Annotated in this window: 52 protein-coding genes, 2 tRNA genes and 1 pseudogene; 21 read left to right on the forward strand and 34 right to left on the reverse strand. The window is 65.1% G+C overall.

Annotated elements, in window-relative coordinates:
* Positions 1 to 326: 326 nt before the first annotated feature.
* The 4 genes from VSR82_RS34865 to VSR82_RS34880 all read right to left on the reverse strand — a co-directional run bounded on the left by VSR82_RS34865 (position 327) and on the right by VSR82_RS34880 (position 2,878).
* The gene (locus tag VSR82_RS34865) at positions 327 to 725 is read right to left on the reverse strand and encodes a contact-dependent growth inhibition system immunity protein (RefSeq protein ID WP_429458251.1); all 399 of its coding nucleotides are present in this window, start codon (positions 723 to 725) and stop codon (positions 327 to 329) included.
* A gap of 9 nt (positions 726 to 734) precedes the next feature.
* On the reverse strand, positions 735 to 1,139 hold the full coding sequence (locus VSR82_RS34870) for a RidA family protein (RefSeq protein WP_429458249.1): 405 nt from the start codon (positions 1,137 to 1,139) through the stop codon (positions 735 to 737).
* Positions 1,140 to 1,214: 75 nt separating this feature from the next.
* The gene (locus VSR82_RS34875) at positions 1,215 to 1,445 is read right to left on the reverse strand and encodes a hypothetical protein (protein ID WP_368584943.1); all 231 of its coding nucleotides are present in this window, start codon (positions 1,443 to 1,445) and stop codon (positions 1,215 to 1,217) included.
* A 215-nt stretch (positions 1,446 to 1,660) separates the two neighbouring features.
* Positions 1,661 to 2,878: a Bcr/CflA family multidrug efflux MFS transporter gene (locus VSR82_RS34880; protein ID WP_429458247.1), complete on the reverse strand. Its 1,218-nt coding sequence runs from the start codon at positions 2,876 to 2,878 to the stop codon at positions 1,661 to 1,663.
* Between the two features lie 203 nt (positions 2,879 to 3,081).
* Here VSR82_RS34880 and VSR82_RS34885 point away from each other — a divergent pair, with 203 nt between their 5' ends.
* From VSR82_RS34885 to VSR82_RS34905, 5 genes are all read left to right on the forward strand, one after another.
* Positions 3,082 to 3,558, forward strand: coding sequence for a hypothetical protein (locus tag VSR82_RS34885; protein ID WP_176105314.1), 477 nt, complete (start codon positions 3,082 to 3,084; stop codon positions 3,556 to 3,558).
* 171 nt (positions 3,559 to 3,729) lie between these two features.
* Positions 3,730 to 5,013, forward strand: a complete 1,284-nt coding sequence (gene hemL, locus VSR82_RS34890) for a glutamate-1-semialdehyde 2,1-aminomutase (RefSeq protein WP_429458243.1) — start codon at positions 3,730 to 3,732, stop codon at positions 5,011 to 5,013.
* Between the two features lie 63 nt (positions 5,014 to 5,076).
* Positions 5,077 to 6,228 carry a bifunctional diaminohydroxyphosphoribosylaminopyrimidine deaminase/5-amino-6-(5-phosphoribosylamino)uracil reductase RibD gene (gene ribD / locus VSR82_RS34895; RefSeq protein WP_429458241.1) on the forward strand — a complete coding sequence of 384 codons (1,152 nt, stop codon included), beginning with the start codon at positions 5,077 to 5,079 and terminating at the stop codon, positions 6,226 to 6,228.
* Between the two features lie 15 nt (positions 6,229 to 6,243).
* Positions 6,244 to 6,879 (forward strand): riboflavin synthase, encoded by a 636-nt coding sequence (locus VSR82_RS34900; RefSeq protein WP_368584947.1) that lies wholly within the window; start codon positions 6,244 to 6,246, stop codon positions 6,877 to 6,879.
* 81 nt (positions 6,880 to 6,960) lie between these two features.
* On the forward strand, positions 6,961 to 8,202 hold the full coding sequence (locus tag VSR82_RS34905; RefSeq protein ID WP_498858507.1) for an energy transducer TonB: 1,242 nt from the start codon (positions 6,961 to 6,963) through the stop codon (positions 8,200 to 8,202).
* Positions 8,203 to 8,210: 8 nt separating this feature from the next.
* Here the strand turns inward: VSR82_RS34905 and VSR82_RS34910 are convergent, their stop codons facing one another.
* The 9 genes from VSR82_RS34910 to VSR82_RS34950 all read right to left on the reverse strand — a co-directional run bounded on the left by VSR82_RS34910 (position 8,211) and on the right by VSR82_RS34950 (position 18,497).
* Positions 8,211 to 9,791: a dynamin family protein gene (locus VSR82_RS34910; RefSeq protein WP_498858508.1), complete on the reverse strand. Its 1,581-nt coding sequence runs from the start codon at positions 9,789 to 9,791 to the stop codon at positions 8,211 to 8,213.
* Entirely contained in the window at positions 9,788 to 11,044 is a 1,257-nt protein-coding gene (locus VSR82_RS34915; RefSeq protein ID WP_429458235.1) for a GTPase, read from the reverse strand. The genes VSR82_RS34910 and VSR82_RS34915 overlap by 4 nt, the downstream gene beginning before the upstream one ends.
* 103 nt (positions 11,045 to 11,147) lie before the next feature.
* Positions 11,148 to 12,083, reverse strand: a complete 936-nt coding sequence (gene catA / locus VSR82_RS34920) for a catechol 1,2-dioxygenase (protein ID WP_410851838.1) — start codon at positions 12,081 to 12,083, stop codon at positions 11,148 to 11,150.
* Positions 12,084 to 12,161: 78 nt separating this feature from the next.
* On the reverse strand, positions 12,162 to 12,452 hold the full coding sequence (gene catC, locus VSR82_RS34925; RefSeq protein WP_013090220.1) for a muconolactone Delta-isomerase: 291 nt from the start codon (positions 12,450 to 12,452) through the stop codon (positions 12,162 to 12,164).
* Positions 12,453 to 12,479: 27 nt separating this feature from the next.
* A complete protein-coding gene (locus tag VSR82_RS34930; protein ID WP_410851840.1) occupies positions 12,480 to 13,616 on the reverse strand; it encodes a muconate/chloromuconate family cycloisomerase in 1,137 nt (378 codons plus the stop codon).
* 431 nt (positions 13,617 to 14,047) lie between these two features.
* Positions 14,048 to 15,691: a GMC family oxidoreductase gene (locus VSR82_RS34935; RefSeq protein ID WP_429458232.1), complete on the reverse strand. Its 1,644-nt coding sequence runs from the start codon at positions 15,689 to 15,691 to the stop codon at positions 14,048 to 14,050.
* Complete coding sequence (locus tag VSR82_RS34940; RefSeq protein ID WP_429458230.1) at positions 15,681 to 16,346, reverse strand: gluconate 2-dehydrogenase subunit 3 family protein; 666 nt, start codon at positions 16,344 to 16,346, stop codon at positions 15,681 to 15,683. The genes VSR82_RS34935 and VSR82_RS34940 overlap by 11 nt, the downstream gene beginning before the upstream one ends.
* On the reverse strand, positions 16,343 to 17,347 hold the full coding sequence (locus tag VSR82_RS34945; protein WP_429458228.1) for a hypothetical protein: 1,005 nt from the start codon (positions 17,345 to 17,347) through the stop codon (positions 16,343 to 16,345). Before VSR82_RS34945 ends, VSR82_RS34940 begins: the two co-directional genes overlap by 4 nt.
* Positions 17,348 to 17,375: 28 nt before the next feature.
* Positions 17,376 to 18,497 (reverse strand): enolase C-terminal domain-like protein, encoded by a 1,122-nt coding sequence (locus VSR82_RS34950; RefSeq protein WP_410851844.1) that lies wholly within the window; start codon positions 18,495 to 18,497, stop codon positions 17,376 to 17,378.
* 268 nt (positions 18,498 to 18,765) lie between these two features.
* Between VSR82_RS34950 and ribBA the strand changes: the two genes are divergently transcribed.
* The 4 genes from ribBA to VSR82_RS34970 all read left to right on the forward strand — a co-directional run bounded on the left by ribBA (position 18,766) and on the right by VSR82_RS34970 (position 22,249).
* The gene (ribBA, locus tag VSR82_RS34955; protein WP_368584955.1) at positions 18,766 to 19,899 is read left to right on the forward strand and encodes a bifunctional 3,4-dihydroxy-2-butanone-4-phosphate synthase/GTP cyclohydrolase II; all 1,134 of its coding nucleotides are present in this window, start codon (positions 18,766 to 18,768) and stop codon (positions 19,897 to 19,899) included.
* Positions 19,900 to 19,947: 48 nt separating this feature from the next.
* Entirely contained in the window at positions 19,948 to 20,460 is a 513-nt protein-coding gene (gene ribH, locus VSR82_RS34960; RefSeq protein WP_368584956.1) for a 6,7-dimethyl-8-ribityllumazine synthase, read from the forward strand.
* On the forward strand, positions 20,457 to 20,891 hold the full coding sequence (gene nusB / locus VSR82_RS34965; protein ID WP_013090229.1) for a transcription antitermination factor NusB: 435 nt from the start codon (positions 20,457 to 20,459) through the stop codon (positions 20,889 to 20,891). The genes ribH and nusB overlap by 4 nt, the downstream gene beginning before the upstream one ends.
* 161 nt (positions 20,892 to 21,052) lie before the next feature.
* Complete coding sequence (locus VSR82_RS34970) at positions 21,053 to 22,249, forward strand: pyridoxal phosphate-dependent aminotransferase (RefSeq protein ID WP_429458225.1); 1,197 nt, start codon at positions 21,053 to 21,055, stop codon at positions 22,247 to 22,249.
* A 96-nt stretch (positions 22,250 to 22,345) separates the two neighbouring features.
* Here the strand turns inward: VSR82_RS34970 and VSR82_RS34975 are convergent, their stop codons facing one another.
* Positions 22,346 to 23,554, reverse strand: coding sequence for a transglycosylase SLT domain-containing protein (locus tag VSR82_RS34975; protein WP_429458223.1), 1,209 nt, complete (start codon positions 23,552 to 23,554; stop codon positions 22,346 to 22,348).
* A 616-nt stretch (positions 23,555 to 24,170) separates the two neighbouring features.
* On the opposite strand from VSR82_RS34975, the gene VSR82_RS34980 reads away from it, so the two are divergent.
* Together VSR82_RS34980 and VSR82_RS34985 are read left to right on the forward strand one after the other, a co-directional pair.
* The gene (locus VSR82_RS34980) at positions 24,171 to 25,745 is read left to right on the forward strand and encodes a UbiD family decarboxylase (RefSeq protein WP_410851848.1); all 1,575 of its coding nucleotides are present in this window, start codon (positions 24,171 to 24,173) and stop codon (positions 25,743 to 25,745) included.
* Between the two features lie 47 nt (positions 25,746 to 25,792).
* On the forward strand, positions 25,793 to 26,473 hold the full coding sequence (locus VSR82_RS34985) for a LysE family translocator (RefSeq protein ID WP_429458221.1): 681 nt from the start codon (positions 25,793 to 25,795) through the stop codon (positions 26,471 to 26,473).
* Between the two features lie 71 nt (positions 26,474 to 26,544).
* Here VSR82_RS34985 and VSR82_RS34990 read toward each other — a convergent pair whose 3' ends face one another.
* The 3 genes from VSR82_RS34990 to VSR82_RS35000 all read right to left on the reverse strand — a co-directional run bounded on the left by VSR82_RS34990 (position 26,545) and on the right by VSR82_RS35000 (position 28,581).
* Positions 26,545 to 27,510: a threo-3-hydroxy-L-aspartate ammonia-lyase gene (locus tag VSR82_RS34990; RefSeq protein WP_429458219.1), complete on the reverse strand. Its 966-nt coding sequence runs from the start codon at positions 27,508 to 27,510 to the stop codon at positions 26,545 to 26,547.
* A gap of 207 nt (positions 27,511 to 27,717) precedes the next feature.
* Entirely contained in the window at positions 27,718 to 28,032 is a 315-nt protein-coding gene (locus tag VSR82_RS34995) for a hypothetical protein (RefSeq protein ID WP_368584963.1), read from the reverse strand.
* Positions 28,033 to 28,419: 387 nt separating this feature from the next.
* The gene (locus VSR82_RS35000; RefSeq protein ID WP_013090236.1) at positions 28,420 to 28,581 is read right to left on the reverse strand and encodes a hypothetical protein; all 162 of its coding nucleotides are present in this window, start codon (positions 28,579 to 28,581) and stop codon (positions 28,420 to 28,422) included.
* Between the two features lie 271 nt (positions 28,582 to 28,852).
* On the opposite strand from VSR82_RS35000, the gene VSR82_RS35005 reads away from it, so the two are divergent.
* The 3 genes from VSR82_RS35005 to VSR82_RS35015 all read left to right on the forward strand — a co-directional run bounded on the left by VSR82_RS35005 (position 28,853) and on the right by VSR82_RS35015 (position 30,925).
* The gene (locus VSR82_RS35005) at positions 28,853 to 29,788 is read left to right on the forward strand and encodes a Rossmann-like and DUF2520 domain-containing protein (protein WP_429458216.1); all 936 of its coding nucleotides are present in this window, start codon (positions 28,853 to 28,855) and stop codon (positions 29,786 to 29,788) included.
* 96 nt (positions 29,789 to 29,884) lie between these two features.
* Complete coding sequence (locus VSR82_RS35010; protein WP_498858509.1) at positions 29,885 to 30,205, forward strand: EthD family reductase; 321 nt, start codon at positions 29,885 to 29,887, stop codon at positions 30,203 to 30,205.
* 156 nt (positions 30,206 to 30,361) lie between these two features.
* Positions 30,362 to 30,925 (forward strand): YggT family protein, encoded by a 564-nt coding sequence (locus VSR82_RS35015; RefSeq protein ID WP_368584966.1) that lies wholly within the window; start codon positions 30,362 to 30,364, stop codon positions 30,923 to 30,925.
* A gap of 145 nt (positions 30,926 to 31,070) precedes the next feature.
* On the opposite strand, the gene VSR82_RS35020 is transcribed toward VSR82_RS35015, so the two are convergent.
* Positions 31,071 to 32,783, reverse strand: a complete 1,713-nt coding sequence (locus VSR82_RS35020; RefSeq protein WP_429458214.1) for a methyl-accepting chemotaxis protein — start codon at positions 32,781 to 32,783, stop codon at positions 31,071 to 31,073.
* Between the two features lie 224 nt (positions 32,784 to 33,007).
* Between VSR82_RS35020 and VSR82_RS35025 the strand changes: the two genes are divergently transcribed.
* Both VSR82_RS35025 and trmB read left to right on the forward strand, forming a co-directional pair.
* Positions 33,008 to 33,081 (forward strand) — tRNA-Gly (locus VSR82_RS35025).
* A 126-nt stretch (positions 33,082 to 33,207) separates the two neighbouring features.
* Positions 33,208 to 34,014 (forward strand): tRNA (guanosine(46)-N7)-methyltransferase TrmB, encoded by an 807-nt coding sequence (trmB, locus tag VSR82_RS35030; protein WP_410851854.1) that lies wholly within the window; start codon positions 33,208 to 33,210, stop codon positions 34,012 to 34,014.
* A 69-nt stretch (positions 34,015 to 34,083) separates the two neighbouring features.
* Here the strand turns inward: trmB and VSR82_RS35035 are convergent, their stop codons facing one another.
* From VSR82_RS35035 to VSR82_RS35045, 3 genes are all read right to left on the reverse strand, one after another.
* Positions 34,084 to 34,920 (reverse strand): undecaprenyl-diphosphate phosphatase, encoded by an 837-nt coding sequence (locus VSR82_RS35035; RefSeq protein ID WP_410851855.1) that lies wholly within the window; start codon positions 34,918 to 34,920, stop codon positions 34,084 to 34,086.
* A 90-nt stretch (positions 34,921 to 35,010) separates the two neighbouring features.
* Positions 35,011 to 35,604: a DUF1439 domain-containing protein gene (locus VSR82_RS35040; protein ID WP_018434505.1), complete on the reverse strand. Its 594-nt coding sequence runs from the start codon at positions 35,602 to 35,604 to the stop codon at positions 35,011 to 35,013.
* An 83-nt stretch (positions 35,605 to 35,687) separates the two neighbouring features.
* Positions 35,688 to 35,990 carry a YkgJ family cysteine cluster protein gene (locus VSR82_RS35045; protein ID WP_429458211.1) on the reverse strand — a complete coding sequence of 101 codons (303 nt, stop codon included), beginning with the start codon at positions 35,988 to 35,990 and terminating at the stop codon, positions 35,688 to 35,690.
* A gap of 179 nt (positions 35,991 to 36,169) precedes the next feature.
* On the opposite strand from VSR82_RS35045, the gene hemN reads away from it, so the two are divergent.
* The 3 genes and pseudogenes from hemN to VSR82_RS35060 all read left to right on the forward strand — a co-directional run.
* On the forward strand, positions 36,170 to 37,555 hold the full coding sequence (gene hemN / locus VSR82_RS35050; protein ID WP_429458209.1) for an oxygen-independent coproporphyrinogen III oxidase: 1,386 nt from the start codon (positions 36,170 to 36,172) through the stop codon (positions 37,553 to 37,555).
* 121 nt (positions 37,556 to 37,676) lie between these two features.
* Positions 37,677 to 37,761: transfer RNA gene (locus tag VSR82_RS35055), tRNA-Leu, on the forward strand.
* A gap of 256 nt (positions 37,762 to 38,017) precedes the next feature.
* Positions 38,018 to 38,171 (forward strand): annotated as a pseudogene (locus tag VSR82_RS35060) (integrase); the annotation flags it as partial.
* Positions 38,172 to 38,191: 20 nt separating this feature from the next.
* Here VSR82_RS35060 and VSR82_RS35065 read toward each other — a convergent pair.
* The 4 genes from VSR82_RS35065 to VSR82_RS35080 all read right to left on the reverse strand — a co-directional run bounded on the left by VSR82_RS35065 (position 38,192) and on the right by VSR82_RS35080 (position 43,368).
* Complete coding sequence (locus VSR82_RS35065) at positions 38,192 to 39,010, reverse strand: ankyrin repeat domain-containing protein (protein ID WP_368584972.1); 819 nt, start codon at positions 39,008 to 39,010, stop codon at positions 38,192 to 38,194.
* A gap of 14 nt (positions 39,011 to 39,024) precedes the next feature.
* The gene (locus VSR82_RS35070) at positions 39,025 to 40,341 is read right to left on the reverse strand and encodes a Tle-like phospholipase domain-containing protein (protein ID WP_429458207.1); all 1,317 of its coding nucleotides are present in this window, start codon (positions 40,339 to 40,341) and stop codon (positions 39,025 to 39,027) included.
* A 257-nt stretch (positions 40,342 to 40,598) separates the two neighbouring features.
* Entirely contained in the window at positions 40,599 to 41,864 is a 1,266-nt protein-coding gene (locus VSR82_RS35075; protein WP_429458205.1) for a glycosyltransferase family 87 protein, read from the reverse strand.
* Between the two features lie 121 nt (positions 41,865 to 41,985).
* Positions 41,986 to 43,368: an amino acid permease gene (locus VSR82_RS35080; RefSeq protein WP_429458203.1), complete on the reverse strand. Its 1,383-nt coding sequence runs from the start codon at positions 43,366 to 43,368 to the stop codon at positions 41,986 to 41,988.
* A 261-nt stretch (positions 43,369 to 43,629) separates the two neighbouring features.
* Here VSR82_RS35080 and VSR82_RS35085 point away from each other — a divergent pair, with 261 nt between their 5' ends.
* Positions 43,630 to 44,460, forward strand: a complete 831-nt coding sequence (locus VSR82_RS35085) for an alpha/beta fold hydrolase (protein ID WP_429458201.1) — start codon at positions 43,630 to 43,632, stop codon at positions 44,458 to 44,460.
* A 40-nt stretch (positions 44,461 to 44,500) separates the two neighbouring features.
* On the opposite strand, the gene VSR82_RS35090 is transcribed toward VSR82_RS35085, so the two are convergent.
* From VSR82_RS35090 to VSR82_RS35130, 9 genes are all read right to left on the reverse strand, one after another.
* Entirely contained in the window at positions 44,501 to 45,334 is an 834-nt protein-coding gene (locus tag VSR82_RS35090; protein WP_429458199.1) for a M55 family metallopeptidase, read from the reverse strand.
* Positions 45,331 to 46,416 carry a DmpA family aminopeptidase gene (locus VSR82_RS35095; RefSeq protein WP_429458197.1) on the reverse strand — a complete coding sequence of 362 codons (1,086 nt, stop codon included), beginning with the start codon at positions 46,414 to 46,416 and terminating at the stop codon, positions 45,331 to 45,333. The genes VSR82_RS35090 and VSR82_RS35095 overlap by 4 nt, the downstream gene beginning before the upstream one ends.
* Positions 46,413 to 47,318, reverse strand: a complete 906-nt coding sequence (gene gsiD, locus VSR82_RS35100) for a glutathione ABC transporter permease GsiD (RefSeq protein ID WP_368584978.1) — start codon at positions 47,316 to 47,318, stop codon at positions 46,413 to 46,415. Before gsiD ends, VSR82_RS35095 begins: the two co-directional genes overlap by 4 nt.
* A 7-nt stretch (positions 47,319 to 47,325) precedes the next feature.
* Complete coding sequence (gsiC, locus tag VSR82_RS35105; RefSeq protein WP_429458195.1) at positions 47,326 to 48,246, reverse strand: glutathione ABC transporter permease GsiC; 921 nt, start codon at positions 48,244 to 48,246, stop codon at positions 47,326 to 47,328.
* 79 nt (positions 48,247 to 48,325) lie between these two features.
* Positions 48,326 to 49,888 (reverse strand): glutathione ABC transporter substrate-binding protein GsiB, encoded by a 1,563-nt coding sequence (gene gsiB, locus VSR82_RS35110; protein ID WP_368584980.1) that lies wholly within the window; start codon positions 49,886 to 49,888, stop codon positions 48,326 to 48,328.
* Positions 49,889 to 50,026: 138 nt separating this feature from the next.
* Positions 50,027 to 51,949, reverse strand: coding sequence for a dipeptide ABC transporter ATP-binding protein (locus tag VSR82_RS35115; RefSeq protein ID WP_498858510.1), 1,923 nt, complete (start codon positions 51,947 to 51,949; stop codon positions 50,027 to 50,029).
* Between the two features lie 70 nt (positions 51,950 to 52,019).
* Positions 52,020 to 53,009, reverse strand: coding sequence for an isoaspartyl peptidase/L-asparaginase family protein (locus tag VSR82_RS35120; RefSeq protein WP_429458190.1), 990 nt, complete (start codon positions 53,007 to 53,009; stop codon positions 52,020 to 52,022).
* Entirely contained in the window at positions 53,006 to 54,064 is a 1,059-nt protein-coding gene (locus VSR82_RS35125) for a MurR/RpiR family transcriptional regulator (protein WP_429458188.1), read from the reverse strand. Before VSR82_RS35125 ends, VSR82_RS35120 begins: the two co-directional genes overlap by 4 nt.
* A 213-nt stretch (positions 54,065 to 54,277) precedes the next feature.
* A complete protein-coding gene (locus VSR82_RS35130; protein WP_498858511.1) occupies positions 54,278 to 55,543 on the reverse strand; it encodes an MFS transporter in 1,266 nt (421 codons plus the stop codon).
* Between the two features lie 94 nt (positions 55,544 to 55,637).
* Here VSR82_RS35130 and VSR82_RS35135 point away from each other — a divergent pair, with 94 nt between their 5' ends.
* Positions 55,638 to 56,348 (forward strand): pseudouridine synthase, encoded by a 711-nt coding sequence (locus tag VSR82_RS35135; RefSeq protein ID WP_429458184.1) that lies wholly within the window; start codon positions 55,638 to 55,640, stop codon positions 56,346 to 56,348.
* Positions 56,349 to 56,367: the final 19 nt, after the last annotated feature.

The raw sequence follows: 56,367 nt of genomic DNA on the forward strand, positions 1-56,367 counted from the left end.
TGCACTGGCATTGCCTTGCGCCTTGCGCAGAAACGGAAAGGCAAAGGCCAGTTGTTTGAGGACGGGAGGTTGCGGCGTCTGCGGGCGGTGAGGTGCCGGTTTGCTCGTCATGGATTCGGTGCTCTCCCGTTTAGCTGAGGTCGCACCACCTTATGACGAGCCCAAACTCAGCCTCAATACGGCGCGCTCCGAATTTATGCAAACAATTGTCAGAAAGAAAAATTCGCGAATTGGATCGGGCCCAACTTCATCAATGTCGCTCTCTTCGGGCGGAACGTACAAGGTAACCGCAATCAGGCGGCTGTATAGGCAAGGCACTGTCCCAGCTAGTACGTGATATCGGCAAGTACGATCAACCGCAGGTCAGTGAGGATGACGGGGTTGCTTTCGCGCCTCTGAAAATGCGAGCTTGTACGGCACACGGCGAACTGAAAACCGGCTACCTGCTCAACACGCGCTTGGTTCATCAAGAAACGATTGAGTCGTATAGCCGTGCAACAAAATTGAAATCCCTCGTTCGAAGAACGATTCAACGGCGCTCGCAACTGTTGTCGATGCGCGAAGCTCCATTCCTCTATTTCCGCAACGGCACCCAGGCGCATCTCCTCATCGAGATCGGCAAGGTAGACGCGCAAGACGTCCGCGATAGTTTCCCCAAGCAGATCGTAGTCCCAGTTCAGATAGGCATCGACAAGCATTTGGAAATTGGGGAATTCCGCTTCCACCGTCAACCGCTAAACCACCCCCACCGCCTCAACCTCGATCTTGAACCCATAGTGCAACTGCGGCACCGGCACGACCGCGCGAGCCGGTTTTGCCTCACCGGCCCAGCGCGCGTAGATCTGATTGAAGCTAGCCCAATGTTCGACATCGACGACATACACGCGCATCTGCACCAGTTGCGCGACGCTGCTGCCGACGCTTTCGAGCGCCGCCTTCAAGTTGACCAGAACCTGTTCGGCCTGCGCGTCGAATGACGCATCGGCGAGCTTCTCGCCTTGCGCATTGATCGGCAATTGCCCGGACACGAAGACGAAGCCATTCGCGACCGCCACATGACTGTAGTGACCGCCGGGTTTCGCCAGCGCGGCGGGATTGTGGGTGTGAGGCAAACGTGGGGCGTGCGTGCTATCGGTCATCAACCACTCCAGAAGTGAAATTGCCGGAGCGGTTCATCGCCGTGCTTCATTCAGCGCAAACCCGCACACTGCGCGTCATGCATCCGCCATCTCGAGCTTCTCGCGCGCATCGGCACAACGACGATTCAGATCGCGATGCATCAGCTGGCTATCGAGCAAAGCCGATACATCAGTCAACCCCTGATCAAAGCGCAAGACATATTCGATGTCGGTGTAATCGTAGTAAGCGCCGCTGTCGGCCAGCCGTTGCGCCTCGGCGAATGCGGCAAATTGCCGTTCGCCGTTCATCAGGTCTTTGATCGCCATGATTGCCGCTCCGAGGAACAGTGACTTCATCATAGCAATGCAAACCGCGACGCACGGTGGTGCGCGCGCAACACCAGGTGTTTTCCGGAGACCCGCCCGGTGAACTCACGCGTCGGTCAATGCCCGCGGCCCGTGCAGCACGAGCGTCATACGGCTTTCACGCCGTTTTCACAGCGCCCGTGCAGTGCTCGACCTCAATACCCAAACAGAACACGCTACACAGCCGCAACCGGCGACGTCCCGTTCCAGCGCATCACGAGCCTGCGTCCGACAAAGCACAGGCAGCCCGCCACGCCGACGACGATACCCATGCCCTTCGGCGTGCCGTCCTGCCACAGCCCGACTGCGAGGCTCGACAACGCGCCCAGCGCGAGCTGCACCGCGCCGAACACGGCCGCCGCGGCACCTGCGTTGACCGGATAGCGATGCATCAGATCGGTCGTGCAGTTGGCGGACAACACGCCCACCACGCTGACGACGAAGAAGAGGCCAAACACGATCGACCACAAGCCGCCCCACCCCGTCAGCGATACGACGGACACGAACAGCGACGCGACGAAGCTCACGGTCGCCGCGAACGAGATGATCGGCACCGGCCCGAGCCGGCCGACGAACCGCGTGTTCAGGTAATTGCCGAACATGATGCCGACGATATTCAGCGCGAACAGGAAGCCATAGTGCTGCGCGGACACGTGGAAATGCTCGATGTACACGAACGGCGTCGCCGTGATGTACGCGAACATCGACGCGAACGCCATGCCGCCGCACAGCATATGCCCCCACGCGACCGGATCGCGGAGCAGCGTGCCATACGCGCCGAACGACTTCAGCAGCGCCGACTGCGCGCGCATCTCGCGCGGCCACGTCTCCGGCACCTTCAGGAATGCGGTCACCGCGCACACGGCCCCGAACAGCGTCAGCGCGACGAATACGGCGCGCCAGCCGCCCAGCAGCAGCAACTGTCCGCCGATCAGCGGCGCGAGCAGCGGACCGATCGCCGTGACGATCGCGATCATCGACAGTACGCGCGCCGCATCGCCGGGCTCGTGCGCGTCGCGCGCGATCGCACGAGCCAGCACCGACGCCGCCCCCGCGCCCAACGCCTGCACGAAGCGAAAGCCGACCAGCGAGCCGATCGAGATCGACAGCGCGCAGGCGATGCTCGCGAGCGCATACATGACGATGCCGCCGAGCAGGATCGGCCGGCGACCATACGTATCCGACAGTGGACCGTATAACAGCATGCCGATCGAAAAGCCGAACATGAAGCTCGTCAGCGTCGATTGCGCGGCGCCCGTGCCGACGGCGAAGGCCTGCGCGATGGTCGGCAGGCTCGGCAGATACATGTCGATGGAAATCGGCCCGCACGCGGCCAGCGCGCCGAGCAACAAAATCAGCCGGCCATCGGGCCGGCGTTTGACGACGTGAGACATGGGAGATCCGGATGGAACGCCGCGCCGGCATCGGCAGCGGAACAGGTGAAGCGGGAACGGCCATCAGTTGACCGGCTCGATTGTACGCGACGGTTAACCCGTTGACTGTGCGCGAAGCAGCGCCGCGCGGCGCAAACAGCGTCAATCGGTTAAGCTGCCGCCTGCATATCCATCCCCTTCCCCCGATCCCGTTCGAACCCGCGATGACCGCCTTCCTGCTGATCTGGAGCCCCAAAAAATGGCCGTGGCCCGAGCTGCCCGACATCGCGAAACGGGTGGCGGCCGGCGAAGCGGTGACCGACGCATGGGGCTGCGGCTTCGCGCGCGGCATCCTGCCCGGCGATCGCGTGTTCCTGCATCGCGTCGCGCAGGAGCCGAAGGGCATCTTCGGCTCGGGCTACGTGACGCGCGCGCCGTACGAAGTCCCCGACGCGTCGACCAAACGCGGCTACCGGCTGTGCATCGACTTCGTCTACGACTGGCTCGTCGATGCGCATCACGCGCCGGTCATCCCGCGCGATCAGCTGCGCGTGCATCCGTTCTCGGTGCAGACGTGGGATGCGCAAAGCTCGGGCACGATCATCAAGCCGATCGCCGAAGGCGCGCTGGAGAAGCGCTGGGCCGAATTGACCGGCAAGCGCAAGCCGCCGGCGTTGCCCGCGCCAGGCAGCCGGGCCTGAAAACACCCGCCGCCGCGGCCGCCCGCCCGCACAGCCCGCCCGCACAGCCCGCCGGCGCCGAGTCCGGTACAATTTCTCGATCCATCCCAGCATTGCGCGAAGTGTCCGCGGGAATCGTCCGAGGCCCTTTACGCCGCTGCGCAACCCTTGCTCCCTATTCCAGCCATCGCCATGTCCAGAAACGAAACCCTCTTCGAACGCGCGCAACGCACGATCCCCGGCGGCGTGAATTCGCCGGTGCGCGCTTTCCGTTCCGTCGGCGGCACGCCGCGCTTCATCGAGCGCGCGCAAGGCCCCTACTTCTGGGATGCGGACGGCCAGCGCTATACCGACTACATCGGCTCGTGGGGTCCCATGATCCTCGGCCACGTTCACCCCGAAGTGCTCGAAGCCGTGCAGCGCGTGCTCGTGAATGGCTTCTCGTTCGGCGCGCCGACCGAGTCGGAGGTCCAGATCGCCGAGGAAATCTGCAAGCTGGTGCCGTCGATCGAACAGGTGCGCATGGTGTCGAGCGGCACCGAGGCGACGATGAGCGCGCTGCGTCTCGCGCGCGGCTTCACGAACCGCAGCCGCATCGTCAAGTTCGAAGGCTGCTATCACGGCCATGCGGACAGCCTGCTCGTAAAGGCTGGCTCGGGCCTCCTGACTTTCGGCAATCCGACCTCGGCGGGCGTGCCGGTTGATATCGCGAAGCACACCACCGTGCTCGAATACAACAACGTCGCCGAACTCGAAGAAGCGTTCAAGGCGTTCGGCAATGAGATCGCCTCGGTGATCGTCGAGCCGGTTGCGGGCAACATGAACCTCGTGCGCGCGACCCCCGAATTCCTGCAGGCGCTGCGCCGCCTCTGTACCGAGTACGGCTCGGTGCTGATTTTCGACGAAGTGATGTGCGGCTTCCGCGTCGCGCTCGGCGGCGCGCAGCAGCTCTACGGCATCACGCCGGACCTCACGTGTCTGGGCAAGGTGATCGGCGGCGGCATGCCGGCGGCGGCGTTCGGCGGACGGCGCGACATCATGGCTCACCTCGCGCCGCTCGGCGGCGTCTATCAGGCGGGTACGCTGTCGGGCAATCCGATCGCGGTCGCGGCCGGCCTGAAAACGCTGCAGCTGATCCAGGCGCCCGGCTTCTACGACACGCTCGCCGCACGCACCACGCGTCTCGCGCAAGGGCTCGCGCAGGTCGCCCGCGAAGCAAACGTGCCGTTCGCCGCGGATGCGCTCGGCGGCATGTTCGGCATCTACTTCCGCGAGTCGATCCCGACGAGCTTCGCCGAGGTCACGAAGAGCGACGTGCCGCGCTTCAACGCGTTCTTCCACAAGATGCTCGACGCCGGCGTGTACTTCGCGCCGTCCGCGTATGAGGCGGGCTTCGTGTCGAGCGCGCACGACGACGCAGTGATCGACGCGACGATCGACGCCGCGCGCGGCGCGTTCGCAGCGTTGAAGGGCTGAAGCCGGACCTCACGCAAAAGCCGCAACCCGCACGACCCAGACACCGCACCACAACGGACACCGATGTTCTCGCAAACCGATTTCGTCCATATGGAACGCGCGCTCGCGCTCGCGAAGCGCGGCATGTACACGACCGACCCGAATCCGCGCGTCGGTTGCGTGCTCGTCAGAAACGGCGAGGTGATCGGCGAAGGCTACACGCAGCCTGCCGGCCAGGATCACGCGGAAATTCGCGCGCTGAAGGACGCACGCTCGCGCGGCCACGACCTGCGCGGCGCGACCGCCTACGTGACGCTCGAACCGTGCAGCCATTTCGGCCGCACGCCGCCGTGCGCGAACGCGCTGATCGAAGCGCAGATCGGCCGCGTGATCGCGGCGATGGAAGATCCCAATCCGCAGGTCTCCGGCCGCGGACTCGCGATGCTGCGCGAAGCCGGTATCGAAGTGCGCTGCGGGCTGCTCGCGAACGAAGCGCGCGAGCTGAACATCGGCTTCGTGTCGCGGATGACGCGCGGCCGTCCGTGGGTGCGCATGAAAGTGGCGGCATCGCTCGATGGCCGCACCGGCTTGCCGTCAGGTGAGAGCCAGTGGATCACGAGCGCGGCCGCGCGCGCCGACGGTCATGCGTGGCGTGCGCGCGCATCGGCGATCCTGACCGGCATCGGCACCGTGCGCGAAGACAATCCGCGCATGACCGTGCGCGCGGTCGATACGCCGCGCCAGCCGCACCGCGTGCTGATCGACAGCCAGCTCGACGTGCCGCTCGACGCGCAGATCCTGGCCGGCGCGCCGACGCTGATCTTCTGCGGCGAACTCGATGCGCGTCTTGAAGAACGCGCGGTTGCGCTGCGCGAGCGCGGCGCCGAGATCGTGCCGCTGCCGAACGCGTTCGGCAAGGTGGATCTGCCGCGCATGCTGAGCGTGCTCGGCGAGCGCAACGTGAACGAATTGCACGTCGAAGCCGGCTACAAGCTGAACGGCTCGCTGCTGCGCGAAGGCTGCGTCGACGAACTGCTCGTCTATCTCGCACCGAGCCTGCTCGGCATGGACTCGATGAGCATGTTCAATCTGGACTCGCCCGACCTGCTCGAAGACCGCGTGAAGCTCAATTTCCACACGGTCGAGCGGATCGGCGACGATCTGCGAATTCTCGCGCGCTTCGCACAGGCAGCCGTACCCGGGACCGACGCCGTGTCCCCCACCGTTTCGCAATGATCAAGGATTAGCACGATGTTTACAGGAATCGTCGCGGCAGTGGGCCGCATCGAATCAGTCAAGCCGCTCGGTACGGGCGGCGACGCGGGTGTACGCCTGAACGTCGAAGCCGGCGGGCTCGACCTCGCCGACGTGCAGCTCGGCGACAGCATCACGATCCAGGGCGCCTGCATGACGGTGGTCGCAAAGACTGCTCATTCGTTCGAAGTCGACGTATCGCGCGAAAGCCTGAACCGCACCGCCGGTCTCGGCGAAACCGGCGAGGTCAACCTCGAGAAAGCGCTGCGCGCGCATGACCGGCTCGGCGGACATATCGTCTCCGGACACGTCGACGGGCTCGGTACCGTCACGCGTTTCGCGCCGGTCGGCGAATCGCACGAGCTGCGCATTCTCGCGCCGCGCGACATCGGCCGCTATCTCGCGTACAAAGGTTCGATTACGGTCAATGGCGTGAGCCTGACCGTGAACTCCGTCGCTGATCGCGACGACGGCTGCGAGTTTTCGATCAATCTGATTCCGCATACCGTGCAGGTGACGGCGCTCAAGCATCTGCGCGATGGCGTGAAAGTGAATCTGGAGATCGATCTGATTGCGCGCTATGTCGAGCGCATGCTCAATGCGCCGCGCGATGGCGATCAACCGTTGAAATAATCACGTTCGGGGCGAATCGCTCCGCTGAGCGAATCCAGAGCCGTGGCGCAGCGCGCGCACGATCCGAATCCGATCAGGACCATGAAAATGCCGCGCCTGCACGGTTGCTGGAATTCTCGGCCTGTCCGCCTGGTGAAAGCGTCGCTGATCGTCACCTGCATCGTCGGCATGAGCGGCGCCGGTGCCACGGTCGCGTCGAACCTCGTTTTTAGTTCGCCGCGCGCCGATGCCGCGACGCCAGCGAGCAACGCGAGCGCCACCCGTCTGCCGTCTTTTGCGTCGGGCGCGAGCGCTCCCTCGATGCTGTCGAGCGCGTTGTCATTTCTGCCCGGCAAACCGCTCGATGCGGCGGAACTGGCCAACCACTTAGGCATCACGGCCGACTCGTCCAAAGCGAAGCTGCTCGCGGACTGGGCGCAGAAACTGACAGCCGATCCGGACATTCAACGCTATTACTTTTCGTCCGACAGCAATCCGGCCACGGCGGGCCCCGCCCCGCTCGCTCGCGCGCTAGGCGTGCTTGACGGCATGGCGCGCATCTCGCAGCAGGACCGTGAACAGTTGATGGGCCTAACGACGCACGCGCTGAACAACGCGCCGCCCGATTGCGGCGGCCTGAAGAATCTGCAGCTGATCACGTCGCGCTATCTGTCGATGGACAAGGAAACCGACGCGGAACTGCAGGCGCAGCTGCAAGCGCTGTTCAACCTCATCAAACAGTCGACGCAAACCACGCCGCTGCCGCAAGTCACGCCCGGACAACGGCTGCGCGGGCAACTGGCGCTGTCGGCGTCGCTCGCGGACGCGCTGAATCGCAACCCTGACGATGCGGATGATCTGGGGCTATTGACGAGTGGCCGCCAAGGCGAGCTTTCGCCTGAAGCGTGGTGCAAGGCGATGCGCCTTTACCGCCAGGCGTTCGATAAGACGCCGCAACAAGCGCGCGAATGGATCACGCTGGCCGAACTCGACAGCAGCAGACGTTCGGCGGTGTTACTGATCACCGCGCTGAAAAACTTCGCTTCGGGCGCGCCTCGCCAACCGGCCTCCGCGCCGAAAGTATTCGACTACGCGGAGCTGGTCCGGCAGCGCGTGCAGCCCAACATCGTCTGGAATGGCAAGCCGGGGCATCGGGAAACCGTGGTCGAAGTGCACTGCACGTCGTCAGGCAGTCTCGAGTCGGTCAAGATCGTTCGATCGAGTGGCGACCGGGCGTGGGACAAGGCCGCCGTCGAGGCGGTCAAGCGTTCCGATCCGATGCCGCGCGATGAAAACGGTGAGACCCCGCGATCGTTCACGATCACGCTGACGCCGGGCGTTTGAACGGCGCGTCAGACAGATTCCGACCGCACCTGCGACTTCAGATCGAGCAAGCCTTCCTCATGCGTCGCTAACGACGCTTCAAGACGCCGCGCGAGCTTGGTCAACCGAGTGATCGACGCGCGGCACCGTTGCGCGGCATGGCCTGACAGACTCAGCACGCACTCGCGAATCGCGCGGCTTAGCGCGGCGTGAAGGCGGCCATAGTCGATACCCGCGACTTCGCGCACCGGTCCATCTGCACTCGTTCGCTCGACGACGATATCGTCGAAACCGGCATCGGCAGCCAGCTCGATGCGTGCGAGCGAAGCGTCGGGCTCGATCACATAATCGCCCAGCAGCCTGTCTGCCTCGCGTCGATACAGCTCGAATATCGATTGCGACAGCGCATTGCACAGCCCGATCACGTCATGCGTCGTAGTATGTGCATCGAGCAACGCGGGCAGCGTCGGCACGATGCCGCGCCACACCGCGTTGGCAAGCTGCTCCTGCTGTTGCTCGAGCCGCTCGAGCGCCGCCTGCGACGACTCGCCAAGTTCGGCAAGCAACGGTAGCACCTCGCTTTGCAGCTTGCCGAGCACGTTCTCTTCCAGATGATGCAGCAGCACCTCGGCCCGCTTGCGCCGTTTATACGCAAGCGCCGGTCCGGTGATGTCGAGCAACGCGGCATACAGCCGCTCGAAGCCCGCGTCACTCATGGCCGCCGCGGTCTGCCCCGCCTCGCGCGCCACATGCGCTGAGACCGACACCGGCGGTTTCAGCAGCGCCGTGTCGACGCCCATCGCCACGAGCTTGTCTGCCGCCCGCACCCTGACATCGTGCTCCTGCAGCGCGCGACGCGGCGCGCTCTTGTTGCACAGACACTTGACGAGTTCGCCGTCGACTTCGTCTTCCTCGTACTCGTCGCTACGAGTCACGACCGGCAGCAGCGGCTTGTTCCGATGCAATTCGCGGCCGAGCTCGTCGAGCTCCTGCACCTGGCCCGGCGAGGTGGAGCTGGTCAGCCACAACACACCGTCGGCGCTATCGATGAAGCACTGCGTCAATGCGGCGTTTTCCGGCGTCACCGAATGCAATCCCGGCGTGTCGAGCAATACCAGCTTTGCGCCGAGGCGCACCCCTTGCAGCCGCGAGGTCGTTTCGGTCGCGCCTTCGCTAAAGGGCTCCGACGTTTCGACGACGCGGCCCCCATCCACATGGAAATACTGCACGCTGCGCCCGTGCGCGGCGAAGCGCTCGGCGAGGAAATTGCAGAACGAACTCTTGCCCGCGTTGAACTTGCCGAACACGAGCAGCAACGCCTGATCCTCGAAATGATCGGCGAGGTGCTGGGCCGCTTCGAGGCTCGACCACTGTTGCATCGACGTTTGCACGCTGTCGCGCAGCAGCGTGCTGATCGTGTCGGCCTGAATGGCCAGTGCGCTGTTTGCGTGCAAGCCGTCGCACTTCAAACAGTCGTTTTGCAGATCGGCGCTCAGCTTCGCGAGCCAGTCGTTCAGCGCATGCAGCAGCGCGTCGGTTTCCTCGGCGATGAAGTCGAACGCATCGACCTCGGCGATAAAACGTTGCTCGTGGCTCGCGTCGGCTTTCATGCGCGCGCCACCAGTATCCGCATCGCGGCCGCCGCGTCGTCCGATGCGACGAGCGCCGCTTGCGTATCGACGATCTGCGCGGCCAGCGCCTTGCGGTCGGCGGACAGCTCGTAGTAGTGCGTGAATTCGCGCTGCATGCGCTCACGCCCCGCCGCTTCGCAGAACATGCGGCGCAGATCCTTGCGGAACTTCACCGACACGCCCATCACCGCGATCATCACCGAGTTCAGGCTTTTCGCCGCGGTGTGCTGCTCCGCCGGCAGACCGATGACACCGTGCCCGGCCAGCATCGCATCGATCTCGATGCACGCGCGCGAGTACGCGATCTGGATATGCGCGCGCTCCAGTTTGCCCGCGGTGATCGCGTAGGCGTCTTTCGCGGTATCGGGCACGCTCGCGTGATCGGTGCCGAGCGCATTCAACATCGCGTCGATGTCGCCGCCGACCTTGTCGATGACGGCCGCGAGGCTCCGATCGAAGGCCTGCTTTTGTTGTTGCTGCGTGGTGCGCAGAATGTCCAGCGACGTCTGCCGTGCCGCGCGCAGCCGTTGCAGTTCGTCGCGGATTTCGCCGATCAGCAGCGTGGTTTCGTGAGCGCGCGCATCCGGCACACGCTCGAGTTCCGCGCGCAACGCGGCATGCAGCGCGGGGATGCCGCTCTTTTCAAGCAGCAGTTTCTTGCCGCCGTCGAGCCCCTTGCGATGGCGCATCGACGACACCGCGTTCAACGCGATGCCGGGCATCTGCCGGTCGATCGCTGCGCCGACGTTCTGCACCGCGGCGTCGTCGGGGAGCTGGTCGACTTGCGACAGCACGAACAGCGTCTGCCGGCCGGTCCTGACGCGGTCGGCGTCGAGCTCGGTCAGCAGCGTCAGTTCCTTCGCGTCGAGCTCGCCCTCTTTCGCGGCGTGCACGAACAGGCGAATGTCGGATTTCAGCCACGCGGCGCGCAACGCTTCGCGGTCGTCTTCACTGCCGACGTCGGCGTCGAGTCCCGGCGCGTCGAGCCAGCGCACACCCTGATGCACGCTGTCGGACAGGCGCACCGTTTCGCGCCGGTCCGACACCGCGAACGCATCGCGGCTCAACAGCTCGTTGAGCAGGCTGCTCTTGCCGTGGTTGTATTTGCCGACGACGGTGACGACCGGTTCACTGTCGTCGATCAGAATCAGCAGGCGCGCCAGATCGTGGGCCCGCTCGGGCAGCACGGACGCGACATCGTGCGCTGCGCGCTCACGAAGTTTGCTCGACACCGTCAACTCCTCGACGCTTCAGGGGATTGATCCGGCCGGCAGGACTGCCGGCCGTTGGCAACGAAAGGCGGCGGCCGTGTCGCCACGGCGCCGCCTCGTGCGATCACGCTTCGGCCGAAGCGCGCAGACGATAGACGAGCTGGTTGTCCTTACCCTGGACCAGCGGCGTGATCGTGAAGTTGAACTCGATGTCCTTGTACGCATCGGCCTTCAGGCCCAGCGCCGCGCCGCCGGTTTTCTCGACGACCGGAGGAATCAGCTCTTCGCGCGTTGCATACGCGAAGTCGTCCCAAATGAGCGGATCGCCTTCGATGTTGAACTGCGTGGTCAGCTTGCGATGACCGTCGCTGCTCACGAAGAAGTGCACGTGCGCCGGACGGTTGCCGTGACGGCCCAGCACGTTCAGCAGCTGCTGCGTCGCGCCGTGCGGCGGGCAGCCATAGCCCACCGGCATCAGCGTGCGGAACTCGTACTTGCCGTCGGCGCCGGTCTTCACCGCGCCGCGCAGGTTGAACTCGGTCTGTGCACCGGTCGGATCGAAGTGCGAATAGAAGCCCTTCGAGTTCGCGTGCCAGCACTCGACGAGCGCGCCGGCGACCGGCTTGCCGTCCAGATCCTTGATCGTGCCGCGGATCACGAGCGGGCCCGCGTCTTCGTCGGCGTTGATATCGATCTTCGACACGCCGTCGCGCACCGGCGCGCCGGCCACATACAGCGGGCCTTCGATCGTGCGCGGCGTGCCGCCTTCGAGACCGATCTTCTTGTCCTCGGCATCCATGCGGATGTCGAGGTACTTCTCGAGACCGAGGCCGGCTGCGAGCAGCGCCGCTTCGCCGTCCTGGCCGAGCTTGTTCAGATAGTTGACTCCGGCCCAGACTTCGTCGGGCGTGATGTCGAGGTCATCGATTGCCTTGAACAGGTCGCCCAACAGACGGAAGACGATCTGCTGGAAACGTGCGTTGCCGTTACCGGCATCGACGTTGGAAGCGGCTTTCAGCAGATCCTGCACTTCTTTGGTTTCAAATACTTTGACGCTCACGATGACTGTCTCCAGTTGGTATAGGGGGAAAAGATGGCTTTGGATGCGCTCGCCTTGAAATGCGCCTGGCCCCTGGGCTCAGATGTCGTCGTCCCGAATCGACGACGGGTGACGACACAGAGGCGTCACCGAAATCTTCATGTACGGGAACAGAGGCAAACCGGACAGAATGTCGTGAAGTTCGGCATTGCTCTCTACATCGAAGATGCTGTAATTTGCGTACTCGCCAACGAGGCGCCAGATATGACGCCACTTGCCGCTACGCTGGAGTTCCTGCGAGTAAGCCTTCTCGCGGGTCTTGATTTCGTTCGCCACTTCGGCCGGCATGTCGACCGGCAGGTTCACGTCCATTCGCACATGGAAAAGCATCGTTGACTCCTCTTGATCTGAATCGGTTTAGCGGGTCACCTTCATCAGCCCGTCTCGAGTGAATCGCTTGACCTTCGCCTCGTCGAGTTCGATGCCGAGACCCGGGCCGTTCGGCACGGTCAGTTCGAAGTCGCTGTAATCGAGCGACGTGGTCAGAATTTCTTCGGTGATCAGCAGCGGGCCGAACAGCTCGGTGCCCCATTGCAGATTCGCGAAGCTCGCGAACAGATGCGCCGACGCCACCGTGCTGAACGCGCCTTCGAGCATCGTGCCGCCGTACAGCTCGATGCCGGCGGCATCGGCGATCGCGGCCACGCGCTGCGCGGCGAACAGGCCGCCGCTCTGTTCGATCTTGATCGCGAACACATCGGCGCCGCCGTTCTTCGCGATCTCGAACGCGCTGTCCGGACCTTGCAGGACTTCGTCGGCCATCAGCGCGACCGGGAAGCGGCGCATCAGGCGCGCGAGCGCGGCGGCGGATGCAACCGGCTGCTCGACCAGATCGCAGCCCGCGTCCGCCAGCGCCGGAATCGCCCAGGCGGCCTGGGTCTCGCTCCACGCCATGTTCACGTCGACGCGCACCGCGGCGCGCTCGCCGACCGCTTTCTTGATGTCGGCGACGTGTTTGATGTCGGTCTTCAGTTCCTTCGCGCCGATCTTCAGCTTGAAGACCTTGTGGCGGCGTACGTCGAGCATGTGCTCGGCTTCGGCGATGTCCTTCGCGGTATCGCCCGACGCGAGCGTCCACGCAACCGGCAGGCGCTCACGGCGACGGCCGCCGAGCAACTCGCTCACCGGCACGCCGAGGCGCTTGCCATGCGCGTCGAGCAGCGCGGTTTCGAGCGCGCTCTTCGAGAAATGATTGACCTTGACCAGCTTGCCGAGGTGCGCCATCAGCGCCTGGATCTGCGTCGCGTCCTTGCCGATCATCGCCGGGGCGAAGTAGGCGTCGATCGCGAGCTTCATCGCCTCGGGGCTTTCCGGGCCGTAGGCCATGCCGGCGATCGTGGTGCCTTCGCCGATCCCGACGATGCCGTCGCTGCAGTACACCTTGACCAGCATCAGCGTCTGCCCGTACATCGTGGCGACCGACAGCTTGTGAGGGCGGATCGTCGGCAGATCGACGAGGCGGGTTTCGATACGTTCGATGGTCGCGTGGGTCATGGCGGCTACGGCGAGAAGTGAGTTCATTGGATGTTTTTATACCCCTCGCCCTTTTGGGCCGTCCAATACTTTTCCTGTCCTTTTTCATACCTTCAAGGTATGGTGACCCGCACAACCCCGGCCTTTCTATGGATTTTGCATCGCACCATGCATGTCGCGCATTGAAAAAGAGCCCGTTTTCTCGCCGCGAACATGACCTGCGTCAAGCTTCGATGCTCGTAGAGCATGTTGTGCGCGGTAGGTGTGACTGGCGATAAGGCCTCACACCGCGGACAGCGCGCTGACCATCACGTAGTACGTCGTGAGCGGGCGGCGTCGGCGGCTGACCGAATAGCTGCTGATACCAGCCGAAGCTGCGAGCCACGTCATCGACACCGATGACCGTCCAGGTACGCTTCATTCAGGCCTCCATCCGGCGAACGACGCGAAAGCTATAGCTCGCCGCGCGCGGCGAGCGCCGCGATACGGTCAGCAGTGCGGCACGCGATCGCCTGGATCGTCAGCGAAGGATTCACGCCGCCGACGGTCGGAAACACCGAGCCGTCGCACACCCACAGGTTGCGGATGTCCCAGCTGCGGCAGTCCGCATCGACGACGCTCGTCGCCGGATCGTCGCCCATGCGCGCGGTGCCGTTCAGGTGGCAGGTGTCGTCGGTCTCGCGCCAGATCTCCTTGCCGCCGGCCGCCGCGAGCGCCTGCTCCATGAAGTCCAGCGAATGCGCGATGAGCCGCTTGTCGTTCTCGCACCAGGAATAGGTGACGCGCGCGATCGGCAGCCCATACTGGTCCTTCTCGTTGGCAAGCGTCACGCGGTTGCGCTGCTGCGGCAGCATTTCGCCGACGATCTTCAGCCCCGCCTGGTGGTTGTACTTGAGCATCTCCGCGCCGAGCGCGTCGCCCCACAAGCCACGGCCGTTCTGCACCGCGACCCAGCCGTTCGGCAGCGGCCCCTGGCTCATGTAGCAGTAGCCGCCGAAAAAATCCTTGCCCTTGTCTTCGTAGTTCCAGTGCTCGGTGAGCGCGAGCGACGGCGGTCCCTTGTACCAGCGGATGTCTTCGTCGAAGGTGCCGTAGACGGCCTGGTTCGACTGCGCCATCAGGTTCTTGCCGACGAGTCCCGAGCTGTTCGCAAGTCCGTCCGGAAAGCGGCTGTTGGCCGACATGAGCAACAGGCGCGGCGTTTCGATCGCGTAGCCGGCCACCACCACGTGCTTCGCGCGCTGGAATCGCCATTGCCCTTCGCGCAGATATTCGACGCCGGTGGCGAGCCCCGCGTCGTTGGTGACGACGCGGCCGACCATCGCCAGATCGCGTACTTCGGCGCCGGCACGCAGCGCACGCGGAATCCACGTGACGAGCGCGCTTTGCTTCGCGTTGGTCGCGCAGCCCGACACGCAAAAGCCGCGGTACACGCACGGATGCGCGTGGCCGCGCGGCGCGGAGATGGTTGCGAGCGGCGTCGGGCACCAGTCGATGCCGAGCGCTTCGGCGCCGCGCGCAAGCACCAGCGCCGCCGCGTTCAGCTCATGCGCGCGATACGGATAGCGCGGCCGCTTCGGGCCCCAAGGATAGTTGACCGGTCCGGAGATTTTCAGCGCCTCCTCGACCTCGCCGTAGTAGCGCCACATCTCGCGCCAGTCGAGCGGCCAGTCGGCGCCATAGCCGAGCACGCTGCGCGACTTGAACCACTCGGGCCGAAAACGCAGCGACACCATCGCGAAATGGACCGTGCTGCCGCCGACCGCCTTGCCGCTGTTGTTGTGGCCGAGCTTCAGCGGATTGTCGCCGTCGCAGATGCGCTCGTCGGTCCAGAACAGCTTTTCCTGATGCGCCTCGTCCGACGCGAACTCCTCGAGCGGACGCCACCATGCGCCGGCATCGAACGCGACGACCTTGAAGCCCTTTTCCGCCAACCGGCACGCGAGCGTGCCACCTCCGGCGCCGGTGCCGACGATCGCGAAATCGACCTCCTCGCCGTCGGGGTACGTGCGCATCGGCACCCAGCCGCCACGCTGGAACACATCCGGGGCGCGGCCGTCCTTGCCGCGCGGCCGTTGCTGCGCATCATCGGACACGGCGGTTCTCCCTGGCGGCCTCTTCGTGCGTGTCGGGCGTTGCTTCGACCGCCTCCCACGGATCGCGCCGGTTCAGGTACATGCGCACGTAGCCGCGCGGATTCGCCGGGCCGCCGAAACCGATCTCGCTCCACGCGTGCGGATGCGAGTAGTAGAGCCCACAGATATCGTGCAGCACGCGCTCGCTGAAAAACAGCTTCGACGGCATGCCGCGCCACGCGGGGTTCGTCAGTTCGCCGCGCTGCATGTCGCCGAGCAGCGCGATCTGCGCGTCCTGCGCGAGACTCGCGAACGGCAGGCCGCCGCGCTCGCGGGATTCGGCATCGAGCGCGGCGAGGCCGATGCGCCAGGCGTCGCGCATCGGCGGCAAACGGGCGTCGCGGTAGCCGTCATTGCTGTTGCCGGCGAGGCGCGCGTCGAGCAGCGCGGCGAGCGGCACCACCGGTTGCGCGTTCGCTTGCGGCACGATGCGCGCGCACAGCGACGTGACCGCGAGCCATTCGACGGCGCTGAAAAAGCGCGGCTCGAGCGGTGTCGCGAGGCGTTCGGCGATCACCGCGCGGGTGTGAGCGTCCCACGACGGCGTCGTGCGTTTGTCGAGCACGTCGTAGCCGGGATAGCGGGTGGCTCGGGTCGAGCGTGGTTCGTGAGTCATTTTTCAGTCTCCCGCAGACGCAGCGCGGCGAGTCCGGCGAGCGCCAGCGCGGAAAAGCCCGGCGGCGCAGGCAGCGGCGGCCCGTCGAACAGGTTCTGGCTCCAGTTGCGCCAGCCGCCCTGGCGACGCGCGATCCCGCGCGCGTGAAAACCCGCGCCGACAAAGCCGAGCGCGGTCGTGATGCGCAACCACAGCCGCGTGTACCAGCGCTCACGCGGAGCAGCCAGCGCGGCATGCGCGAGCAGCGCCGCGGTGATGGGCGGAATGCTGACCGGCGCGTACATCGCGCGATGCTGGAACGCGCCGCGAAAATGCAGCAGCGCGGCCTCCCCCACGGTGCCGACGAGACCGGCCGCGACCAGCAGACCGAGCGCCTGACCGGCCGGCATGCCGAGCAGTCGCGGGTCGGCGGCGGGCTGGTCGCGCAGCCGTTCGGCGACGGCACCGAACGCGCCCGACAGCAGCAACGCGATCGGCGCGCCGAGCGGCGCCGCGTGAAACAGGTTGTTCCAGCTCCAGCCGCCCGGGCGCTTCATCACGTTGTAGAGATGGAAACCGGTGCCGGCGATGCCGGTCGCCGCCGCGCCCAGATAGATCGCATGGCGCGCGCGATGCGTTTGGCCGCGACGATCCGCGCCACCATGCAGACCCGCGGCGAGCGACAGACTCGCGCTGACGAGCGGCGCGAACATCGCGGGGTTGTCGAACGAGCCGCGGTAGTGCTCCATCGCGCTGTCGGCGAGCACCGACAGCGCGAGCAGCGCGGAGCTATGGTTGAAGGTGCGGGCCGCTTCGACGTGTGCCTGGACCTCGCCAGCGGGTTTTCTCGTGTGTACACGCGCCCGGAACGTCACGGGGGCTCGACGCTCGCGCTGTCGCAGGCCGCTGCCGCGTGGTTCGCGATGCGGCTCGGGTCCTCGCGCGCCGCGCGCGGCCAACGTCGCGACGGCCGCGACCGCCGCCGCCGTGTACAGCAATCCGGGTACGCTTGAAGAGCTCATCGATATAGCTTCCCTGTTCCGGCCTGCTTTATTTGATGAGGTAGCGCGCGGCGTCGCCCTGCTTGAATTCGAGCCCGCAACCGGGCCGCGACAGGTCCGGCTCCATCTCGCCATCGCGTAAACGCGGCGCGCCGTCGAACAGCATCGCTTCGATCCGGGCGTGGTCGTGGAACCACTCCTGATGGCGCAAGCGCGGCGCGGCGCACGCGACGTGCAGATGCAGCGCCGGCGCGCAGTGGGCGGACAGCGGCACGTGATACGCGTCGCACAGCGCGGCGGCCTGCAGAAAGCCGGTGATGCCGCCGCAACGGCTCGCGTCGGCTTGCAGCACGTCGACGGCACCGGTCGCGAGCAGGTGGCGGAAATCGTCGAGCGTGTAGCCGTATTCGCCGGCGGCGATCTCCATGCCGGCCGGCACGTGCTCACGTACGTTGCGCAGGCCCGCTTCGTCGTCCGAAGACACGGGCTCCTCGAACCAGCTCACCTCGTGCTCGGCGAAGCGTTGCGCGTAGTACAGCGCCCGCTGTGGCGTGAACGCGCCGTTGGCGTCGACGAACAGGCCCGCGCCGCCGATCGCCTCGCGCGCCGCCGCGACGCGCGCCGGGTCCTTGTCGGGCTCGCTGCCGATTTTCATCTTGACCCACCGGCAGCCGTCCTGCGCGACCCAGCCGGCGAACTGCTGCTGCAGGCGCTGGTTCGTGTACGTGGTGAAGCCGCCGCTGCCGTAGACGGGCACGGTCGGGCGCAGCGCGCCGAGCACGCCGACGAGCGGCACGCCGAGCAGCTTCGCCTTCAGGTCCCACAGCGCGCAGTCGATCGCGGAAATGGCGGTGGCGGCCAGTCCGGCGCGGCCGAGATTGCGCACCTGGCGTTGAAGCCGTTGCCAATGGGCGCCGACGTCCAGGCCGTCGTGATTCAGCACGCAGGTGGCGAGCGCGCCCTGAATCAGCGCGACGATGCAGGCGTCGCTGTACGTGTAACCGATGCCGGTGCCGCCGCCCGCGTCGACCTCGACGACGACCAGCGTGGTCGCGTCCCACGCGAACGTGCCGTCGGCTTCCGGCGCGTCGGTCGGAATCCGGTACGCGCTCGCGCGCAGCGCGGTGACGGGCGCCTGCGACGAGCCCCCATTGGTGACGCCGCGCTTCATGGCCGCGCTCCTTGCGCGTGCGCGTGACGCCTTGCAGCGATGCAATAGCCGACGGTCCCCGACATCGCAGTCTCCGGATCGTAGTGAGACGAAGCTGCCTGCTGCGCCGCAAGTACCGTTCCGCACTATTGCAATCCGTAAAGCGGGGCGGCGATGGCGAGCACGCCCAGCTCTTCGTCAATCGGCCAAACCGCCTATGTCGTCTGGCGGAGGCGACTTGGGCCCGCGCGTGGCGTAAAATACGCGCTTTCCCGAAAAACTCGCCAACATGACGCTCGCCTCCACCCAAGAGATCATCGCCGAACTGAAAGCCGGTCGGATGGTGATCCTCGTCGACGAAGAAGACCGCGAAAACGAGGGCGACCTCGTGATCGCCGCCGAGTTTGTCACTCCGGAAGCGATCAATTTCATGGCTCGCTACGGCCGCGGCCTGATCTGCCTGACGCTGACCCAGGACCGCTGCAAACAGCTGAACCTGCCGCTGATGACCTACCGCAACGGCACGCAGTACGGCACGGCGTTCACGGTCAGCATCGAAGCGGCCGAAGGCGTGACGACCGGCATCTCGGCAGCCGACCGGGCCCGCACGATCGCCGCCGCGGTCGCGCCGGACGCAAAAGCCGAACACATCGTGCAGCCCGGCCATATCTTCCCGATCATGGCCCAGCCGGGCGGCGTGCTGGTGCGCGCCGGCCATACCGAGGCCGGCTGCGACTTCACGAGGCTCGCGGGCCTCACGCCGGCCGCGGTGATCTGCGAAGTGATCAAGGACGACGGCACGATGGCGCGTCTGCCGGACCTGCTCGAGTTCGGCAAGGAGCACGGCCTGAAGACCGGCACGATCGCCGATCTGATCCACTATCGCAGCCGCACGGAATCGATCGTCGAGCGTATTTGCGAACGCACGATGCAAACCGCGCACGGCGCGTTTCGCGCGGTCATGTATCTCGACCAGCCGAGCGGCCAGCCGCATATCGCGCTGGTGCGCGGCACGCCGTCGCCCGATCGCGACACGCCGGTGCGCGTGCACGAACCGCTGTCGGTGCTGGATCTGCTCGAAGTCGGCGAATCCACGCACTCGTGGACGCTGGATGCGGCCATGAAAGAAATCGCGGAACGCGATCTCGGCGTGGTCGTGCTGCTGAACTGCGGCGACTCGAAAGACCATCTGATCGACGTCTTCAAGGCGTTCGACTCGAAGGAAAAAGCGGAGGCGCTGAAGCGCCGCCCGGTCGACTTTAAGACTTACGGCGTCGGCGCACAGATTCTGCGCGAACTCGGCGTCGGCAAGATGCAGGTGCTGTCGAACCCACGCAAGCTCGGCAGCATGTCGGGTTATGGTCTCGAAGTGACGGGCTTCATTCCGATGCCCGGCAGCAAAACGCAAGCCCCGCAAGTCTGATCCGGCCACTCACGCGCCTCGCGCCCACTCAAACACTACGGAATTCACATGGAAATCGGACAATACCAACCGAATCTCGACGGCGACGGACTGCGCATCGGCATCGTCCAGGCGCGCTTTAACGAACCCGTCTGCAACGGCCTCGCCGACTCCTGCATCGAAGAACTCGAACGCCTCGGCGTGACCGGCGAAGACGTGCTGCTCGTCACGGTGCCAGGCGCGCTGGAAATCCCGCTCGCACTGCAAAAGCTCGCGGAAAGCGCGCAATTCGACGCGCTGATCGCGCTCGGCGCGGTGATCCGCGGCGAGACGTACCACTTCGAACTCGTGTCGAACGAAAGCGGCGCGGGCATCACGCGCATCGGCCTCGACTTCGGCATTCCGGTCGCGAACGCGGTGCTGACCACCGAGAACGACGAGCAGGCCGTCGCACGCATGACCGAGAAGGGTCGCGACGCCGCGCGCGTGGCTGTCGAAATGGCGAACCTCGCGGTCGCGCTCGAACAGCTCGGCGGCGATGACGACGAAGATGATGACGAAGACGACGAGGAAGAGGCATGAAGAGCGCACGCCGACGCTCCCGCGAACTGGCCACGCAGGGGCTTTACCAGTGGCTGCTGTCGGGCTCGCCCGGCGGTGAGATCGACGCGCAACTGCGCGGCGCGCAAGGTTACGACAAGGCCGACCACGAGCATCTGGACGCAATCCTGCATGGCGTGATGCGCGATTCCGAGGAATTGTCCGCCGCGATCGCGCCGTGCCTCGATCGTCCGATCGATCAGCTGTCGCCGGTCGAGCGCGCGGTGCTGCTGGTCGCCGCGTTCGAACTGAAGAATCACGTCGACATTCCGTATCGCGTGGTCATCAACGAAGCGGTCGAGCTGACCAAGACGTTCGGCGGCTCGGATGGCTACAAGTACGTGAACGGCGTACTCGACAAGCTCTCGGCGCAACTGCGCGCCGCCGAAACGCAGGCGGCTCGCAAGGGCTGAGCGCTGTGCGGGCGGGGCTATGCCGCGCATCGGTTCCCGCCACGCCGCACTGCACAGGGCGAAGCACCTCGAGCGCCCGCAAGGACACCGCCCCGCGCTTCGATGAGCGCATCATTTGATGCGTGGGCGCCGTCCCCTGCTTCTGAATTGGATCTGACCGTATGAACTCCGTGACCGAACCTCTCGTGCGGCTCGCCGCGCGCGTCGATGCCATCCAGCCTTTCTACGTGATGGAACTGGCCAAGGAGGCCGCGCTGCTCGAACGAGCCGGGCGCGACATCATTCACATGGGCATCGGGGAGCCGGATTTCACCGCGCCCGAGCCGGTCATCGAGGCGGCCGCGAGCGCGCTGCGCCGCGGCGTCACGCAATACACGAACGCGCTCGGCGTGCACGAGCTGCGCGACGCGATTTCCGCGCATTACGCCGAGTTCTACGGCATCGACGTCGATCCGGCGCGGATCGTGGTCACGGCGGGCGCGTCGGCGGCGCTGCTGCTCGCGTGCGCGGCGCTCGTCGATCGCGACGACGAAGTGCTGATGCCCGACCCGTGCTATCCGTGCAACCGACATTTCGTGATCGCCGCCGAAGGCAAGCCGGTGATGGTGCCGAGCGGGCCGGCCGAGCGCTTCCAGCTGACCGCCGACGACGTCGAACGCCTGTGGGGCGAGCGCACCCGCGGCGTGCTGCTCGCATCGCCGTCGAATCCGACCGGCACGTCGATCGAGCCGGCCGAACTCGAGCGGATCGTCAAGGCCGTGCGTGCGCGCGCCGGCTTCACGATCGTCGACGAGATCTACCAGGGCCTCAGCTACGACGCGAAGCCCGTGTCGGCGCTGTCGTTCGGCGACGACGTGGTCACGGTCAACAGCTTCTCCAAGTACTTCAACATGACTGGCTGGCGACTCGGCTGGCTCGTCGTGCCGCCCGCGATGGTCAGCGCGTTCGAAAAGCTCGCGCAAAACCTGTTCATCTGCGCGTCGGCACTGGCGCAGCACGCGGCGCTCGCCTGCTTCGAGCCGGAGACGATCGCGATCTACGAAGCGCGGCGCCTCGAATTCAAGCGACGCCGCGACTTCATCGCGCCGGCGCTCGAATCGCTCGGCTTCTCGGTGCCGGTGATGCCCGACGGCGCGTTCTACGTCTACGCGGACTGCCGCGGCGTCGCGCATCCCGCGGCCGGCGACAGCGCGGCGCTCACGAAGGCGATGCTGCACGATGCCGGCGTCGTGCTGGTACCGGGCATGGACTTCGGCACGCACGCGCCGAGGGACTACATCCGGCTGTCGTATGCGACCGCGTATCCGAAGCTCGAAGAGGCTGTCGAGCGGCTGGCGAAGCTGTTCGGGCCGCATTGATGTGAGGCTTTGAGCCGCCGGCGACCGGCCTGCCAGACGCAAAAAAGGACACCCTCGGGTGTCCTTTTTTATTCATGCGCCTGGCAAACGTCTAACTCAAGCTCCCAGCTCCGACGCCGACGCCACATGGCGCGTCGCCGAATTGGCGCTCGCGTCGTCCTGCTGATCGGCCGGCTGCGAGTGCGCCGCCGGAGTCGCCGGGCTCAGCGCGTGGCCGGCCTGCAATGTCACCTGGACGCGCTTGCCATTGCCGCCGCTCGTCGAGGCGGCCGGCGCCGGCGTCGTCGACGCGGTCAGCACTGGAGCCTGCGGCGCATTGATCGGCACCTTGCGGCCGCGCGCGACATCGCGCAGGCGACCGCGCTCGGCCATCACCTTCGCGCCGTAGCCACCGTCGTCCGGCGTGCTCGAGCCGACGTACAGTCGGAGGCCACCCGGCAGCGAGCCGCCGCGCGCGATGCAATCCTTCAGCACGAGTGCGCCGACCTTGATGTTCGCGAGCGGTTCGAGCGCAGCGCTCTGGCCGCCGAAATACTGGAATTTGTCCGAATGCACCTTCGACATCACCTGCATCAGGCCCTGTGCGCCGACGCCGCTCTCGGCGTACGGATTGAAGCCCGATTCGATCGCCATCACCGAGAGCAGCAGCAGCGGATCGAGGCCGACTTCGCGGCCGGTGTCGAACGCGGCCTTCACGAGCTCGCTGACGGGCTCCTGAGCGACGCGATAACGCCGCGCAAGGTACGACGCGACCAGGTCCTGCTCGTGGCTCGACACGAGCACGCGGTCGTCGCGCGCATCGGCGGACACGCGTTGCTGCGGAATCAGACGCGCGAGCGCGCTGACGCCCTGCATCGTACGCGGATCGAGGCCATTGAGCGCGACGGTGCTGGTGCCCGACGTGCCAGCGTTGTCGAACGCGCCGTCGAAGCTGGTGGTCGACGAGGTCAGGGTCATGCTGCCGTCGCTCGACCCATCGGCGGGGCTCGGCGAGTTCGGCGAATTGGCCGACAGCGATTCGTCGGAGGATGCACCGGCATTTCTGGTCGGTCCGATGGCCGGCAACGGGTTGCCTTGCAGTAGGCGGGCGGGGCCCGCTTGCACGGCGGCGGAAATGACCGGCATCAGACGCGCAGCCAACGCGCCGCGCCAGGTTGGCATCAGCCATAGTGCGAGAGCCAGCACCACGGCGATCCCGCCGACAATGCTGAACAGGTGATGACTCAGTCGCGTCCCGCGGCGCAGCGCACCGCGCACAACCTGCGCAATACGCTCATCAGGACGCCACGATAACCAGGCGTTCATTCAGATCTCCCATCTTGCATGATCCGCGAACTCCGCCGGGTCAAATCAGGCGGTACAGCGCGCTCGCAGAGTCAAGACATCGCGTGCTCTCTGGTTGGGCAGCAGCGACGTCGGGAAAACGGCAACAAATACCGTTTCGGGGAGCCATCTCAAAAACAGCCCACACATATTCAATGTGCATCGGGCTTGGCTCCCACGCGAAAAACCAGCGTTGTGGACGCTGGTGAGGGACTTCAATAATGCCGTTCTACCCTGCAGGGAAGTAAAACGGTGACGCGTTGCGTCTGAGGACCGGGGGCGACGGTAAAAAGGTTAACGCCCTGCAACCAATGTGGTCGGATTCTATGCACGGTTTTATAGATCGTCAACACTATAGAATGCAATATCTATAACTATTTGTAATTATAAACAGTGTTCAGTTGGCCGAAAGCCCTGTTCTGTGTGCGTTTTAGGCGATCCGACCCTGGCTGTTCCGGATAGACCATTTGGTTGATCTACGTGCGCTAGCTAACGCAGGTAAAATCGACAATCGTTTTTTGCGCCGGACACGTACATCCGTCGGTCCTTCTGCGCCCCCAATCCTATGCGCCGTGCATGCGGCCCTGAACCGTCACAGATGAAATACAAAGACTTGCGCGATTTCACCGGCCGCCTCGAGGCGATCGGTGAATTGCGCCGAATTTCGCAAAACGTGTCGCCGAATCTCGAAATGACCGAACTGTGCGACCGCGTGTTGCGCGCGGGCGGTCCGGCTCTGCTGTTCGAGAACACCGAGCGCCACGCCTTCCCGGTGCTCGGCAATCTGTTCGGCACGCCGCGCCGCGTCGCGCTCGGCATGGGCATCGATGCAGAAGCGGGCGCCGGCGACCAGGCGGCGCTCGAATCGCTGCGCGATGTCGGCCGGCTACTCTCCGCGCTGAAGGAACCCGAGCCGCCGAAAGGGCTCAAGGACGCCGGCAAGCTGCTGTCGCTAGCGAAGGCCGTGTGGGACATGGCGCCGAAGACGGTCAGCGCGCCGCCCTGCCAGGAAATCGTCTGGGAAGGCAACGACGTCGACCTCGGCAAATTGCCTATTCAGACCTGCTGGCCGGGCGATGCCGGGCCGCTGATCACCTGGGGCCTGACCGTCACGAAAGGGCCGAACAAGAGCCGACAAAACCTGGGTATCTATCGCCAGCAACTGATCGGGCGCAACAAACTGATCATGCGCTGGCTCGCGCATCGCGGCGGCGCGCTCGATTTCCGCGAGTTCGCGCTGAAAAATCCCGGCAAGCCGTATCCGGTGGCCGTCGTGCTCGGCGCGGACCCGGCGACGACCCTCGGCGCGGTCACGCCGGTGCCCGACACGCTGTCCGAATACCAGTTCGCCGGCCTGCTACGCGGCGGACGCACCGAGCTCGCGAAGTGCATCACGCCGGGCGTCGACGGTTTGCAGGTGCCCGCGCGCGCAGAGATCGTGCTCGAAGGCTTCATCTATCCACAGGAAGGAGAGCCCTCGCCCGCTCCGGCCGGCGCGCCGCCGCGTCCGTCGAAGGGTGCGTCGGCAACCTACGAACACGCGCTCGAAGGCCCGTACGGCGATCACACCGGCTACTACAACGAACAGGAGTGGTTCCCCGTCTTCACGGTCGAGCGGATCACGATGCGCCGCGACGCGATCTATCACTCCACGTACACCGGCAAACCGCCCGACGAGCCCGCGGTACTCGGCGTCGCGCTGAACGAAGTGTTCGTGCCGCTGCTGCAGAAGCAATTCACCGAGATCACCGACTTTTATTTGCCGCCCGAAGGCTGCAGCTACCGCATGGCGATCGTGCAGATGAAGAAGAGCTACCCCGGCCACGCGAAGCGCGTGATGTTCGGCGTGTGGAGCTTCCTGCGGCAGTTCATGTATACGAAGTTCATCGTCGTCGTCGATGAGGACGTCAATATCCGCGACTGGAACGAAGTGATCTGGGCGATCACCACGCGAGTGGATCCGACGCGCGACACGGTGCTCGTCGACCGCACGCCGATCGACTATCTCGATTTCGCGTCGCCGGTAGCCGGTCTCGGCTCGAAGATGGGGCTCGACGCGACCAACAAGTGGCCGGGCGAAACCGACCGCGAATGGGGCCGCCCGATCGTGATGGACGAGGCGGTCAAGCAGCGTATCGACAGCTTGTGGAATGAGTTGGGCCTCGGCCTCTAAACGCGCGCCAAACAACACAACTAATAACGGATGGAGCGCTCGCGCGGATGCACGCTTTTTCAATGATGTCGGACGGTTTTTTTCTGTCCTTGTCGCTGTGCCTCGATATCGGTCTCGTCAACGTCGCGATCATTTCCCTGACGCTGTCGCACGGCTTCCGGCCGGGCTTCTGGCTCGGCCTCGGCTCGTGCGTCGGCGATCTCATTTACGCGGCGCTCGCGCTCGCGGGCATGGCCGCGCTGCTGCAGTTCGAATCGGTGCGCTGGGTCGTGTGGATCGGCGGCGCGGCGATCCTGCTCTTTCTCACCTGGAAGATGGGGCGCGAAGCGATGTTCCCAGCCACGGCGCCCGCTGTAGCCGGCGAAGGCGACGCTACTGCGCCGCATCAGTCGCCATGGCGCGGCTTCCTGCGTGGCGTGCTGCTGGCGGTGTCGTCGCCTTCAGCGATCCTGTGGTTCGCGGCGGTCGGCGGCGCGCTGATCGCGAAAGCCGGCGCAACGAGCCCGACGACTGCTCTGATCTTCCTCGGCGGCTTCTTTCTCGGCGGCCTGTGCTGGACGCTTTTTATCTGCGGCCTTGGCAGCCACGGACGCAAGCGCGCGGGTGCCGGTCTGCTGCGGGCGTGTCACGTTCTGTCGGCGCTGCTGTTCGCGTATTTCTCGTACAGCGTGATCGTCAACGGGTATCACGACCTGATCGTACAGAGCACCGCACAAGTGGCAAGCTGAAGCGATCCAGAATAAAAAAACGGCTCGCATCGGCGAGCCGTTTTTTCTTCATGCGTCTCGGCGTCAGTCGCTCAGGCGAGGTACTGCGCGAGCTTCGGCAAATCGACGTTGCCGCCGCTCACCACCACGCCGACGCGCTTGCCCTTCACCGGCACGATGCCATTCAGCACCGCCGCCGCCGCGAGGCAACCGGTCGGTTCGACGACGATCTTCATGCGCTGCGCGAAAAAGCGCATCGTCTCGATCAGTTGCGCGTCGCTGACCGTTTCGATTCGCGCGACCAGCCGACGGATGACCGCGAACGTGTAATGGCCCAAATGCGTCGAGGCGGCGCCATCGGCGATCGTGCGCGGCGTGTCGATATGGACGATCTCGCCGCGCGCGAGCGACTGCTGGCCGTCGTTGCCCGCTTCGGGCTCGATGCCGATCACCGTGCAAGCCGGACTCAGCGCAGCAGCCGACAACGCGCTGCCGCTGATCAGCCCGCCGCCGCCAAGGCACACGAACAACATGTCGAGCGGGCCGGTTTCGTCGATCAGCTCTTTGACCGCGGTGCCCTGCCCGGCGATCACGTGCGGATGGTCGTACGGCGGAATCAGCGTCATGCCGCGCTCCTCGGCCAGGCGCCGGCCGATTTCCTCGCGATTTTCCTTGTAGCGATCGTACGTGATCACTTCACCGCCGTAGCCTTTGGTCGCGGCGACCTTGGCCTCGGGCGCGTCGTGCGGCATCACGATCGTCGCGTGAATGCCGGCGAGACACGCCGACAGCGCGATCGCCTGCGCGTGATTGCCCGACGAATAGGTCAGCACCCCCGCCTTGCGCTGCTCCGCGTCGAAATGCGAAATCGCGTTGTACGCACCGCGGAACTTGAATGCGCCCATGCGCTGGAAGTTTTCGCACTTGAAGAACACCGACGCGCCAGTGCGCTCGTCGAACGTGCTCGACGTCAGAACGGGGGTGCGGTGCGCGACGCCTTCGAGACGCGTGGCGGCGTCGAGGACGTCATCGAAGGTGGGAGCGGGAAGCGCTTGCATCGGCGAAGCTCTCCTGAAGCGGTGGCGAAGCAGCCATTCTCCCAGCTTCATCGATGCTTTGGAATGGTGCTTGCGGGAGCGCGCGACGCCTGCGAGGAACCCTGCGGAAAGCAAAAATCCAGCGATACAAATAGAAGCGGCGTAACCCGGCACAAGCCTGTGTTACGCCGTCGACGTTCCCGCGCGCGTCATGCGCGCCCGCGCTTCTTAATGACGATAGTACGGGTGTCCGTAGCCGCCGCGATAGTAGCCACGGTAGCCGTGGTAGTAGCCGCGATAGTAAGGGTGGCCATAGCCGTAATAGCCGCCGACCACTACTGGAGCCGGTGCGACCACAACCGGCGGCGCATACACCGGCGGAGGCGGCGGCGCGTAATAGACGGGCGGCGGCGCCGCATAGACCGGATAGGCGGGCGCGATCGGCACCCCAAGGCCGATACCGACGGAAACACCTGCCTCAGCAGCCCCGGCTAGTCCCAAGCCGAGTGCGGCTGCAACGACAAACGGAACGATCTTTTTCACTTCTATTCTCCTAGCGCGGCCTGCCAAGGTCGCCGACTGCGCATGCCTCGCATGCTGCGGAATCAATGTATCTAAAAAGCCCCGGCCGAACTGTTCGCATTTGTTGCAAATTGCAAGGGCGGGCCGAAGCGTTTGGCCGGGCGCCGCACGAGCGCGCCTACGCGCCGCCGCGACGACCGCAAAATGAGCCGTGAATCAAGGGGTTGCACGCGAGCGACGGACCGCGTGTCATAGGTCTGATCGTGCGCGAGGGGCTAGAGTTCGCGCATCGGTAAACTTTAATTACAAATTCGATTCAATCCTGACAGCCCGGAGGAATTTCCCAATAAAAAATGCCCGGCTCAATGACTCGAGCCGGGCATTTTCTCACCTGTGAAGACCGCGCGCCTAGCCGACCTTCACGTACACGAATTCGCGGGACACATTGGGCGGCACGTATGCGCCGCTGATCCGCACGCGCGGCGTCAGGCGTTTTTTCTGATCCCACCAGCGACGGCGCTGGGCGTGCGTCAGGAACCGCAAGTGTTTTCGGTAAGAAAAAATACTCATCGCTACCCTCCCGATTTTCTGACTGCGAACGAAGTACGAAAATACGACGGTCAAAACCGGCTCATCGACCACTGTTCCTGTCACTACGATTGTGAGCAGTTTTCACACCCATGGGCGTCGCGCCACCCGATGACCGACCGTTGGCGCCATATCGCCCGCAAACTCATCCGACGACAGGTGTCGACCCGAGGGGCCGGATCGCGCTCGCGCTGCGCCGGATGCGAGATACTGCTGCTTTCCCGTTCACACGATCCGTCGGGAGCAGGTGACCATGTCCCAGTCTTCCTTGCCGCGCGTCGGCTTCATCGGCGCGGGGCGGCTTGCGCGCTGTCTCGCGCTCGCGTTTGCGCGCGCCGGCTACCCGGTCACCGCGGTGGCGAGCCGCTCGGCCGATTCCGCGCGCCGGCTCGCCGCCCAGATCGCACACTGCGCGGCCTCAACCGACCCGCAACGGGTCGTCGACGCCGCCGATATCGTTTTTTTAGCCGTTCCCGACGACAGCATCGGTACGACAGCGCACACTCTCCGCTTTGGCGGCGATGCGGCAAGCCACCCCGGCAAGGCGCTCGTGCACTGCAGCGGCGCATCGCCGGTCGAATTACTGGCGCAGGCGCGCGATCAGGGCGCGGCGATCGGCGGCTTTCATCCGCTGTATCTATTTAGCGGCGAGCTCGCCGATCTCGAGCGGATCGCCGGCTGTTCGGTGACGATCGAAGCCGACGGCGAACTGAAGGAGACGCTGACCGCGCTCGCGCTCGCGCTGCGCTGCCATCCGCTGTCGATTCCGCCGGGCGGCCGCATGCTGTATCACGCCGCCGCGCACTACGCGGCGAGCTTTGCGCTCTGCAGCCTCGCCGAATGCGTCGCGTTGTGGCGCACGCTCGGCTTTGCCGAAGACGACGCGCTGCGCGCTCTCTTGCCGATGCTCGCCGGCACGATCGAAACCGCGCGCGACAAGGGCCTGCCGAACGCGCTCGCGGGACCGGTATCGCGCGGCGACACCGGTGTCGTCGAGAAGCAGCTGGCGCTGCTCGAAAGCTTCGACGGCGACCATGCCGCGCTGTACGGTCTGCTGACGCGCCGCGCGGTCAACCTCGCGCGACGGCGCGCCGCGCCGCCCGCGACGATTGAAGCGATCTCCGAAGCTGTGGAAGAATCGCTGGGCCGCTCGCTGAATCGGGCGGCAGCAGGTGCAAGCGTTGAGTAAGCCGTGATAATGTGACGTCCGGCGCGCCGGGCGAAGCAGACGCGAATCACGCGACGACCCGCGCCGCGCCTCGGGATCAACAGACGAGAACGCACAATGATCAAGGTCAGCATCCTCTACCCGTACCGGGAAAATGGCCGCTTCGACATGGACTACTACTGCGCGACCCATATGCCGCTCGCGGCGAAACTGTTCCGGCCGGCGCTGAAAGGCTGGTCGGTCGACGCGGGCCTGAACGCCGGACCGCCCGGCACGCCGCCGCCTTACGTGGCAGCGGGTCACTTCCTGTTCGATAGCGCGGACGACTTCTATGAAGTGTTCAAGCCCGCGTCCGAGCAACTATTGGCGGATATCCCGAACTACACCGACGGCGGCAACGGCACGATCCTGATCAGCGAGGTCCGGATTTCCGTGTGATGCCGGACAGACAACCACTGGTAGGCGGTGCGCAATGGCGTCGAACCTCCGGTTGGCTAACGAGTTAATCCAGAAAACCGCTGGCGCGCACCGATCGGGCGACGCCGGCAGCCCGCGGCCCGCCGGTGGCCGTTATCAGAAGCATAAGGACACGAGATGTTTGGCGATATCGCCCGTTTTCTGCTCAATACCATTTTCACGCTGTTCGGCGCGGCGCTGCTGTTGCGCGCGTGGCTACAGGTCGTGCGCCTGCCGCCGTACAACCCGGTCTCGAATGCCGTGCTGCAAGCGACCAACTGGATCGTGCTGCCGTTGCGGCACATTCTGCCGAGCACGCGCAGGATCGACTGGGCGAGCGTGGCCGCGACGCTGATCGCCGCGATTATCTACGTCCTCCTGATGATCGTGATGACCGGTGCCGATCCGCTGACGCTCGTGCCGACGCTGCTGATCGTCGCGGTACTCACTGCGATCAAATGGGCGCTCAATCTGATCATCTGGATGACGATCCTGATGGCGCTGCTGTCGTGGCTCAATCCGCGCTCGCCGGCGATGCCGATTCTGTATCAGCTGACGGCGCCGTTTCTGAATCCGCTGCGCCGCGTGCTGCCGAAGTTCGGCGGTATCGATGTGTCGCCGATCCTGCTGTTCGTGATCGTGCAAGTGCTGCAGATGGTCGTCACGCGCGCGGCGGTCCAACTGACTTATTTTGTGATCTGACCTGAGCGCGTTGGAGACGCCGCCGCTTGCGACCGCACGCGGCGGCGTTTTCGTGTCTGCTGATCGTTGTGGCGGCTTCGACCGCCTCAGGCGGTCAATTTTCGGATCGCCAGGCTGGGTCGCGAGCCGTGGATCAGAACGTACTTCAGTCGCCCTCCGCAGCCGCGGTCGCCGCCACGCGCTCGCGCGCTGGCACGGCCACCGCGGGTCGCGGCAACGCCGGCTGGTCGACACGCACGCGCGCCGGCGCCTGAGTCGACGCCCGCGCCGGCTTCGACACGGCCGCCGCAAAACCGCGGCTCTCCGCGGTCCGGAACACCGACACCGTCTGCTTCATCTTGCGCGCCTGCGCTTCGAGCGATTGCGCGGCCGCCGCGGCCTGTTCGACGAGGGCCGCGTTCTGCTGCGTGGTCTCGTCCATCTGCGTGACGGCCTGGCCGACCTGGTGAATGCTGCGGTTCTGCTCTTCCGAGGCCGTCGCGATCTCGCCGACGATGTCCGACACGCGATGAATCGCGTCCTTGATATCCGCCATCGTCGTGCTGACTTCGGCCGCCTGCTGCGTGCCGCCCTCGATGATCGCGACCGACGTCGTGATCATCTCCTTAATCTCCTTCGCCGCGCTAGCCGAACGCTGCGCCAGATTGCGCACCTCGCTCGCGACCACCGCGAAGCCGCGCCCCTGCTCGCCCGCGCGCGCCGCCTCGACGGCCGCGTTCAACGCAAGAATATTCGTCTGAAACGCAATGCCCTCGATCACGCCGGTAATCTCCGAGATCTTCGTCGAGCTGCCGCTGATCTCGCCGATCGTGCGCACCATGCCCTCGACCGCCGTGTTGCCGGTGTTGACGACCTGTGCCGCCTGAGTCGCGAGCGCGCTCGCGTTGCGCGCGTTGTCGCTGTTGCGGCCGACGGTCTGCGTCAACTCCGACATGCTCGCCGCGGTCTGTTCGAGCGAAGCGGCCTGCTCTTCGGTACGCGCGGACAGATCGATGTTGCCGCTCGCGATCTGCTGCGAAGCGATGCTGACCGACTCGGCGCTCTCGCGGATCGAGCCGATCGTCGACGCCAGACGCTCCTGCATGTGTGCGACCGCGCGCAGGATGCTGCGCTCGTCGGCGGCGCCGGTGTGCAGGCGCTGGCTCAGGTCGCCGCCCGCGATCTGCTCGACGACCTTCGCGACTTCGGCCGGTTCGCCGCCGATCTGCCGCACGACCGCCCGCGTCACCAGCAGCCCCAAGCCGATCGCAATCGCAACGCCGACGACCGCGCAGCTCGCGATCCACCACGTCACCGAGCGAACCATGTCGACGCCGTTCGCTACGCGCTGTCTGGCCAACTCATCGCGCACGTCCGACAGCTTGATCATCAGCGTGCGCAGCTTGACGTGCAGCGGGTCGGTGGTCGATTTGAGTTCGGCGAGCGCGCCGGTCTGATCGCCCTGGTCGGCTAGCGCCATCACCTTCGCGACCGAACTCATATAGGCCGGATAGGCGGCGTCGAAGTCGCTCAGCAATTGCTTTTGCGCGTCCGTGGTCGCGTGCTTGCGCTCGTAGTCGAACGCCGCCAGGATCGCCGCTTCACCGCCGTGATTCAGGCGCACCGTATCGGCGCGGCCCGCCGGCTCCGGATTCAGGATGTACGAATAGAGGCGACGGAAGTGCGAGGCCGCCTGCCACGCGGCGGTGCCGTCGTCGCGCACCGGCACGAATTCGCGGTCGTACATTTCGGTTTGCATCGTCGCGACTTCGCGCACCTTCAGCACACCGACCGTGCCGACGATGGCCGTCACGAACGCGCACAGCATCAACGAGCCGACCAGCTTGTGGCTCAGTTTCAGATTGGAAAACCACTGCATCTTGGGAAAGTCTCTTGAACAGGATGGGGAGCGCCGCGAGCGTGACGGCTTGCGGGTGCGCAAGCGCACGATGTTGGGCAGCATTCGGGTTAACGGCAGGTGCAGACGCCATCTGAAGACGCGCGCCGTTCTGACCGTCGACGCGAAAAGACGAGGCGGCCGTTCGTGCGCGCGAACCATACCCCTGCCCAAACCGCCCAAAAGCCTGTAAAATCGCGAGTTCCGCGGGCGTCGTATAATGGTAATACCCTAGCTTCCCAAGCTAGAGCCGTGGGTTCGATTCCCATCGCCCGCTCCACTTTCCTGCTGAGAATTCAGCGGAAGCTAGCAAGAGCCGCCTCCCTGAAGGCGGCTTTTTTGTAGTGGCAACGGCCCGGCACAGCGCGCAAGCCGCGCAGCCCTCACCCTTGCAGCAGCATCGACGATGATCCACGATCCAAACGACTCCGGTCTCCCGGACGACTCCCCGACTCCCACCAGCGCCGCAGACCACTCCACCCGCGACGGGACGAACCACGTCGACGGTACGCCCGGTGCGGCGCCGGCAGACACGCTTCATCACCGCCGCATCCGCAGCTTCGTCACGCGCGCGGGTCGCGTGTCGACCGGCCAGCGCCGCGCGCTCGATGAGTTCGGCCCGCGCTTCGTCGTGCCCTACACGCCGCAGCAGCCCGACTGGACCGGCGTGTTCGGCCGCGAAGCGCCGCGCGTGCTGGAGATCGGCTTCGGCATGGGCGCGACCACCGCGGAGATCGCCGCGCAGCGGCCCGGCGACGACTTCCTCGGCGTCGAAGTCCACGAGCCCGGCGTCGGCGCGCTGCTGAAGCTGATCGGCGAGCAGTCGCTGACGAACATCCGCATCATCCAGCACGACGCGGTCGAAGTGCTCGAGCACATGATTGCGCCCGACAGCCTCGACGGCGTGCACATCTTCTTCCCCGATCCGTGGCACAAGGCGCGTCATCACAAGCGCCGGCTGATCCAGCCGAAGTTCGTCGCGCTGCTCGTGTCGCGCCTGAAGCCCGGTGCGTATCTGCATTGCGCGACCGACTGGCAGAACTACGCCGAACAGATGCTCGAAGTGCTCGGCGCCGATCCACTGCTAGAAAACACCGCCGACACCTACGCACCGCGGCCCGACTATCGTCCGGTGACGAAGTTCGAGCGGCGCGGCCTGCGGCTCGGCCACGGCGTGTGGGACCTGGTGTTCCGCAAGCGCGCCGCCGCGTGAAGCGACGAAACGGCAAGCCAACGAAAAAAGGTCCGCATTTGCGGACCTTTTTTCATCGCACGGCCAACCTCAATCGGCCCAGCTCAACCCGCCGCTATAGCCGATCAGCAGGATCAGCAGACCGAAGCCGATGCGATACCACGCGAACACCGTGAAGTCGTGCGACGCGACGTAGCGCAGCAGCCAGCGGATGCAAATGAACGCACTGACGAACGCGGCCGCGAAGCCGAGCGCGAAGCTGCCAAGCGCGTCGGTGGTGAGCAGATGCCAATCCTTGTACAGCTCGTAGGCGGTCGCGCCGAAGATGATCGGGATTGCGAGAAAGAAGGAAAACTCGGTCGCGGCACGGCGCTCGATGCCGAACAGCATGCCGCCGATGATCGTCGAGCCCGAGCGCGAAGTCCCCGGAATCAGCGCGAAACACTGCGCCAGGCCGACTTTCAGCGCATCGAGCGGGCTCAGGTCGTCGATGCTGCGCACCCGCACCGCCGCGTCGCCGCGCGCACGCTGACGCGCCTCCGCCCACAGGATCACGACGCCGCCCGCAACCAGCGCGAACGCGACCGGCACCGGCGCAAACAGCGCCTCCTTGATCGACTTTTCGAACAGCAGGCCCAGCACGATCGCCGGAATCGTCGCGATGATCACGTTCAGCGCGAAGCGGCGCGCTTCCGGCCGGTTCGGCAGACCCACGATCACGTTGCCGATGCGGCGGCGAAACTCCCAGCACACGGCGAGAATCGCGCCGAGCTGGATCACGACATCGAAGGTCTTCGCGTGCTCGTCGGAAAAATCGATCAGACTGCCGACGACGATCAGATGCCCGGTGCTCGACACCGGCAGGAACTCCGTCAAACCCTCGACCACGCCGAGAATCAGCGCTTTGCAAGCCAGTAGCCAGTCCATCCGTGCCCCTTATCGCAGTTGGTTGTCGCAACGAAATGGGCCTGCACGGTCATGACTGGCATGCGCGGCCCTCGTGGCCGCACGTGCACGTCATCTTTCGACGATCTGCACGCGTATGCCGTTTGAAAGGATGGTGATTGTACCGGGTTCGTAATGGACGCCGGCAAATTGCAGTTGCTCGGGCTTGAACGTGTAGATCGGATAGTTGGTCAGCAATTGGGTCGCGAGCAGCGCCGCGGCGGCGTTGATCTGCTGCGTGTACATCTGCGCCTGGCCGCTCACGCTGACGTTATCGACACTTGGCGACTTGAGGATCACCGAACGGCTCGCCGCGTCGTAGGCAAGTTCGCTCGACAAAGTGAACACGCCATCGACCGGCTCTTGCAGGAACGGGCTCGCGAAACGCGCGTCGAGCTTCACCTGCACGCGGTTCGCATCGGGCAACATGCCCACCACCGGATTGCTCAGCGCGACGTCGAACACCTGCGACACCGTGCGCTGATACGGGAATTTGCGCTGCACGGCCTCCTGCACCTGCTTCTGCGAGAACGTGTATTGCGACGGCATGAACGGAAAAGTCGGGCTCGCGCACGCCGCGAGCGACACAGTGATGCCAAGCACGCTGCAGCCGGTCAGCGCGGCGCGCAGAAAGCGGCGCCGGGCCGGCGCTGCGGGTCGGGTCATGCGAAATCTCCTGTGGAAGCCCTTGCGGACATCGGCTTGCGTTGGCTGTGAGGTGGATGATGGCGCTTATCGCATGCCGCGCATCATGGATGCGATGCCGGTTGTGTTTGCGCCTCGAGTTGCGTGAGCCACGCGAGCGCTTCACCGCGATTCGCGCCGCACATCTCTTGTTGCGGTTGCAGACCCGAGCAGCATGAGGGCCGCTCCGGCCGGCCGAAGATCGCGCAGCGCAGATCGTCACCGAGTTGCACGCAGCGAACGCCCGCAGGCTTGCCGTTAGGCATGCCCGGAATCGGACTCGAAATCGACGGCGCGATACAGCACGCGCCGCAATCGGGACGGCACGCGTGATCGTCCACTCGTGCGCTGTTCAACCTTTGATCCACGTCATCTTTCCTGAACTCAAACCTTGGCAACGCGTTGCCAGACCCGCATTGTGCCACTGCGTGTCTGTGCGACCTTTTTACACGAACGGAGCCCGCAGACGCGCACTTAAACTGAAAACTACCGAATGGCCATGCACACGCGATACGCCGCGAGCGCCGCCCACCGTCCGATACCGCTCATGTCCCTAGCCGACACCCTGTTCCGCCCCGACCTGCTCGCGCGCTACAGCGCGAATGGTCCCCGGTATACGTCCTATCCGACCGCGCCGCAGTTCCGCGAATCGTTCGACACCGCCGACTACCGCCGCCCCGCCGCCGACCCGGGCGCCGCGCCGATCGATCTGTCGCTGTACTTCCATATTCCGTTTTGCGACACCGTGTGCTTCTACTGCGGCTGCAACAAGGTCGTGACGAAAAATCGCGCGCATGCGCGGCCGTACCTGGAGCGGCTCAAACGCGAAATCGGCTTGCAGGCAGCGTGTTTCGATACGCAGCGGCCCGTGTCGCAACTGCATTGGGGCGGCGGCACGCCGACGTTTTTGTCGCATCATGAGATGAGCGAGTTGATGGCCGCAACGCGCGAGCACTTCAATCTGCTGCCCGACGATCAAGCCGAATATTCGATCGAGGTCGATCCGCGCGAGGCGTCGCCCGACACGATCGCGCTGCTGCGCCATCTCGGCTTCAACCGGCTGAGCCTCGGCGTGCAGGACTTCGATCCGCGCGTGCAACAGGCGATCAATCGCATCCAGCCGTTCGAGATGACCGCATCGGTGATGCAAGCGGCGCGCACACACGGTTTTCATTCGATCGGCGTCGATCTGATTTACGGCCTGCCGCATCAAACGGTCGCGAGCTTCAGCCGCACGCTCGACACGATCCTCGAACTCGCGCCGGACCGGCTGTCGGTGTTCGCGTATGCGCACATGCCGCAGCTCTTCAAGATGCAGCGGCAGATGGATGCCGCGACGCTGCCGTCGAGCGAGGAGCGGCTCGCGCTGCTGCAACGAGTGGTCGAACGGCTGACGGAGGAGGGTTATGTGTACATCGGCATGGATCACTTCGCGCTGCCCACCGACGATCTCGCGCGCGCGCAGGCGCAGCGCACGCTGCATCGCAATTTCCAGGGCTATAGCACGCGGGCCGAGTGCGATCTGATCGGCTTCGGCGCCTCGTCGATCGGCAAGGTCGGCGACGTGTACGCGCAGAACGCGCGAGAGCTGCCCGCCTACACCGACGCGATCGATGCGGGCCGGCTCGCGATCGCGCGCGGCATCCGCCTTTCCGCCGACGACCGTCTGCGGCGCGACGTGATCACGCAGCTGATGTGCAACCTCGAACTGCGTTTCGACGAATTCGAGGCGGCGTACGGCATCCGCTTCGCCGACACGTTCGCGCCGGAACTCGCGCGCTTGCGTGCATTCGAGGACGACGGGCTGATCTCGCTCGGCGCGCGCAAGCTCGAAGTGCGGATGGCCGGCCGCATGCTCGTGCGCAATCTCGCGATGGTATTCGACCGCTATCTCGGCGAGCAGACGCTCACACGGTTCTCGCGCACGGTTTGAGCACTGCTCGCCGCGCACGCGCTGCGGCGGGTGAAGGTAATCGGCTTGCCCGTCGACCGATTTTCGGCCATAATCTGCGTCTTCCTCGCGCGCTGAACTTCTGAAGCGCGCCGCAGTATCTGCCCAGGTGGTGAAATTGGTAGACGCAGGGGACTCAAAATCCCCCGCCGCAAGGCGTGCCGGTTCGATTCCGGCCCTGGGCACCAAACAAACACTCTTCAACCGGTTTCAACGGTTCCCACGAAGCCCCGACAGCCAGCGCTGAGCGGGGTTTTTGTTTGCTGTGGTCTCCAAGGTTTCACCAGCGATTACAACCCCCATCAGGGGCCGTTTGGCGCGTTGCCACGATCCGTAACACGAAGCCGGGTGAAAAACTGCAGAAGCTGTACGGCGGCGGGCTGCTGCTCGTCACGCCAACGAGCAACAAGCGATGCATTTTCAAGTACCGTTTTGCCGGAAAGCTACGGGTTCCCCAGCGCACGCGATATCAAGCACCCGATGAGTGAAGCGGCTATCAATGCCGCGCTTCGGCGGCTTGGCTACGATGCGCGCACGGAAGATCACCGGCCACCGCTTCCGGGCGATGGCGCGCACGATCCTGCATGAAGAACTGAAATAGCCCTTTCCGTTTCTGCCTCAAGGCAGCGGAAGCTTGCTGTCATCGAGCCGGCGCGGAGGATTGGCTCCCCAATGTGCGTTGATCTGTTCCGGAGTCTCGGGAGGCCATTTCACGCCCATGCTGATGATGCGGTCCCGAATTCGGACCAGCTTCCTGTAGGCCGGTGAATCAGGCGCGAAGGTATTAAGGTCGTCCCAGATCCCTAATGGGAATGACTCGCCGTTAATGTTGTAGGTGTTGGGCTTTGCCCCATGATCCAGCAGGTAGTCAATCTGATCCAGTGCGCGATTTGCCAGCGCTTCATACAGCACTGAATTGCGCAACGAATCGCGTCGGTTCACATCCGCGCCGCGCTCGACCAGCAGCTTGAGTGAGTCGGATGTCGACTCTCTTGCAACAAAGAAAATGATGGGTCTGCGGCCCTCGATCATGGTGTTGGGGTCAACCCCGCCGTCCAGCATCGCGCTCAGGAATTCCGGGTGCGAGCTGTTGAGCACCACTCCGAGGGGACTACCAAAATCCGGTACGGTCTGCAAAGGATCGGCCCCGGCCCTCACCACCTCCGACGCAACCGCAAGCCGATGCGGGTCGCGCTGCAATGCTTCCTGAAACGCAAAAAACAGCATCGTCATGTTCTTGCGTCCCGGCGTGTTCAGATCGGTCGTTGGTGCCAGTCGCCGGACCTGCTCCATGTCGCCGCGTTCGATGGCCTGCGCCAGTTCGAGTTGCGGGCCGCTAAAAAAATCAGTGGCGGGAAATTTTTTCATTGCATGAACCACAGGAGATAGCGCCAGTAACAGCACCGGCACGATAAGGATTCGGCTGAGTGTTTTCATCGCTTTCAGCCTCGCTATGACAGTGTTTCAAGTACGGTGATGTCCTCCGCCTTCTGCTGCTCGATGCCGTCAATTGCCTGCGTGATGAAGTGCCGCGACACGGGCGAGCCGCTGCCGGGAAGGAGATAGGGAGTACCGGCTGCACCGGGCAGGGGCGTCCACGTCTGTGCGACGGTCAGAATGTCGCCGTTCACATGGTTGGCATTGATGTTCGATGGCGTGGCCTGGCCGCCGTAGTGTTCGACCGTCTTCGGGTGCAGACCGGCGGCGTTGAAGCTCCAGCAGTCCTTGCCGCTGGCCAAAGAAGCGGCAGAGCACAGACCGCCACCTAGCGAGTGTCCGGCAATATCAATTGGCGCCTGCGTGCGGCGCATCTTCCATCCAATATCTACGGCACGCTCATAGTAAGGCGATTTCCAATCCACGCTCTGGTTAAAGTTGTTCGACCAGTCGCTCAGGCTCGTCATTTCGGTTCCCTTGAACGCGAGCGTGGGCTTCATCTCTCCGCCGAAGACATCAGGATCGGGTTCATATAGCTGCGCCCGGAAATTTGAACCTTCTATTTTCAGATCAAGCGGATCAAGTCGATATTGATCCAGAAATCCCCTATCCCCGCTGCGGTTCGCCCACCCTTCGGGCACCGGCCCGGACGGCTCGTAGACATGATCGGAGAGTCTGGCCTTCTCCGCCGCGACATTGTTGCGTGCGAGCCGTTCAGCCGCCGCCCGCACGCGCCCGGACATGGCCGCATTGCCCGTCGCAATCAGCGCCTTGCGCGTCTGCCACCGCTGCGCCTTGGTCAGTGCCTTTGGTATCTCGATGTGTGGCGGTGTCGCCCTGGCTGCGCGCGCAGCGGCTAACTGGGCTTGCCAGGTGGCCGGATCATACTGGACGGACAGAGTGGGTTCGCCGTCCGGATGACTGCCGGTCCTCGCTACGGGATTCCTCAGCGGCGTGCTGCGGTAAGGTGACGGAAACAGGCCATTACGCGGACCTCTAATGGCAAGCAGTTTGCCCCGGCGAACCTCTTCGAGAAGAGCAACGATGACCCACCATCCATCGGTGTCGGGGTTACGGTACCGCGCGCTATGGAAAAACAGCCAGCCAGTCTTCTGGATACGCCTGACCAGCTTCCGGTCCTCCTCCCACTTCCTGTGATTCAGTGCGGCAATCTCGAGAAATTCCCGGGTCTCCGCCCTGGCCTTCTGACGGTCTGCTGCCTTGCCAAGGCACGCTTTATAGTGCCACTCGTCACAGATGACATAACAGGCACCCAGTGGCCGCTGGCAGAACAGCTCCACTGAGTGCATCTCAAATACGGACAGGGACATAGGTGTGTCGTTGGTCTATCTGAAGTCGCTGCCGGAGTTGACAGCAGTCAGATAATTACCGTGCGACAGGCAGTCCGTACATGGGCGACCGCCCAAAATGTCCGCCTTCCGAAGAAACAGAAAAGCCCCCGCAAGAACATGGAGGCTCCGCGCCCGCAGGCTCACGAACTTTGCATCCTGCTCCGCGAGCAATTCTCTGATACCCATTGCACCTTCATGCGAAGCCCTTATGAGGAGCCGCGCCACACCGGGATCGTTCATCCAGGCTGGTAAGCCCGCTCTCGCGATCCCACTTCTGACGGTGGAAAGTACCTTGCAACACAGAGCAAGTAAATGATCAGCGCCGCGACCGTGTAGGACACAAAACGCGCCGCAAAGAACAGCAAGACCACGACGACCGCGGCCAGCAACATCTCCAGTCTAGGACCTAGCGCCGACAGCTGCCCGTCGCGCGCTTCGAATGCGGTGCCCAGCAGGATCAGCAACGGGATCAACGCGAGCACCATGTGGATCGGCTCGAGGATCGGATAAGCCACGAGCATCGTCATCGACGCGAGCGCGTAATCGATGCGGCTGTCCTGATGGCGGCGAAACACCAGATACGCGGACAACAGGCAAGCAGCGAGCACCAACGCATGCGAGACGACCGTTATCGACGTACCGGACATCGACATGCCGAGCGTCGTCGATAGCGTCTGCAATGCGCCCCGCACGGCGTTGTTCATCGGCGCGCCGCCTCCGCTCATCGCCATTGCCATGCCGTTCAGGCGCGGCATGTCCGACACGAAGTAGTGCCACAGAACGTCGAAGCCGAGCCGCGCTCCGGTAATCAGTGTGAAGGCAATCGCAACCACGCTCGCCATGACGAATGTGCGCCATTCGCGGCGCAGCAACAGCAGACCGGCGACAGCGAGAGGCGTGAGCTTGATCGCGATCGCGAAGCCGAGAAAGAGTCCTGCGGCATAGCCTTTGCCACGCTCGATCAGCGCGAAGGTCGCAATCAGCAGGAAGAACAGTAGTTCATTCGACTGGCCGTCGTAGGTGTCTTCGACGAGCGGAAAGCTCAGCAGCGCGACCGCCACCAGCAGCAGGTTGACGCTACGCTCCGTGCCGCGGTACGCCATCGTGACGACGAGATACAAAGCCAGCGCGAACAACACGATCGACGCACTCACCCAGACGATTTTCGCGGCGAGCGGCGTCAGCAGCGCGAGCGGCGCAAACGCTAGCGAGAACTGCGGCGGGTAGGCGTAGAAGATGTCGTCGCCGGTCGAGCGCGCGCCGATGCCCTGCAAAAACGCGATCAGTGCGTCGTGGTCGTACAGGCGCGCCGGGTCATGCAATACGACGTGGAACGCGTACAGATAGAAATTGAAATCGCCGAAGGCGTCGGGGACGTCGCCACGAAACTTCGCGACGACGTGCAGGATGCGCAGCGCGAGGCAGGCTACCGCAATCAGCAGAAGGAGCGCGGCACCCGCGCCGAAGTTCGACTTGGTCCGTACGGCAGCTGCGTTGAACATCGTGTCTCTCCGTGCCGGCTTCGTGCCGGACGACCGGACAGAGATTACCGGTTCGCAAAAAACGATCTGTGCGCTCGCCCACACGGGAGCGACCTATGCGGGGAACTTCGGCGCGTGAAGATCAGCTCGCAACCCCGGCGCCAGCGCGCGCCACCTCGCGACGCCGCTTGATCACGTAGCCGCCCCACATTAGCACGAGCCATGCCGGCACCAGACACACCGAGGCCGACAAGCCCGGCGTCAGCGCCAGAATCACGAGAATCAGCGCCATGAACGCGAGGCAGATCCAGTTGCTGAGTGGAAACCAGAACGAGCGGAACACCAGCGTCTCGCCCGCGGCCACCATCGCCTTGCGCGACTTCAGATGCGTGAGGCTGATCAGCGCCCAGTTCAGCACCAGCGCCGCGACTACCAGCGACATCAGCAGACCGAGCGCTTCGGCCGGGATCACGTAGTTGATGATCACGCATGCGAACGTCGCGAGCGCGGACAGACCGATCGCCAGATACGGCACGCCGCGCCGGTCGACCTTCAGCAGCGCGCGCGGCGCGTTGCCCTGTTCGGCGAGACCGTACAGCATGCGGCTATTCGCGTAGACGCCGCTGTTGTACACAGACAGCGCCGCGGTCAGCACGACCACGTTCAGCACGTTGGCGGTCAGCGAAGAACCCATCTGCGAGAAGATCATCACGAACGGGCTGCCGCCCGCCGCCACCTCGTTCCACGGATACAGCGACAGCAGCACCGCGAGCGAGCAGATATAGAAAATCAGGATCCGCAGGATCACCTGGTTCACGGCCTTCGGGATGCTTTTCTGCGGCTCGGCGGCCTCGGCCGCCGTAATGCCAATTAACTCCAGGCCGCCGAACGAGAACATGATCACCGCGAGCATCATGAACAGGCCGTGAAAGCCGTGCGGGAAAAAGCCGCCGTGGCTCCACAGGTTCGCGACCGTCGCCTGCGGGCCGCCGTGACCGCTGATCAGCAGATAGCCGCCGAATACGATCATGCCGATCACCGCCGCGACCTTGATGATCGCGAACCAGAACTCGGTTTCGCCGTAGGCCTTTACGTTGGCGAGATTGATAGCGTTGATGATCGCGAAGCACACCAGCGCCGACAGCCATGTCGGCACGCCCGGCCACCAGAAATGCACGTACGTGCCGACCGCGGTCAGCTCGGCCATGCTGACGAGCACATAGAGCACCCAGTAGTTCCAGCCCGACAGGAAGCCCGGGAAATCGCCCCAGTACTTGTATGCGAAGTGGCTGAACGAGCCGGCGACCGGCTCCTGGGCGACCATCTCGCCGAGCTGGCGCATGATCATGAACGCGATGATGCCGCCGATCGCGTAGCCGAGGATCATCGACGGACCCGCGGCCTGCAGCACGCTGGCGGAGCCGAGAAAGAGGCCCGTGCCGATCGCGCCACCCAGCGCGATCAACTGGATGTGACGATTCTTGAGCCCGCGCTTCAGGCCCTCTTGCTGCTTTGCACTATTCATTACGCCCTGCTGTGTGGAGATCGCTGCGTATGGCCGCTGCGCGTAGAACGCCGTCGAAGGCAGCGCTGTGGCCGATGGCACGGCCAGAAAGCACGTTCCGGTCCGGCAAAACCGACAATTTTACCCGACCGATATTCCTCTGACGTCCGGAGCCGCCCGCCTTCGTTGTGCGCCGCACTTAAGCGCGCGGATTGTGATTGTCACGGGGATGGCACGCGAGTATGTTGCCGGAGTCCACTTTTCAAGCTGCGGAGCTTCGACATGTTGCCCAAACGTTTGCTTTGCGCCGCTGTGTTGTGCCTCTGTTTCGCGGGCGTCGGTACGTCCGTGCTTGCCCAGACGGCGGCCGCCCCCGCTACCGCCAGCGCGCCGCCTGCCGCCGCCCTCGGCGGCCCGGTGCGCAACATCGTGCTCGTGCATGGCGCGTTCGTCGACGGATCGAGCTGGAACGGCGTGGTCGCGAAGCTGCAGCAAAAGGGCTATCACGTGAGCTCGGTACAGAACCCGCTGACGTCGCTCGCCGACGATGTCGCCGCGACCCGCCGCGTGCTGGATCGCGAGAACGGCCCGGTGCTGCTGGTCGGGCATTCGTGGGGCGGCGTGGTGATCACCGAGGTCGCCGGCAATGCGCCGAACGTTGCCGGGCTCGTGTATGTCGCCGCGCTCGCGCCGCAGTTGAACGAATCGGCGATGGACGTGATGAAGGCCGGCGGGCCGATGCCGGCCGGCCAAAGCATCAGCAAGGACGCGAACGGGTTCTTGTGGATCGACCGCGCGCGCTATCACGCCGACCTCGCCGCCGACGTGCCCGAGACCGTCACCCGCGTGCTCGCCGCCGCGCAGGTGCCGATCGCCGCGAGCGCATTCGACGAACCGGTCGATCAGATCGGCTGGAAAGACAAACCATCGTGGTACGTGCTGACGACTAAAGACCACGCGGTGTCGCCCGAACTGCAGAAGACGATCGCCGCGCGCATCGGCGCGAAAGTAGTGCCTGTTTCATCGAGCCATCTCGCGCCGGTGTCGCACGCCAGGGCCGTGGCCGACGCGATCGATCACGCGGCGCGCGAGTTGAGCCGGCAGCAGCAGTAGGTCACCGCGATAAGCTGTCAGCGGCTCGGCGAGCGGCGGCTCAGCGCAGCATGAACGACATCGCCGACAGACAGTTCAGCATCCGCACCGCATGCTCGGCCGACGCCGCACTGAAACGCAACGTCACGCCATCGACCCGCGTGAGCGTCGGCCATTGGCAGAACAGATCGGCGAGCCCGCTCGTTTGCACGCGCAGTTCGCAGTCGATTGCTCGCGGCTCCGCGCGCGTCGCGGCAGGCGCGCGGCCCGCTTCGATATGCTGGCGCACCACGTCGCGCGCGGCGGCTTGCAGCGCCTCGCGCACGCTCGCGGGCGACTGCGTGACGCCGCTTGCCTGGCCGGTCGCAGTTTTCGTCACGACGAAACGCGCACCGGGAAAACGCTGCGCGGTTTCCTCGGCGAACACGTCGTCACCCGATAAAAGCGCGACACGTGCGCCATATTCTTCAGCGAGCGCGCCGTACAACCCCGCTTCGCCGAGCTCCACGCCATTGAACGCGACGCGCGCGAACGCGAAGCTGTTGATCGTGTGCGCGAGGATGCCGCGCGTTTGCGCCTTCGCGTGATAGCCGATCATGAAGACCAGCGCTGCGCCGTATTCAAGTCCGGCCATCATGCCGAGCGTGCGCGGCTTGCCGAGCACGACCTGCGCGCGCGGATCGAGCAGATCGGGCAGCAGGTTGCGAAAGCCGCCGTGCGAATCGTTGACCCATACGTCGGTCGCGCCGCCGGCGAACGCGCCTTCGATGGCGGCATTGGCTTCGAGCGTCATCCAGCGTCGCGCGGCTTCGTATTCGCCGTTGCCCGCGCGCGTCTGCTCGGCATGGAACACGCCGGCGATGCCTTCGATGTCGGTGGAGACCAGGACTTTCATCGCGCGGAGTTCCTCAGCAGGTGGGCAAGGTCGGGGACGCTATCGCGCAGCGACAGCCGCCGATGGCCATCGCGACCGGTGACGGACTCGGCGCTCCACAACGCATCGACGATCGCCTGTTCGACGCTGTCGGCGCAGGCGCGAAACAGCGGGTCGAGGCAATGATCGGCGACGAGCGGCGGCAGCGCGACGAAGTCCGCGCCGTGCGGCACCGTGTATGCGGTCGAAAACGCCAACGCGATATCGCCGCTGCCGTGACCGTACACCGAACCGGTGCGCGCGAGACCCGCCGCCGCGCGCAACGACAGGCGTTTCAACTGGCGCGCGTCGAGCGGTGCATCGGTTGCGACGATCATGATGATCGAGCCTTGCTCGGGTTTGCCGGAGCTTGCATCAGCGGCAGCCGCGCGTTCGGCCAGCACGCGGCCGAGCGGCGTGCCGAAGATCGTCAACATCGGCAGACGGCCGAAGTTGGCCAGCACGAGCGCACCGACGGTGTAGTCACGGCCCGCCGCGCTGACTACGCGCGACGCAGTGCCGATGCCGCCCTTGAGATCGAAGCACGACATGCCGCGCCCGGCGCCGAGCGCACCGCTCGCGACATTGGTACTTGCTGCATCGAACGCTTCGTTGAAATGCTGTTCGGTCACGGCGAGCGCCTGAATATCGTTCAGGTAGCCGTCGTTGCATTCGAACACGAGCGGATTGACCGTCGACCATTCGCGGCCGATGCGCGGATTCGCGCGAATCGCCGCGCGGATCTGCGCCTGCGCGACCGTACCGACGCCGAACGTATTGGTCAGCGCGATCGGCGTCTCCAGCGTGCCGAGCTCGTCGAGCTGCACGAGCCCGACGCTCTTGCCGAAGCCGTTGATCACCGACGCGGCGGCCGGCACCTTGTCGACGAACGGATCGCCGCGATGCGGCCGGATCACGGTCACGCCGGTTTGCAACGCGCGTTCGGCCAGCGTGCAATGACCGACGCTGACGCCGTCCACGTCGGCGATCGTGCCGAGCGCGCCGGCCGGCAACCCGCCGATCTGCGGTGCGCGCTCATCCGAATGAAGCTTGCTCATGCTCATGGCCGATCCAGCTTCGGATCGAGCGCATCGCGCAGACCGTCGCCGAGCAGGTTGAACGCGAGCACGGTCAGGAAAATAGCGAGGCTCGGAAACAGCGCGATATGTGGCGCGGTCACCATGTCGGCGCGCGCTTCGTTGAGCATCGCGCCCCACTCCGGCGTCGGCGGCTGCGCGCCCAGGCCGAGAAATGACAGGCTCGCCGCCGTGATGATCGAGGTGCCGATACGCATCGTCAGATACACGACGACCGATGAAATCGTCCCCGGCAGAATGTGCCGCACGATGATGGTCCAGTCCGACGCGCCGATGCTGCGCGCCGCTTCGATATAGGTGAGCTGCTTGAGCATCAGCGTATTGCCGCGCACGAGCCGCGCGAACGCCGGAATGCTGAAGATCGCGACCGCGCAGATCACGTTGATCATGCCGTTGCCGAGAATCGCGACCACGCCGATCGCGAGCAGAATGCCGGGAAACGCGAACAGCACGTCGGCCACGCGCATCGTGATGCGATCCCACCAGCCCTCGTAGTAACCGGCAAGCAGACCGAAAAACGTGCCGATCACCGCGCCGATCGCAACGGACAGAAAGCCCGCTTCGAGCGAAATGCGTGAACCGACGAGGATGCGGCTGAAAATATCGCGGCCCAGCGAATCGACGCCGAACCAGTGTGCGGCCGACGGCCCCGCGTTCAGCGCGTCGTAGTCGAAGAAGTTCTCGGGGTCGTACGGCACGATATGCGGCGCGATGATCGCGATCACGATCAAGAGCAGCACGAACACGCCGGCGGCCAGCGCGACATGCTGCTTGCGGAACTTGCGCCAGAACTCGCTCCACGGCGTGCGGATCGCGCGTTCGGCGACCGCGGGATTGGCCGCGTTCGGCCCGGTGGCAGTGGTGCTCATGCGGGCCTCACTTGAAACGGATGGTCGGGTTGATCACCGCGTACATCACGTCGACGATCAGATTGATGATGATGAATTCGAGCGAGAACAACAGCACCTCGGCCTGGATGATCGGATAGTCGCGCATCGACACCGCATCGACGAGCAGGCGCCCGAGGCCCGGCCAGTTGAACACCACTTCGACGACGATCGAGCCGCCTAGCAGAAAGCCGAACTGCAGACCCATCATCGTGACGACGGGAATCAGCGCGTTGCGCAGGCAGTGCTTGATGATCACGAGCCGCTCGGGCACGCCCTTCGCGCGCGCGGTGCGCACGAAGTCCTCGTGCAGCACCTCGACGAACGAGGCGCGGGTGAAGCGCGCCATCACGGCCGCGACCGCCGCGCCGAGCGTCAGCGACGGCAGCACGTAGCTGCGCCACGAACCGTCGCCGACGATGGGCAGCCAGCCCAACTGCACCGAAAAAATCTCCATCAGCAGCATGCCGAGCGCGAACGCGGGAAACGAAATGCCCGACACCGCGAGCGTCATGCCCAGCCGATCCGGCCAGCGGTTGCGCCACACCGCCGAGGCGATGCCGATCGCCATGCCGATCACGACCGCCCACACCATGCTCGCGATCGTCAGCCACAGCGTCGGGAAAAAGCGCTCCGCGATCTCCTGGCTCACCGGCCGCTTGCTGCGCGTCGAAATACCGAAGTCGACGTGCGCCATGCGCCAGAAGAAACGGACGAACTGCTGCGGCATCGGCTTGTCGAGCCCGAGGTCGGCGCGCACCAGCGCGACGGTCGCTTCGTCCGCTTCGGGACCGGCGGCGAGCCGCGCCGGGTCGCCCGGCAGCAGATGCACGAACAGGAACACCAGCACGGCGACGATGAAAAGCGTCGGCAGCAGGCCTAGCAGACGTTTGACGAGGAAGTTCAGCATGAAACCAGTCCGGCAAATGAGCGGCGAATGTGTGAAACGAGGCGGGCCACGACGAAACGTGTGCCGCCTCGTCAGCTCATCACTTGATCGCGATCTCGTCGAAGTTGAACGAGCCGTCCGGCGCGACGTAAGCGCCCGACAGACGCTTGCTGCGCGCATACACGACCTTCTCCTTGACGAGGAAGATCCACGGCGCGTCGGCCCAGATGCGCTTCTGCGCGTCGGTGTAGAGCGCGGCCTTCTGCGTGCGGTCGGTGGTTTCGAGCGCCTGCTTCAGATCGTTGTCGACCGCGTCGCTCTTGTAGTACGAAGTGTTGACCATCTTCGGCGGCATCGAGTAGCCCGCGAGCAGCGGGCTGATCGCCCAGTCCGCCTCGCCGGTCGACGACGACCAGCCCGCGTAGTACATGCGCACCGGCGCGGTCGCCGGGTCCTGCGCGCTTTCGACCCTGGCGACGCGCTGCCCCGCTTCGAGCGCCTCGACGCTCGCCTTGATGCCGACCTGCGCGAGCTGCTGCTGCACGAACTGGATCACCTTCTGCGCGGTCGAGTAGTTATACGCGGACCACAGCGTCGTTTCGAAACCGTTCGGATAGCCCGCTTCCTTCAGCAGTGCGCGCGCCTTCGCCGGATCGTACGGCCACGGCCCGAGCTTGACAGCATAGTCGACGCCCTCCGGCACCACGCCGTCGGCCGGCGTCGCGTAACCGGCGAACGCGACCTTCGTCAGCGCTTCCTTGTTGACCGCGTAGTTCAGCGCTTCACGTACCTTCGGGTTGTCGAACGGCTTCTGGTTCATGTTCATGCTGATGTAGCGCTCGATGATCGACGGCGCCGCGATCAGATCGACCTTCGGGCTCGACTGCAGTTGCGCGGCCTGCTCGAACGGCACCTGGAACGCGAAGTCCGCTTCGCCGGTGCGCATCAGCGCGGCGCGCGTGTTGTTGTCGACGACCGGCTTCCAGTCGATCGCGTCGATCTTCGGATAGCCCTTCTTCCAGTAGCCGCCGAACTTCTTCACGGTCAGGTCGCCGGCCGGGTCCCACTTGACGAGTTCGAACGGACCCGTGCCGACCGGATGAAACGCGATGTCCTTGCCGTACTTCTTCAGCGCGTCCGGCGAAATCATCACCGCCGACGGATGCGCGAGCACATTGATGAACGCCGAGAACGGCGCCTTCAGCGTGACGCGCACCGTGTACGGATCGACCACTTCGGTCTTCTCGATGCGGCTGAACATGTTGTAGCGCTTCAGCTTGTTGGCCGGATCGGTCACGCGGTCGAAGTTCGCCTTCACGGCGGCCGCATTGAAGTCGGTGCCGTCCTGGAACTTCACGCCATGGCGCAGCTTGATCGTATAGACGCGCGCGTCGGGGCTCGCTTCATAGCTGTCGGCCAGCACGTTGACGAGCTTCATGTCCTTGTCGAAGCCGAACAGCCCCTGGTAGAACGATTTCGCGACCGCCTGCGACAGCGTGTCGTTCGCGTCGTACGGATCGAGCGACGTGAAGGTCGACGCGACGGCCATCACGGCCGTGGTTTCGGCGTGCGCCAGATTGCCCGCGAGCATCGCGAACACCACCGCGCCGCCGCTGACGAGCGCGCGCAAACGAAACGGAGAGGACGGGAACAGCAGGTTCATGAGATTGCTCCAGGCTGCGAGTTAAGGGTGTGACACGGTCTTTATGGTTGGCTTGCGCTTCAGTGGCTTTGTGCTGCGGTTGCCGGTGCTGCGGCTTTGCTTCGGGTCTTTCTGCTTCAACGCGAGGCGGCGCTTCGCTCAATAAGCGCCGCCGACGCGATGCCGCGCGACGAAGTGATCCGGTCCCACCGCGACGAGCGGCGCGACCACCGGCTCGTCGTGCAGCGCGCGGATCGGGCTCGGAATATCGTCGGCGGCGAGCAGGCGTTTCGCGTGACGGCGCGCGGGATCGGCGACCGGCACCGCGCTCATCAGCTTCTTCGTGTACGGATGCTGCGGCGCCTCGAACACCGCGCGGCGCGGCCCGATCTCGACGATCTGGCCGAGATACATCACCGCGACGCGATGACTGACGCGCTCGACCACCGCCATGTCGTGCGAAATGAACAGATAGGCGACGCCGAGTTCGCGCTGCAGATCGAGCATCAGATTGACGATCTGCGCCTGCACCGAGACGTCGAGCGCGGACACCGATTCGTCGGCGATCACGACTTTTGGATTCAGCGCGAGCGCGCGGGCAATCGCGATACGCTGACGCTGCCCGCCCGAAAACTCATGCGGATAGCGGCGCGCGGCCTCGGCCGGCAAACCGACTTTCTCGAGCAGCCACGCGACGCGCGCCTGCGCTTCGGCACCCTGCGCGACGCCGTGCACGAGCAGCGGCTCCATGATCGAGAAGCCGACGGTCAAGCGCGGATTCAACGACGCGAACGGGTCCTGGAAAATAAACTGGATATCACGGCGCAGCGCCTGCAATGCGGGCCCACTTAGCGAGCTGATTTCCTTGCCAGCGAATTCGATCGAGCCGCTCTGACTTTCGACGAGCCGCAGCAGCGAGCGGCCCGTGGTCGACTTGCCGCAGCCCGATTCGCCGACCAGCGCGAGCGTCTCGCCGGGCCGCAGATCGAAGCTGACTTTTTCGACCGCGTGCACGCGGCCCGTCATGCGGCCGAACAGGCCGCTACGCACCGGAAAGCGCGTGACCAGATCGCGCACGCGCAGAATCGGCGGCGTGTCGTCGCGCACCAGCGGCTGCGCCTCCTCGGCGACGGCCGCGGCGGGCTGCACCGCGGCATCGGCGCCGTTCGCGCCGGCCTGCTCGACGCTCAGGATCGGGAAGCGCGCGGGCTGATCGGTGCCGTGCATCGAGCCGAGCCGGGGCACCGCCGCGAGCAGCGCCTTCGTGTACGGATGCGACGGCGCGGCGAAGAGCGTATCGGATGCGCCCTCCTCGACCTTCTCGCCGCGATACATCACGAGCACGCGGTCGGCCACTTCGGCGACCACGCCCATGTCGTGCGTGATGAAGATCACGCCCATGTTCATCTCGTCCTGCAAGCCGCGGATCAGTTGCAGAATCTGCGCCTGAATCGTCACGTCGAGCGCGGTGGTCGGCTCGTCGGCGATCAGCAGCGCGGGTTTGCACGACAATGCTATCGCGATCATCACGCGCTGGCGCATCCCGCCCGACAACTGATGCGGATAACGCGCGGCGACGCGCCGCGCCTCCGGAATCCGCACCAGTTCGAGCAGACGCAAGGTTTCGGCGCGCGCGGCCTCGCGGCTCTTGCCCTGGTGCAGCGCGATCGCCTCGCTGATCTGGTCGCCGACCGTAAAGACCGGATTGAGCGAGGTCATCGGCTCCTGGAAGATCATCGCGATGTCGGCGCCGCGCACCGTGCGCATCGTGCCGGAAGACGTCTTCGCGAGATCGAGCACGCTGCCGTCGCGCCGCCGGAACGCGATGCTGCCGCCGGCAAGTCGCCCGCCGCCATGCTCGATCAGCCGCATTAGCGCCAGCGACGTGACCGACTTGCCCGAGCCCGATTCGCCGACGATCGCGAGCGTTTCGCCGCGCTCGACCGTAAAGGACAGATTGCGCACCGCGTTGAACGTTGAGTCGCCGCGGCGGAACGCGACCGTCAGATCGTCGACCGCGAGCACGCGCTGCGGCGGCAGGGTTTCGATGAGCGGACCGGCGGTGTGCGAGGAAGTCGGCACGGTGATTCCTTTGCTTTGAATTCGAACGCTGCTAACGGAGCTTCAGCAGTGTGGCGACACGCGCCCGCGCCTAGCGATAGATCGCCGTCACCGGCGCTTCGCCCAACCGCGCGAAGCCGCGGTACATGCCTTCGGTATTGAACGGCAGCGTGACGTTGCCATGCACGTCGACGGCGACGAGTCCGCCGCGTCCGTCGATCTTCGGCAAGCGGTTCATCACGACGTCGTGCGCGGCTTGTTCGAGCGACACCTGGCGATAGGCCATCTGTGCAGCGACGTCGTAGGCGGCGACCATGCGCATGAACATTTCGCCGGAGCCGGTGGTCGACACCGCGCAGGTCGCGTCGTCCGCATAGCAGCCGGCGCCGATCAGCGGCGTGTCGCCGACACGGCCCACCTGCTTGTTGGTCACGCCACCGGTCGAGGTCGCGGCGGCCAGATGCCCGTGACGGTCGAGCGCAACCGCGCCGACGGTGCCGAACTTGCGGTTCGGATCGATCGGCTCGTGCGGCATCGGGTCGTCGTTGTTCGGCGACGCGGACGCGAGCGTCGCGGCGTCGTGATCGAGCATCGGACGCTGCTGCTCGCGTGCCAGTTGCCATTGGCGATAGCGCGCGTCGGTATCGAAGTAGCTGTTATCGACGAACTCGAGCCCCTGCGCGGCCGCGAAAGCTTCCGCGCCTTCGCCGGTGAACAGCACGTGGTCGCTGCGCTCGAGCACGCGGCGCGCGGCGAGAACCGGATTGCGCACGCGCTTCACGCAACAGATCGCGCCCGCGTCGAGCGTGCGGCCGTCCATGATCGCGGCGTCGAGTTCGTGCGTGCCGGCCGCCGTGTAGACCGCGCCGTGACCCGCATTGAAGAGCGCGCAGTCTTCGAGCAGCCGCACCGCTTCACTGACCGCGTCGAGCGCGCTGCCGCCGTCGGCGAGCACGCGCTGGCCGGCGCTCAGTACCGCGTTGAGCGCCGCGTGATATTCGGCTTCGGCGCTGGCCGACATCGACGTGCGCAGGATCGTCCCTGCCCCGCCGTGAATGGCAATGACTGCGTTGGAGTTCATCGTTTGAATCGTGGAGTGCGGTTGGTTCGGGGAGTGCGGACTGCCGGGGTGGCTTTTGCTTCGGTATCCGTTGCTTTGATGCCTTTGGTCTGGCTGCCGTCGGCCTTTGCGCGCGCGGTTTTGCTCGCGGCGCGCGCCGGTTCCTGCACGGCGCCGGCCGCGCCGGACTGCGGATCGAACAGCCACGGCAGCACGAACTCGCTGACCTCGGCGGCCGCCTTGACCGAGCGTTGCGCGCGATACGCGACCGCGTCGCACAACGCCTCGATGACCGCGAGCACGGCCGAATCGGCATTCGATGCGAGACGCCGGTCGGTGCGGATATACAGCGCCAAGTCCGCGAAACGCACGAGCGGCGAGCGTGGACCGTCGGTGAGCGCGAGCACGCGCGCACCGCGCTCGGACGCGCGGCGCGCAAGCTCGATCGTGTCTTCGACATAGCGCGGAAACGCGATGCCGATCACGAGATCGCCCGCGCCCGAACGCACGAGATGCCGCGCCGCATGCGACGGCCCGCCGCTCAGCGCAAGCGAATGCACGTTGTCGTGATACGGCAGCAGGCCGTGCTCCATCAGGCTCGCGAGAAACGCGCTGGCGCCGAAGCCGATCACGAATACGCGGCGCGCGGCGATGATCGCGTCGACGGCGGCATCGGCGGTCGCGCGATCGATCGATGTACGCGTTGCGTGCAGATTATTGGCGGCCTGCTCGAGCGACGCGTCGATCAGGTCGTCATCGGCCGCGAGCGTTTCCTGCGCGCTGCGCAGCCGTTCGACCGGCGCGAGCGTCGCCTCGAAGCCGCGCACGAGCGCCTCGCGAAACTGCGGGTAACCGTCGAAGCCGAGCGCGCGCGCAAAGCGATTCGCGCTCGCCACCGACGCGCCAACCACACTCGCGAGTTCGTCGATGCGCATCGTCGCCGCGCGGAACAGGTTGGCCAGCACGTACTCGCCCATGCGCTGGTGGATCGGCGTGAGCGTCGGCATCGCGGCGGAGATGCGCGCGGCAATGGCCTGCTCGGCGGGGTTCGACACAGCGGACGGGTGGTGGATCATGCGAGCGGACAGGCGCGGCTTTGCGAGGTGGACTCGATGAAAACATATTTACATGAAACCCGCGCCGAAAAAAATTCATTTTCATATTTGAGGGTTTTCACCGACCGAAGCCCTTCAGGCAAGGAGTTCAACATCCGCGATATGCTGCGCCCCGAGGAAAATGCATTTTCATCGGGGCGACCGGAAGCTTTCAACGCGCGGCTGGCGCCGCGCTCAACACGCCGCCGCGCTCTGCTCGGGAATGTCCATGAGCCGCGCCACCGGCGACATCACGATGATCAGCGCCTGCACGAGAAACGCAAACGCCGCCGCAACCAGACACACGTCGATGCTCCAGCGCGCGCTGAGCGCGGCGCCCAGCAATGCGCCCACCGGCCGCGCGCCATAGGTGGCCGTGCTGATCAGCGCGGACACGCGGCCGATCATCCGTTCGGGCGTGATCGCCTGACGCAGCGTGGTCGAGGCGACGACCCACAGGATCGGTCCCGCGCCGAGCAGGAAGAAACTCGCGAGCGCGAGCAAGAAGGATGGCGCGACGAGCGTCGCGACCATCACGAGCGACGCGAGCAGCCCGCACGACGGCCCGATGATCAGCAGACGGCCGAACGCGACACGCCGCGCGACCGCGGGCGCCGCGAGCGCACCGCACACCATGCCGACGCCGTACGCGCCGAGCGTCACGCCGACCGCCGATGCATCGAGCCCGAGCCGATGCACCGCGTACGGCACATAGACCGCCTGCAGGATGAAGAAGCCGAGGTTGAAGAACACGGCGGTCAGCAGGATCGGCAGCAGCAGCGGATCACGCAGCACGAAGCGGGTGCCGTCGCGCAACTCCAGCATGAAGTGCCGCCGCGGCGCGGCCGCGCGCGGCGGCTCGCGCAATCCGGCGAGCAACGCGACGGCGAGCGCCGACAATCCCGCCGCGGCGCCATACGCCCAGCCCGCGCCGATCCAGCCGACCAGCACGCCGCCCAGCGCCGGACCCGCCGAATACGCGACGCTGCGCGCCAGTTCTAGCCGGCCGTTCGCGCTTGCATAGGCTTCGCGTGGCACGATCGACGGCACCAGCGAAGGCGCCGCGACGTTGTAGGCAACCGTGCCCGTCGCGGCAACGAAGCCGAACGCGGCGAGCAGCGGCAGGTTCAGCGCATGCGTGAGCACCAGCAGCAGCACGCACAGCATCGCGCAGACTCGCACGCTCTCGGCGAGCGTCATCAGCACGCGGCGCGAGCGGCGGTCGGCCCAGACGCCGAGCGGCATCGACAGCAACAGGAACGGCAGCGTCTGCGCGGTTTGCAGCAGACCGGTATCGCGCGCGTTGGCGCCGAGCGCGAACACCGCGACGAGCGGCGCGGCGGCGAGGCTGATCTGCTCGGCCGATTGCGCGCACAGGTTCGACCAGGCGAGGCGCTGGAAGGCGCGGGGCAGTCGTTGCGCGTTGGCCGGCGAAGACGGCGAAGACGTGGTGGCGGACATCGATGCACTTCCGGGATGTGATGTGAGGCGTTCATCGTCGGCGCTTGGGGCCTGCGGGGCGCCCCGGTTCTTGCGGTGTTATTCTTCGCTCGCCATGAATCTCGAAAGCATCCTCTTTACCCAAGGTTTCGGTTCGCGCCGCCAGTGCCGCGCGCTGATCGGCGACGGCCGCGTCGGCATCGACGGCGCCATCTGCACCGATGCCGACGCCGATTTCGCTGTCGATAGCCGCGCGTTGCGCTTTAGCGTCGACGGCGTCGAATGGCCGTATCACGAGCACGCGTATCTGCTGCTGAACAAGCCGGTCGGCTACGAATGCTCGCGCGATCCGCAGCATCATCTGAGCGTGTTCAGCCTGCTGCCGCCGCAGTTCGCCGAGCGCGGCGTGCAGTGCGTCGGCCGCCTCGATCAGGACACCACGGGTCTGCTGCTGCTCTCCGACGACGGCAAGTTCGTGCATCAGTTCACGTCGCCGAAACGCAAGGTGCCAAAGCTCTACGTCGCGACCACGCGCCATCCGCTCGATGATGCGCAGCTCGCCGCGCTGCGCGACGGCGTCCTGCTGCACGGCGAGACCAAACCGAGCGCCGCGCTCGACGCGCAGACGCGCGGCACCCACACGCTCGCGCTCACCGTGCTGGAAGGCAAATACCACCAGGTCAAGCGGATGATCGCGGCCTCGGGCAATCGCTGCGAGGCGCTGCATCGTGAGCGGATCGGCGGCCTCGCGCTGCCGGCGACGCTCGCGCCCGGCGCATGGCAATGGCTCGACGAAGCGGGCCTCGCGGCGCTGCGGGCCGGGTAAACGACTAGCGCCCAGTGAG

This window comes from Burkholderia sp. JPY481, from assembly GCF_038900515.1.
Classification (GTDB): domain Bacteria; phylum Pseudomonadota; class Gammaproteobacteria; order Burkholderiales; family Burkholderiaceae; genus Paraburkholderia; species Paraburkholderia youngii.

Bases quoted from the DNA above. Each gene is read 5' to 3' on its own strand.
- VSR82_RS34870 (WP_429458249.1), bottom strand. From the start codon at position 1,139: ATGACCGATAGCACGCACGCCCCACGTTTGCCTCACACCCACAATCCC.
- VSR82_RS34875 (WP_368584943.1), bottom strand. From the start codon at position 1,445: ATGGCGATCAAAGACCTGATGAACGGCGAACGGCAATTTGCCGCATTC.
- VSR82_RS34880 (WP_429458247.1), bottom strand. From the start codon at position 2,878: ATGTCTCACGTCGTCAAACGCCGGCCCGATGGCCGGCTGATTTTGTTG.
- VSR82_RS34885 (WP_176105314.1), top strand. From the start codon at position 3,082: ATGACCGCCTTCCTGCTGATCTGGAGCCCCAAAAAATGGCCGTGGCCC.
- hemL (WP_429458243.1), top strand. From the start codon at position 3,730: ATGTCCAGAAACGAAACCCTCTTCGAACGCGCGCAACGCACGATCCCC.
- ribD (WP_429458241.1), top strand. From the start codon at position 5,077: ATGTTCTCGCAAACCGATTTCGTCCATATGGAACGCGCGCTCGCGCTC.
- VSR82_RS34900 (WP_368584947.1), top strand. From the start codon at position 6,244: ATGTTTACAGGAATCGTCGCGGCAGTGGGCCGCATCGAATCAGTCAAG.
- VSR82_RS34905 (WP_498858507.1), top strand. From the start codon at position 6,961: ATGAAAATGCCGCGCCTGCACGGTTGCTGGAATTCTCGGCCTGTCCGC.
- VSR82_RS34910 (WP_498858508.1), bottom strand. From the start codon at position 9,791: ATGAAAGCCGACGCGAGCCACGAGCAACGTTTTATCGCCGAGGTCGAT.
- catC (WP_013090220.1), bottom strand. From the start codon at position 12,452: ATGCTTTTCCATGTGCGAATGGACGTGAACCTGCCGGTCGACATGCCG.
- VSR82_RS34930 (WP_410851840.1), bottom strand. From the start codon at position 13,616: ATGACCCACGCGACCATCGAACGTATCGAAACCCGCCTCGTCGATCTG.
- VSR82_RS34940 (WP_429458230.1), bottom strand. From the start codon at position 16,346: ATGACTCACGAACCACGCTCGACCCGAGCCACCCGCTATCCCGGCTAC.
- VSR82_RS34945 (WP_429458228.1), bottom strand. From the start codon at position 17,347: ATGAGCTCTTCAAGCGTACCCGGATTGCTGTACACGGCGGCGGCGGTC.
- VSR82_RS34950 (WP_410851844.1), bottom strand. From the start codon at position 18,497: ATGAAGCGCGGCGTCACCAATGGGGGCTCGTCGCAGGCGCCCGTCACC.
- ribBA (WP_368584955.1), top strand. From the start codon at position 18,766: ATGACGCTCGCCTCCACCCAAGAGATCATCGCCGAACTGAAAGCCGGT.
- ribH (WP_368584956.1), top strand. From the start codon at position 19,948: ATGGAAATCGGACAATACCAACCGAATCTCGACGGCGACGGACTGCGC.
- nusB (WP_013090229.1), top strand. From the start codon at position 20,457: ATGAAGAGCGCACGCCGACGCTCCCGCGAACTGGCCACGCAGGGGCTT.
- VSR82_RS34970 (WP_429458225.1), top strand. From the start codon at position 21,053: ATGAACTCCGTGACCGAACCTCTCGTGCGGCTCGCCGCGCGCGTCGAT.
- VSR82_RS34975 (WP_429458223.1), bottom strand. From the start codon at position 23,554: ATGAACGCCTGGTTATCGTGGCGTCCTGATGAGCGTATTGCGCAGGTT.
- VSR82_RS34980 (WP_410851848.1), top strand. From the start codon at position 24,171: ATGAAATACAAAGACTTGCGCGATTTCACCGGCCGCCTCGAGGCGATC.
- VSR82_RS34985 (WP_429458221.1), top strand. From the start codon at position 25,793: ATGCACGCTTTTTCAATGATGTCGGACGGTTTTTTTCTGTCCTTGTCG.
- VSR82_RS34990 (WP_429458219.1), bottom strand. From the start codon at position 27,510: ATGCAAGCGCTTCCCGCTCCCACCTTCGATGACGTCCTCGACGCCGCC.
- VSR82_RS35000 (WP_013090236.1), bottom strand. From the start codon at position 28,581: ATGAGTATTTTTTCTTACCGAAAACACTTGCGGTTCCTGACGCACGCC.
- VSR82_RS35005 (WP_429458216.1), top strand. From the start codon at position 28,853: ATGTCCCAGTCTTCCTTGCCGCGCGTCGGCTTCATCGGCGCGGGGCGG.
- VSR82_RS35010 (WP_498858509.1), top strand. From the start codon at position 29,885: ATGATCAAGGTCAGCATCCTCTACCCGTACCGGGAAAATGGCCGCTTC.
- VSR82_RS35015 (WP_368584966.1), top strand. From the start codon at position 30,362: ATGTTTGGCGATATCGCCCGTTTTCTGCTCAATACCATTTTCACGCTG.
- VSR82_RS35020 (WP_429458214.1), bottom strand. From the start codon at position 32,783: ATGCAGTGGTTTTCCAATCTGAAACTGAGCCACAAGCTGGTCGGCTCG.
- trmB (WP_410851854.1), top strand. From the start codon at position 33,208: ATGATCCACGATCCAAACGACTCCGGTCTCCCGGACGACTCCCCGACT.
- VSR82_RS35035 (WP_410851855.1), bottom strand. From the start codon at position 34,920: ATGGACTGGCTACTGGCTTGCAAAGCGCTGATTCTCGGCGTGGTCGAG.
- VSR82_RS35040 (WP_018434505.1), bottom strand. From the start codon at position 35,604: ATGACCCGACCCGCAGCGCCGGCCCGGCGCCGCTTTCTGCGCGCCGCG.
- hemN (WP_429458209.1), top strand. From the start codon at position 36,170: ATGTCCCTAGCCGACACCCTGTTCCGCCCCGACCTGCTCGCGCGCTAC.
- VSR82_RS35065 (WP_368584972.1), bottom strand. From the start codon at position 39,010: ATGAAAACACTCAGCCGAATCCTTATCGTGCCGGTGCTGTTACTGGCG.
- VSR82_RS35070 (WP_429458207.1), bottom strand. From the start codon at position 40,341: ATGTCCCTGTCCGTATTTGAGATGCACTCAGTGGAGCTGTTCTGCCAG.
- VSR82_RS35075 (WP_429458205.1), bottom strand. From the start codon at position 41,864: ATGTTCAACGCAGCTGCCGTACGGACCAAGTCGAACTTCGGCGCGGGT.
- VSR82_RS35080 (WP_429458203.1), bottom strand. From the start codon at position 43,368: ATGAATAGTGCAAAGCAGCAAGAGGGCCTGAAGCGCGGGCTCAAGAAT.
- VSR82_RS35085 (WP_429458201.1), top strand. From the start codon at position 43,630: ATGTTGCCCAAACGTTTGCTTTGCGCCGCTGTGTTGTGCCTCTGTTTC.
- VSR82_RS35090 (WP_429458199.1), bottom strand. From the start codon at position 45,334: ATGAAAGTCCTGGTCTCCACCGACATCGAAGGCATCGCCGGCGTGTTC.
- VSR82_RS35095 (WP_429458197.1), bottom strand. From the start codon at position 46,416: ATGAGCATGAGCAAGCTTCATTCGGATGAGCGCGCACCGCAGATCGGC.
- gsiD (WP_368584978.1), bottom strand. From the start codon at position 47,318: ATGAGCACCACTGCCACCGGGCCGAACGCGGCCAATCCCGCGGTCGCC.
- gsiC (WP_429458195.1), bottom strand. From the start codon at position 48,246: ATGCTGAACTTCCTCGTCAAACGTCTGCTAGGCCTGCTGCCGACGCTT.
- gsiB (WP_368584980.1), bottom strand. From the start codon at position 49,888: ATGAACCTGCTGTTCCCGTCCTCTCCGTTTCGTTTGCGCGCGCTCGTC.
- VSR82_RS35120 (WP_429458190.1), bottom strand. From the start codon at position 53,009: ATGAACTCCAACGCAGTCATTGCCATTCACGGCGGGGCAGGGACGATC.
- VSR82_RS35125 (WP_429458188.1), bottom strand. From the start codon at position 54,064: ATGATCCACCACCCGTCCGCTGTGTCGAACCCCGCCGAGCAGGCCATT.
- VSR82_RS35130 (WP_498858511.1), bottom strand. From the start codon at position 55,543: ATGTCCGCCACCACGTCTTCGCCGTCTTCGCCGGCCAACGCGCAACGA.
- VSR82_RS35135 (WP_429458184.1), top strand. From the start codon at position 55,638: ATGAATCTCGAAAGCATCCTCTTTACCCAAGGTTTCGGTTCGCGCCGC.